Source organism: Enterobacter cloacae complex sp. SHL012 (assembly GCF_049237505.1).
In the GTDB taxonomy this organism is placed as follows: domain Bacteria; phylum Pseudomonadota; class Gammaproteobacteria; order Enterobacterales; family Enterobacteriaceae; genus Enterobacter; species Enterobacter kobei.
Map to the genome: position 1 here is coordinate 57,672 of NZ_JBMKIZ010000008.1, position 56,859 is coordinate 114,530.

The following is a 56,859-nucleotide window of genomic DNA, read 5'->3' on the forward strand; positions in this document are numbered from 1 at the left end:
CGCCGAAGCGACCAACGCGCCGCGTTTTCATCACCAGTGGCTGCCGGATGAACTGCGCGTTGAGAAGGGCTTTAGCCCGGACACCATCAAACTGCTGGAGCAACGTGGACAGAAGGTGGCGGTAAAAGAGGCGATGGGCAGCACCCAGAGCATTATGGTCGGGCCGGACGGCGCGCTGTTTGGGGCGTCGGACCCGCGCTCGGTGGATGATTTAACAGCGGGGTACTGATTTTGTTGCCCGGTGGCGCTGCGCTTACCGGGCCTACAACGGCACGAATGTAGGCCGGGTAAGGCGAAGCCTCCACCCGGCAACAAACTACTTCATTCTCGCCATATAATACGCATCCACATACTCACCGTTGCGCAGGGCGTAGCGCTTGCCAGTACCTTCAATCTCGAATCCGTGTTTTTTGTACACGGCTATTGCCGGCTCGTTATCCACAAACACCGTTAATTCGATGCGGTCGACGCGCAGCCAGTTGTCGCACATGTCGATCATGGTGCGGATCAGCGCGCTGGCGACGCCGCGGTTGTGCCACTGTGCGCCTACGCAGATACCAAAATCGGCCACGTGGCTGCGGCGCGGGCGCTGGGCAACATCAATGGTGAGGTGCCCAACCACGATATCGTCAATACAGGCAACCAGTTGCTTAATACCGGGCTGGTCGCCTAGCCGCATCTGCCACATTTCCAGCGAAGGGTGAGGAACCTGTAGCGTGTTGTGGTACACCTCCGGCTGGGCGTGGATCTGACGAATGGCGTCATAATCTTTCGGTTCCGCGTGGCGTATCACAATCTCACTCATCCCTTGTTCCTCAGTCAGTTAAATGTCCCTCTCAACATCAATGACTTTAAAATTTGAGTCAACCGCTATTTTTTGCAAAAAGTATTGGACAAGTGCGAATGAGAATGATTATTATTGCTCTGCATTCAGGAAGACCCCTACGGGAACCTGAAAGCACGACATTGCTCACATTGCTTCCAGTATTACTTTAGCCAGCTTTTAGCTGGCTTTTTTTTTGTTATGGTTAGACTCAATAACCTTCCAAAAGGACTGAGCCATGACACTACATTGCGCATTTATTGGATTTGGTAAAAGTACGACCCGCTATCACCTGCCGTATGTTCTCAACCGTAAAGACAGCTGGCACGTCGCGCACATCTTCCGCCGCCGCGCGAAGCCGGAAGAGCAATTCCCGCAGTATTCCCATATTCATTTCACCAGCGATCTCGATGAGGTGCTTAACGACCCGCAGGTTAAGCTGGTGGTTGTCTGCACCCACGCCGACAGCCATTTTGACTATGCGAAACGCGCGCTGGAAGCGGGCAAAAACGTGCTGGTGGAAAAACCGTTCACCCCAACCCTTGCCGAAGCGAAAGCGCTGTTCGCGCTGGCAAAAAGCAAAGGGCTAACCGTGACGCCGTACCAGAATCGTCGCTTTGACAGCTGTTTCCTGACGGCGAAAAAAGCGATTGAAAGCGGTAAGCTCGGTGACATTGTGGAAATCGAAAGTCACTTTGATTACTATCGTCCGGTAGCGGAAACCCAACCCGGGCTGCCTCAGGATGGCTCTTTCTACGGGCTTGGCGTGCACACCATGGACCAGGTCATCTCCCTGTTTGGCCGGCCGGACCACGCTGCGTATGACATTCGCAGTCTGCGCAATAAAGCCAACCCGGACGATACCTTTGAAGCGCAGCTGTTCTACGGTGACCTGAAAGCCATCGTCAAAACCAGCCATTTGGTGAAAATCGACTATCCGAAATTTATCGTTCACGGCACCCGTGGCTCGTTCATCAAGTACGGTATCGACCAGCAGGAGACGAGTCTGAAGGCCAACATTATGCCGGGTGAACCGGGCTTTGCGGCGGATGATTCCGTGGGCGTACTGGAATATGTCAACGACGAAGGCGTAACGGTCAAAGAAGCGCTGAAGCCGGAAACCGGCGACTATGGTCGCGTCTACGATGCGCTGTTTGAAACGCTGACCCGCGGGGCACCCAATTACGTCAAGGAATCTGACGTTCTTACCAACCTCGAACTGCTCGAACGGGCGTTCGAACAGGCTTCTCCTGCCACGATCACCCTCGCGAAATAAGCAAAAACGGCTCCTCTGCGCTTGTTCACAATTTTTGAACAGAGGAGTCAATTTTCACCCTCTATGATCCCAGGCCGTTTGCGTCCACACTTACTCCATCGAAACGAACTGAGGGTGAAAACAATGATCTATTTACGCAAAGCAAACGAACGTGGTCACGCGAATCATGGCTGGCTGGACTCATGGCATTCATTCTCGTTTGCCGACTACTACGACCCGAACTTCATGGGCTTCTCTGCACTGCGCGTCATTAACGACGACGTGATTGATGCAGGTCAGGGCTTCGGTACCCACCCGCACAAAGACATGGAAATCCTGACCTATGTGCTGGAAGGGGCGGTTGAGCACCAGGACAGCATGGGCAACAAAGAGCAGGTTCCGGCGGGCGAGTTCCAGATCATGAGCGCGGGTACCGGGGTGCGTCATTCCGAGTACAACCCGAGTAAAACGGAAAAACTGCACCTGTATCAAATCTGGATCATTCCAGAAGAGACCGGCATCACGCCGCGCTATGAGCAGCGCCGCTTCGACGCCAAACAGGGCAAACAGCTGGTGCTGTCCCCGGATGCGCGTGAAGGTTCCCTGAAAGTGCATCAGGACATGGAGCTGTACCGCTGGGCGCTGGCGAAAGATGAACAGTCTGTGCATCAGATTGCCGCTAACCGCCGCGTCTGGATCCAGGTAGTGAAAGGTGAGGTGTCCATCAACGGCACCAAAGCCACCACTGCCGATGGTCTGGCGATCTGGGATGAGCAGGCACTCTCCGTGCACGCCGACAGCGAAAGTGAAATCCTGCTGTTTGACCTGCCGCCGGTCTAAATAATTTCTCAACCTTCCCTTTAAACGGGGAAGGTTGAGCTTTGTCCGTGATAAACTGAGCAAATCTCTCACTTCAAGATTTCTCAGGACGATGAAAAAGAAACGCCCCGTACTTCAGGATGTCGCCGATCGCGTCGGTGTGACCAAAATGACGGTCAGCCGCTTTTTACGTAACCCGGAACAGGTTTCCGTGGCGTTGCGTGGCAAGATTGCCGCAGCCCTTGATGAACTGGGTTATATCCCCAACCGCGCACCCGATATTCTCTCCAATGCGACCAGCCGTGCGGTGGGTGTCCTCCTGCCTTCCTTAACCAACCAGGTTTTCGCCGAGGTGCTTCGCGGCATTGAAAGCGTCACCGATGCGTTTGGTTACCAGACCATGCTCGCCCACTACGGGTACAAGCCGGAGCTGGAAGAAGAACGTCTTGAATCCATGCTTTCCTGGAACATCGACGGCCTGATTTTAACCGAACGTACGCACACTGCCCGCACGCTCAAAATGATTGAAGTGGCGGGTATTCCGGTGGTGGAGCTGATGGACAGCCAGTCGCCGTGCCTCGACATCGCCGTGGGTTTTGATAACTTCGAAGCGGCACGTCAAATGACGGCGGCCATCATCGCCCGGGGACATCGTCATATCGCTTATCTGGGCGCGCGTCTTGATGAACGTACTATCATCAAACAGAAGGGATACGAGCAGGCGATGCTCGACGCGAACTTAACCCCGTACAGCGTAATGGTTGAGCAGTCCTCTTCCTATACGTCGGGTATTGAGCTGATGCGTCAGGCGCGACGCGAGTATCCGCAACTGGACGGTATTTTCTGTACCAACGATGACCTTGCGGTCGGTGCAGCGTTCGAATGCCAGCGTCTAGGGCTGAAGATCCCGGAAGATATGGCGATTGCGGGTTTCCACGGCCATGACATCGGCCAGGTTATGGAGCCGCGTCTGGCGAGCGTGCTGACACCGCGTGAACGTATGGGCCGCATTGGCGCAGAACGCCTGCTGGCGCGCATTCGTGGCGAGACGGTTACGCCTAAGATGTTAGATTTAGGTTTCACCTTGTCACCGGGTGGATCTATTTGAGCTGACAAATTTGAACTAGCTCACACTTATTCACTTCGCGCACGTTTGGATATTGCTTCTCTTTTGCCCCGGCAGGACAATGTTACCGATAACTGTTACCCGTAACAATTGACTGAGGGACACCCTTTGAGCACGACTAATCATGATCACCACGTTTACGTCCTGATGGGCGTGTCCGGTAGCGGTAAATCTGCCGTGGCGAGCGAAGTGGCGCATCAACTCCAGGCTGCGTTTCTTGATGGTGACTTCCTCCATCCGCGCAGCAACATCATGAAAATGGCCTCCGGCGAGCCGCTGAACGACGACGATCGCAAACCGTGGCTGCAGGCGCTGAACGACGCCGCATTCGCCATGCAGCGTACCAACAAAGTTTCGCTGATCGTCTGCTCCGCGCTGAAAAAAACCTACCGCGATCTGCTGCGCGACGGCAACCCGAACCTCTCTTTCATCTACCTGAAAGGCGATTTCGAGGTGATTGAAAGCCGACTGAAGGCGCGTAAAGGTCACTTCTTCAAAACCCAGATGCTGGTGACGCAGTTCGACGCGCTCCAGGAGCCGGGTGAAGATGAGAAAGACGTCTTAGTGGTTGATATCGATCAGTCACTGGAGGGTGTTGTAGCCAGCACCATCGAGGTCATTAATAAAAGGCAGTAAGTTTTGAGTACATTAACGCTAGTTTTGACAGCAGTGGGTTCGGTATTGCTGCTGCTGTTTTTAGTGATGAAGGCGCGTATGCACGCCTTCGTTGCTTTGATGGTGGTTTCTATTGGTGCAGGTCTCTTTTCCGGTATGCCGCTCGACAAGATCGCTGCGACGATGGAAAAAGGGATGGGAGGCACGCTCGGCTTCCTGGCGATAGTGGTCGCGCTGGGCGCGATGTTTGGCAAGATTTTACATGAGACGGGCGCGGTCGATCAGATTGCCGTCAAGATGCTGAAATCCTTCGGCCACAGCCGCGCGCACTATGCGATTGGTCTGGCGGGTCTGATTTGCGCGCTGCCGCTGTTCTTCGAGGTGGCGGTTGTGCTGCTGATTAGCGTGGCATTCTCTATGGCGCGTCATACCGGTACCAACCTCGTGAAGCTGGTCATTCCGCTGTTTGCGGGCGTGGCGGCAGCGGCAGCGTTTCTGTTGCCTGGGCCCGCGCCGATGCTGCTGGCCTCCCAGATGCACGCTGACTTTGGCTGGATGATCCTGATTGGCCTGTGCGCCGCGATCCCGGGAATGATCATTGCCGGCCCGCTGTGGGGCAACTTCATTAGCCGTTACGTTGAGCTGCACATTCCGGATGACATCACCGAGCCGCATTTGGGCGAAGGCAAAATGCCGTCCTTTGGCTTCAGTCTGTCACTGATCCTGCTCCCGCTGGTCCTCGTGGGTCTGAAAACCATCGCAGCGCGTTTTGTGCCGGTGGGCTCTACCGCCTACGAATGGTTTGAGTTCATTGGTCACCCGTTTACGGCGATCCTGGTGGCGTGTCTGGTGGCTATTTACGGCCTGGCGATGCGTCAGGGAATGCCGAAAGACCGCGTGATGGAGATCTGCGGTGCCGCGCTGCAGCCTGCGGGTATTATCCTGCTGGTGATTGGTGCCGGTGGCGTGTTCAAGCAGGTGCTGGTGGATTCTGGCGTGGGCCCGGCTCTGGGTGAAGCGCTGACCGGAATGGGCCTGCCGATTGCGGTAACCTGCTTCGTGCTGGCGGCGGCCGTGCGTATTATCCAGGGTTCCGCCACCGTGGCGTGTTTAACTGCGGTGGGTCTGGTAATGCCGGTGATTGAACAGCTGAACTACTCCGGTGCGCAGATGGCAGCGCTGTCTATCTGTATCGCAGGCGGTTCAATTGTGGTCTCTCACGTTAACGACGCTGGCTTCTGGCTGTTCGGTAAATTTACCGGCGCCACCGAAGCGCAAACCCTGAAAACCTGGACGCTGATGGAAACCATCCTCGGTACGACGGGTGCGATTGTCGGGATGATTGCCTTTACGTTGCTGAGCTGAATGCGGTGATTTAACCCGGCTCAAAAATAAGGCCCGGTAGCGTTAACGCTGACCGGGCCTTAATCTTTTCATCTTATGCAGAACATCAGGCCGGGAAAGGTGAAACCACCACCCGGCTTTTTTACATCACTCGCCCTGCGTCGCGCTCTCAATCGTCAAGCGCACATCTGACGTAATCAGCTCTGCCAGCATCTGGTAAACCTTCAGCGTCTCTTCTGGCTCGGCATCGCCCGTATCACTGATGAAGCCTTCATCACGCAGCGTCAGCACGAGGGAACTGAAGACCGCTTTGTCGAAGAATTCTGGTGCGTTAATGCCGTGTAGCACAGACAGGCGCTGTGCCAGCGTCCGGCTCTCTTTCTCCAGCGTACCGCGGTTGATCGACGGGTTCGCACTTAGCAGCCAGAACGTAATGGCGTAGCGCTGCAACGTTTCGCGCGCGCCGGCCGCCAGCAGCTGCAGGGTTCGGGAGCGTGACGGATTGATATGCAGCTCATCGCTGGCAACGGTGATCAGCCCCTGACGACGAAGTTCTTCCGTCAGTTTATCCAGCTCAACGGCCAGCTCATCTTTGCTCCAGCGCAGGAACAGCTCCGCTTTCAGCATCGGGTAGAGCGTATCAACGTGACGCAATAGCTCCTGACGTGAAATGTGGCGATGCTGGGTAATGATGGCCGCCATCAGCGACGGCAGCATCAGCATATGCGCGATGTTGTTGCGATAGTACGTCATCAACACGGCCTGTTCGCGCGGCAGAATGATGATGTCGCCGATCGTGTCCTTCTCGACTTCAAACTTGTTCATCTGCAACGCGTGATCGATGAGCTCGCTGGCGGTAGCCGCAGGAACCGTTGAATCAACCGAGTAAGGCACGTTGCGCATCATGTCCAGGTAGCAGTCCAGCTGCTCCGTGAGCTGTTCACGGGTCAGGGAGCGCTGACGAGAAGCCAGTAGCGCGGTACAGCACAGGTTCATGGCGTTAGCCGCCCCCGCGTTGTTAATACGCACCATCAGCTCGGATGCAATGCCGTTAACCGTTGGTGTCAGCCAGGCAGGACGAACCGCTTCGATAGGATCGATGGATTCGCGCCACTCCGGAACGTGATGGTTCAGGTACGTCATCAGCGGCATTGGCTCGCCAAAGTTCACGTAGCCCTGACCCAGGTTGCGTAACTTGCTCAGGCCGCGCAACATCTGCGGCAGGCTCTCTTTCTCTTTGGTTGCGCCACGCAGTTCTTTGGCATACGTACCCACTTCCATGACGTGCTCATAACCAATGTAGATAGGCACCAGCGTGATCGGACGGGTTCCGCCGCGCAGCATCGCCTGAATGGTCATCGACAGCGTGCCGGTCTTCGGATCAAGCAGACGTCCGGTACGGGAGCGACCACCCTCCACGAAGTACTCCACGGAATAGCCGCGGCTGAACAGTTCGCCCAGATACTCGCGGAACACGGTGGAGTAGAGCTTATTGCCCTTGAAGGTACGACGGATAAAGAAGGCGCCCAGGCGGCGGAAGATCGGGCCCGCTGGCCAGAAATTCAGGTTAATACCGGCCGCGATGTGCGGTGGTACCAGCCCCTGGTGATAGAGCACGTAGGAGAGAAGCAGGTAGTCCATGTGGCTGCGGTGGCAGGGGACATAGACAATTTCATGGCCATCATGCGCCAGCTGGCGTACACGCTCGGCGTTATGAACGTTGATGCCCTGATACAGGCGGTTCCAGGTAAAGCCGAGAATACGATCGGAAAGGCGAATCATCTCGTAAGAGAAGTTCGCGGCAATCTCTTCCATCAGCGCAATGGCGTTCTGCTGGGCTTTCTCATGCGAAATCTTCTTGCTACGCGCTTCGTCTTCAACGGCGCGGGCGATCGCTTTGGAGGCCAACAGTTTGTTGAACAGGTCCTGACGCGCCGGGAGTCGTGGCCCGACGGCAGCGAGGCGCTGACGGGCGAAGTGCATACGTGCTACGCGCGCCAGCTTCTGCGCGATGATCTTGTCGGTACCGTGCTCATCTGCCATTCGGCGCAGTGAAACGGAAGGGGAGAAGCGCACAAAGCTGTCGCGTCCCAGCCAGGAGACCGCGAAGAACTTCTGGATGCCGTTAAGCATACGCAGCGGCGGATTCTCTTCGCCTTTTTCACGGCCCGGACGGCGGCCAAACATCACCGATACCGGCACCATCTGCACATCCAAATCGGGATTGCTGCGGTGCAGGTCGAGATAGTCGTGGAACAGCTTAATGGACTCTTCTTTTGGCGTGTAATAGGTAAATACACGCGGCCCGCCATGAATGAACACGTAGCGCGGCAGCAACGTGCCGTCGACTTCCAGCGGTTCAAGCGGGTCAGGTAAGTCATGCGCCAGACATTGGGCGCGAAGGGTCAGTAAGTCTGCCTTCGAGTTATAAGGCAAAACGTACATAATAGGACGCGACGTATCGAGCCCCAATTCCAGCGCGGGTTCTGCTGGGATAGACTTGCTTTTTACCAGGATGCTTAATGGTAAATTAAGTAATTTGTAGTAAATTCGTGGCCAGCCGGACATAAACGATGTAAAGCCTCTGGTTAATAATGCAATTGCGGCGCAAGGATAACAGAAAGCGCGCAAAATTTCTGTTGTTACCCGTCATACTTCAGGCTGTAGCGAAACGCGCTACAGTTCCTGTTACTGACGCTTTTTTTCATAAAAGGTTCTTTTAATGGCCAATAATACCACTGGGTTAACGCGTATCATCAAAGCCGCCGGCTATTCATGGAAAGGTTTCCGTGCCGCGTGGATCAACGAAGCCGCCTTTCGTCAGGAAGGTGTCGCCGCTATCATCGCGGTCATCATCGCCTGTTTCCTTGATGTCGATGCTATTACCCGCGTACTTCTCATCGGTTCCGTGCTTCTGGTGATGATAGTGGAAATTCTCAATAGCGCTATTGAGGCCGTTGTTGACCGTATTGGCTCAGAGTTCCACGAGCTCTCCGGTCGCGCGAAAGACATGGGTTCTGCCGCTGTGCTGCTGGCGATTATCACTGCGGTTATTACCTGGGTCACGCTGCTTTGGTCACATTTCCGATGAGCCTCGAGGAATAATTAAGTCCCTGGTTTTTTGTGCAGTTTTTGGTTCCAAAATCACCTTTGACTGTATATACTCACAGCATAACTGTATATACACCCAGGGGGCGGAATGAAAGCATTAACGACCAGGCAGCAAGAGGTGTTTGATCTCATTCGGGATCATATCGGCCAGACGGGTATGCCACCCACGCGTGCGGAAATCGCTCAGCGTCTGGGCTTCCGTTCTCCAAATGCTGCCGAAGAACACCTGAAAGCGCTGGCACGTAAGGGCGTGATTGAAATTGTTTCAGGCGCGTCACGCGGTATCCGCCTGCTGGTGGAAGAAGAGACGGGCATTCCGCTGATAGGCCGTGTTGCTGCAGGTGAGCCGCTGCTGGCACAGCAGCATATCGAAGGCCACTACCAGGTTGATCCTGGTATGTTCAAGCCGAGCGCAGATTTTCTGCTGCGCGTAAGCGGCATGTCGATGAAAGATATCGGCATTCTCGACGGCGATCTGCTGGCGGTACACAAAACGCAGGATGTGCGGAACGGCCAGGTGGTGGTCGCGCGCATTGATGACGAAGTGACCGTTAAGCGTCTGAAAAAGCAGGGTAACACCGTTCAGTTGCTGCCCGAAAACAGCGAGTTCTCTCCCATTGTGGTCGATCTCCGCGAACAGAGCTTCTCTATCGAAGGTCTGGCGGTCGGTGTGATTCGCAACGGTGAATGGCTGTAATCTCTTCCTGACAGGCTACGGTTCCGCTGTAGCCTGCCTTATTGACCACTCCCGGTGTTTCTCATGTCACTGCTGACGGCATCCGATAAGGCATTGTGGCGTCTTGCACTGCCGATGATTTTCTCCAATATCACCGTGCCCTTGCTGGGTCTGGTCGACACGGCCGTTATTGGGCATCTCGATTCCCCTGTCTATCTTGGCGGTGTGGCGATTGGCGCGACGGCAACCAGCTTCCTCTTTATGCTGCTGCTCTTTTTGCGCATGAGCACCACCGGACTTACGGCACAGGCGTATGGTGCAAAAGATCCGTTACGTCTGGCGCGGGCGCTGGTGCAGCCGCTGATTCTTGCGTTAGGTGCGGGCGCGTTAATCGTTTTACTCCGCGATCCCCTGATTGACCTTGCGCTCCATATCGTTGGCGGCAGTGAGGCGGTACTGGAGCAGGCGCGACGTTTTCTCGAAATCCGCTGGCTCAGTGCGCCCGCTTCGCTGGCAAATCTGGTTCTGCTGGGTTGGTTACTGGGCGTTCAGTATGCTCGTGCGCCAGTGATTCTGCTGGTCGTGGGAAACCTGCTCAACATCGTGCTGGATCTCTGGCTCGTGATGGGCCTCCATATGAACGTGCGGGGCGCGGCACTGGCGACGGCGATTGCTGAATACGGGACCTTTGTGATGGGGCTGTGGATGGTCTGGCGCGTGCTGGCGATGCGCGGGATCTCCCTCGCGCTGCTGAAAACCGCATGGCGCGGCAATATCCGTAAGCTGCTGGCGCTTAACCGTGACATCATGCTGCGCTCGCTGCTTCTGCAACTCTGCTTCGGCGCGCTGACGGTCTTCGGTGCACGGCTGGGGCCTGAAATCGTCGCGGTCAACGCGGTATTGATGACGCTGCTGACGTTTACCGCCTATGCGCTGGACGGCTTTGCCTACGCGGTTGAAGCACATTCAGGGCAGGCGTATGGCGCACGTGAAAGCGGGCAGCTTCATGATGTCTGGCGGGCAGCCTGCCGTCAGTCAGGACTGGTATCGCTGGTGTTTGCCGTGGTCTATGCCTGCTTCGGCGAACAGATTGTTGCTTTACTGACCTCTCTCCCTGCGCTGCGCGAACTGGCGAGCCACTATCTCATCTGGCAAGTCATCTTACCGGTGGTGGGTGTCTGGTGTTATCTGCTGGACGGCATGTTTATTGGTGCGACGCGCGGGGCGGAAATGCGTAACAGTATGGCCGTTGCGGCGGCGGGATTTGGCCTGACGCTGCTGACGCTTCCCTGGCTGGGTAATCACGGTTTGTGGTTGGCGCTTGCGGTCTTTCTCTCTCTGCGTGGCCTGTCGCTGGCTTTTATATGGCGCCGCCACTGGCAAAACAATACCTGGTTTCCTTCGCGTCACGATATATCGTGATGGTTAAAGATTCCGAATATGAAATCAACTGCCGAATCCTTAACTACAATAATTATCACGTCCAGCAGAAAAGAACGTAACGGACGTTACGACCCGACGCTTAACTAAGAGGACACGATGATGAATAAAGACGAAATCGGCGGCAACTGGAAGCAGTTCAAAGGTAAAGCGAAAGAACAGTGGGGTAAGCTGACAGATGACGATATGACCGTCATTGAAGGTAAGCGCGATCAGCTTGTCGGTAAAATTCAGGAACGTTACGGCTACGCGAAAGATCAGGCGGAAAACGAAGTCAAAGACTGGGAAACCCGCAATGATTACCGCTGGTAACGCTGAATAACCTACTGGGGCGGCTTCAGGCCGCCTTTTCTTTTGGCTGCTAACGCGGCTTTTTTTTCACCAGAATAGAGTGGTCATGCTGACACTCATCCTGATGTCGACACGCTTCCACCTCGACACACGCTGAACACAGCCCGTGTGCTTCAATCACATTATGACGCAGGGCAAACCCCATTCTTGCCGCCAGCGTATGCATAATGTCTTCCACGCCTTCCGCAGCTTCTTCTTTCACTACGCCACAACGGTCGCAGATAAACATGGCCGACGTGTGGGTGGGCTGATCGAAAAGATGGCACAGTACATAGCTGTTTGTGGATTCCACTTTATGAACAAATCCTTGTTCCAGCAGGAAATCCAGCGCGCGATACACTGTTGGCGGTTTAGCCTGCGGCTCGCTTTCGCGGAGCAGGTCGAGCAGGTCATAGGCGCTGATGGCACCCTGTTGCAGGCTCATCAGACGTAAGACTTCAAGGCGCTGCGGAGTCAGGCGCACATTGCGTTGCGCGCACAGCTTTTCGGCCTGCGCTAACAGCTCTTTTGTGGACTTATCCATTGAGCACCTCGGATGTTCTGGGACGTAAAACCCTCACTTTATCATGTTCTGGTAAAAACACCGATATCCGTCAGGCTGTGCTATACCTGACGCATCGCAAATCGGGAATATCATCATGAAAAAACCAGACTGTATTAAGCACTGGCGCGACATAGAAGGGCCGGATGACGCCACCTACCCCGACAGTAATGAGCTCTTTTCTATCGGTGCACCGCTGGCCCGCAGCCTTGGCCTCCGACGTATCGGCATTCATCATGAGCGTTTATTGCCCGGGCGTCGGACATCCTATCCCCATGCAGAGAGTGACGAAGAAGAGTTTATCTACGTGCTTGAGGGCTATCCTGAAGCCTGGATTAATGGCTATTTGTGGAAACTTGAACCCGGCGACAGCGTGGGCTTTCCTGCCGGAACCGGCGTCTGCCATACCTTTATCAACAACACGGATGAAGAGGTTCGATTACTGGTGGTGGGCGAGGCCAACAAGAAGCACAACCGCATCTACTATCCGCTCAATCCGGTCTATGCCGCCACGCGGGAGGATCGCTGGGTTGACCATCCTCCGCAGTTTTTTGGCCCGCATGATGGAAAACCTGTGAAAAAATAATTTCCTCTTCTATAAATATTGAAGGCCGTCACAAATTACAACAGGCCGTAAGGGAATTTCACTTAGGGAAAGAAATAGCGGGTCTTTTGCTTCTTATTCACAGCAATAGTTCGTTCCTGTTTGGGTGATAACAGACAGGGGTTATCTAATAACAAACTATTACGGGCATACTGTGAAAAAACATTTTAAATTTTCGGTGGTTAGCATTGCTGTTTCCCTGTTTATGGCAAATCAGGCGGGAGCAGCCAATACCTGGACAGAATCACGTAGCGACGCCATGGGCGGGACGGGCGTAGCCGCTGGCAGTTATGGCAGCGGAGCGTTAATCAACCCCGCGCTGCTGGCAAAGGCAAAACCGGACGATGATGTGACGGTCATTTTGCCATCCGTTGGGGTGCAGGTGACGGATGAAGACAATCTTCAGGATGAGATTGATACCATCAACGACAAAATCAATCACTATAAGGATGTGGTTGATAACCTTACGCCTATTGAAGTCATCACCAATCCGTTAGGTTCGATCAACCAGTTCCAGGGCGCGGCCAAAGATCTTGCCGATGAACTGGACTATCTCAAGGGTAAAACTGCACGTGCAACGGCAGGGGCAGGACTTGCCGTGAGTATCCCTAACGATGTGCTTTCCGTGGCCTTTATGGCCAAAGGTTATGCTCATGGTCGGGTTAGCTCATCTATCGACCAGCAAGATATTGATTATCTGCGCAGTATTCAACGAAGCGATGTGGTTGCTGCCGGTGTTGCCCTGGATGCAGCGCTGAATGGCACGGATCAGATTACCAAAAACCTCAACTCAACGGCGTCTGGCCGGGCGGCGATTGTGTCCGACTACGGTATTGCGGTTGCCCGTCAGTTCGATCTCGGGGGCATCCCGGTTTCCGTTGGCGTCACGCCAAAACTGCAAAAAACCTGGATCTATAACTACACCACTTCCATCTACGATTACGACAGTAATAAGTGGAACGATAGCCGCTACCGTACAGACGATACGGGCTTTAACGTTGATGCTGGTATTGCCGCTGATTTTGGCGAAAACTGGACGGTCGGCCTGAGCGGGCAAAACCTGATGTCACGCGATATCGACAGCAAGGATATCCGCATCCGCAACGGGCGTACGGGAGAAGTGGTGAGCTATAAAGACACCTACCAGATCCGTCCGCTGGTCACCGCGGGCGCCGCCTGGCACAACGATCTTGTTACGCTGACCGCTGATGGCGATCTGACCGAAACCAAAGGTTTCAAGAGCGAAGATACGTCGCAGTATGTTGGGGTAGGTGCTGAAGTAACCCCGCTGAGCTGGCTGGCGGTACGCGCAGGTTATCGCGCTGACGTGAAGGGTAACGACAGCAACGTCTTTACCGGTGGTGTCGGCTTCGCGCCGTTCAACACCGTGCATGTTGACCTGATGGGCCTCTACGGTGAAGACGAAACCTGGGGCGCAGGGGCACAGCTAAGCATGACGTTCTAAAGTGCACCGGAGGCGCTGCGCCTCCGGCTTTTCTTTGTGCTATAGTAGCGCCCCTTTTCCACCAGATGCTTAAAACTTCGCCATGTTGTCAGAATACCAGACCGCTTTCCCAGCACACCGTTTCTCCATTGCGCCAATGCTCGACTGGACGGACAGACACTGCCGCTTCTTCCTGCGTCAGCTCTCCCGCCATACGCTGCTGTACACCGAAATGGTGACCACTGGTGCAATCATTCACGGCAAGGGCGACTATCTGGCATACAGTGAAGAAGAGCATCCGGTTGCCTTGCAGCTGGGTGGCAGCGATCCGGCCGCGCTGGCGCAGTGTGCGAAGCTGGCGGAAGCGCGCGGCTATGACGAGATTAACCTCAACGTTGGCTGTCCTTCAGACCGTGTGCAAAACGGTATGTTCGGTGCGTGTCTGATGGGGAACGCGCAGCTGGTTGCCGACTGTATCAAGGCGATGCGTGATGTGGTCTCCATTCCCGTGACGGTCAAAACCCGTATCGGCATTGACGACCAGGACAGCTACGAATTCCTGTGCGATTTCATCAACACGGTGTCCGGCAAAGGCGAATGCGAGATGTTTATCATCCACGCCCGTAAAGCCTGGCTCTCCGGCCTGAGCCCGAAAGAGAACCGTGAGATCCCACCGCTGGACTATCCGCGCGTATATCAGCTTAAACGTGATTTCCCGCATCTGACGATGTCGATCAACGGCGGTATTAAGTCGCTTGAAGAAACCAAAGCGCACCTCGAACATATGGACGGCGTGATGGTCGGACGCGAGGCCTATCAGAACCCGGGCATTCTGGCGACGGTCGACCGTGAAATCTTTGGCGTTGACGGCGCCGATACCGATCCGGTTGCCGTCGTGCGCGCCATGTATCCTTACATTGAGCGCGAGCTGAGCAACGGCACCTATCTCGGCCACATTACCCGCCATATGTTGGGCCTGTTCCAGGGCATACCGGGGGCGCGGCAGTGGCGTCGTTACCTCAGTGAGAACGCACATAAAGCCGGTGCGGATATCGAGGTGCTGGAACATGCGCTGCGACTGGTCGCAGATAAGCGATAATTTTCGCTAAAAGATCGTCAAATTCACCACGCCCTGCATATCATTGCGGGGCGTTTTTCTTTAAGAACAATGATTTACTTTTGGCATGATTCTTGTAATACAAACTGTATTACTCGGGAACTCGTGGGAGAGCACCATGCTGGAACTACTTTTTGTCATTGGCTTTTTTGTCATGCTGTTAGCCACGGGCGTTTCGCTGCTCGGCATTCTCGCTGCGCTCGTCGTGGCGACGGTGGTGATGTTTATCGGCGGACTGTTTGCCCTGACCATCAAACTGCTGCCGTGGTTATTACTGGCCATTGCGGTGGTGTGGGCGATACGGGCGATTAAATCACCAAAACTGCCGACTTATCAGCGCAATAACCGCTTCCGTTACTAAGGTATTGAGGGGTTCGTCACATACTTGTAACTTTCCCGGCAGCATTACTTAGAACAGAATAGGATTTACTTATCGAATCTGTCACTATGGCTGCCGCTACAGAATTCATCGAGCTGTACCCTACATACAGCCGAACTAAAAAAAGAAAGGGCTTCCCACGGGAAGCCCAATTTCTTTTTGGGGCTCAGGGAATGAGTAAACTTGAACCCTGTGTCGCCCGGCTTTCCAGCACCTCATGCGCACGCTGCGCATCGGTCAGCGGATATTTCTGCGCATCCGCCACGTCCACCTTAATCACGCCGCTGGCGATCAGCGAGAACAGCTCGTTGCTGGCTTCCTCCAGTTCTTCCCGGTTGGTGATATAGCCCTGCAGGGAAGGGCGGGTCACGTAGAGCGAGCCTTTCTGATTCAGGATGCCAAGATTGACGCCAGTGACAGCGCCTGACGCATTCCCAAAGCTCACCATCAGCCCGCGACGTTGCAGGCAGTCCAGCGACGCCTCCCAGGTGTCTTTGCCCACCGAGTCATACACCACGCGCACTTTTTTACCGCCAGTAATCTCTTTCAGGCGCTCGACGATGCTCTCTTCGCGATAGTTGATCACCTGCCACGCCCCCGCGTCCAGCGCACGCTGCGCTTTTTGGGCATTGCCTACGGTACCGATGAGTTTCGCGCCTAAGGCTTTCGCCCACTGGCAGGCAATCAGCCCCACGCCACCCGCTGCGGCATGAAAAAGAAACTGCTCGTCGGGTTTAATTTCATAGGTTTTGCGCAGCAGATAGTAAACCGTTAACCCCTTCAGGAACGAAGCGGCCGCCTGCTCGAAGGAGATAGCGCCAGGCAGCAGAGCGGCTTTATCCGCCGGAACGTTGTGGACGGAGCTGTAAGCGCCCAGCGCAGATTGCGCATACACCACGCGGTCGCCCTCTTTAATATGCTTAACCGCGCTGCCCACTTTAATGACGACACCGGCCGCCTCGGTGCCCAGACCACTTGGCATTGACGGAGGCGGATAGAGACCGCCGCGAATATAGGTATCGATGTAGTTAATGCCGATAGCTTTGTTTTCAACCTGAATTTCGTTCTCGCCAGGCGCTGCGGGGGTAAACTCCACCGCTTTCAGTACTTCCGGACCGCCGTGTTTCTGGAACTCAATGCGCGTTGCCATGCTCCCTCCGTAAGAAAAATATGGTAATCTTTCGACCCACTCTTTATCTCGGTAACTCCATTCACTATGGCAGGAAACAAACCCTTCAACAAACAGACTGAACCCCGCGAGCGTGATTTCCAGGTTGCAGGGTTAAAAGTCCCGCCGCACTCGATTGAAGCGGAACAGTCGGTGTTGGGCGGTTTAATGCTGGATAACGAACGCTGGGACGACGTCGCTGAGCGCGTGGTGTCTGAGGATTTCTACACCCGTCCGCACCGTCATATCTTTACCGAAATGGCGCGCCTGCAGGAGTCGGGCAGCCCGATTGACCTGATTACGCTCGCGGAATCGCTTGAGCGTCAGGGGCAGCTGGACAGCGTCGGCGGGTTTGCCTACCTGGCAGAACTGTCAAAAAACACGCCAAGTGCGGCGAACATCAGCGCTTATGCCGATATCGTGCGGGAACGTGCCGTCGTCCGTGAGATGATATCGGTGGCGAACGAGATCGCCGAAGCCGGTTTTGATCCGCAGGGGCGCACCAGCGAAGACCTGCTCGATCTGGCGGAGTCCCGCGTCTTTAAAATCGCCGAAAGCCGTGCGAACAAAGACGAAGGGCCTAAAAACATTGCCGATGTGCTCGACGCGACCGTGGCGCGTATCGAGCAGTTGTTCCAGCAACCGCATGATGGTGTCACCGGGGTCAACACCGGTTATGACGACCTCAACAAAAAGACCGCTGGCCTGCAGCCGTCGGATCTGATTATCGTTGCGGCGCGTCCGTCGATGGGTAAAACGACATTTGCGATGAACCTCGTCGAAAATGCCGCAATGTTGCAGGATAAACCTGTTCTCATCTTCAGTCTTGAGATGCCCTCCGAGCAGATTATGATGCGTTCTCTGGCATCGCTGTCGCGCGTGGACCAGACCCGTATCCGTACCGGCCAGCTCGATGATGAAGACTGGGCGCGTATCTCCGGCACGATGGGCATTCTGCTGGAAAAACGTAACATCTATATTGATGACTCCTCCGGCCTGACGCCAACGGAAGTGCGCTCCCGCGCGCGCCGTATCGCCCGCGAACACGGCGGCATCGGCCTCATCATGATCGACTACCTCCAGCTGATGCGCGTGCCGTCGCTCTCCGACAACCGTACGCTGGAAATTGCAGAGATTTCCCGCTCGCTCAAGGCGTTAGCCAAAGAGCTGCACGTGCCGGTGGTGGCGCTGTCGCAGCTGAACCGCTCCCTGGAACAACGTGCCGATAAACGCCCGGTCAACTCCGACCTGCGTGAATCCGGCTCCATCGAGCAGGATGCCGACTTAATCATGTTCATCTACCGTGATGAGGTTTATCACGAGAACAGCGACCTGAAAGGGATCGCCGAAATTATTATTGGTAAACAACGTAACGGCCCGATCGGGACGGTGCGTCTGACCTTTAACGGACAGTGGTCGCGTTTCGACAACTACGCCGGTCCTCAATATGATGATGAGTAATTTCTAAGGAATTCAAATGCAAGCGGCAACTGTAGTCATTAACCGCCGCGCTCTGCGACACAACCTGCAACGTTTGCGTGAACTGGCGCCCGCCAGCAAGCTCGTTGCAGTCGTGAAAGCGAACGCTTACGGACACGGTCTTCTTGAGACCGCGCGAACGCTCCCCGATGCCGACGCCTTTGGCGTCGCCCGTCTTGAAGAAGCTCTCCGCCTGCGTGCGGGGGGGATCACGCAACCCATTTTGCTGCTGGAAGGCTTTTTCGAAGCCACAGACTTGCCTACGATTGCTGACCAGCATCTGCACACGGCGGTACATAACGAAGAACAGCTGTCCGCGCTGGAAAACGCCGAGCTGAGTGAACCCGTTACCGTCTGGATGAAGCTCGACACGGGCATGCACCGTCTGGGCGTTCGCCCGGAAAATGCGGAGGCGTTTTATCAGCGTTTGTGCCGGTGCAAAAACGTGCGACAGCCCGTGAACATCGTCAGCCATTTTGCGCGTGCCGATGAGCCTGAATGTGGGGCAACCGAGCAGCAGCTCGATATCTTTAACACCTTCTGCGAAGGCAAGCCGGGAATGCGCTCGATTGCGGCTTCCGGCGGGATCCTGCTGTGGCCGCAGTCGCACTTTGACTGGGCGCGCCCGGGCATTATTCTTTATGGCGTGTCGCCTCTGGAGAGCAAACCCTGGGGGCCGGACTTTGGCTTTAAGCCAGTGATGTCTCTGGTCTCGAATCTGATTGCCGTGCGTGAGCACAAAGCGGGCGAGCCGGTGGGCTATGGCGGCACCTGGATTAGCGAGCGCGACACGCGCCTTGGCGTGGTGGCGATGGGCTACGGAGATGGCTATCCGCGTGCTGCACCGACAGGTACACCGGTGCTGGTTAACGGTCGCGAGGTCAACATTGTCGGTCGCGTTGCGATGGACATGATTTGTGTGGACCTTGGACCCGACGCCCAGGATAAAGCAGGTGATGATGTTGTGATGTGGGGTGAGGGCCTGCCCGTTGAGCGCATTGCTGAAATCACGAAAGTGAGTGCTTACGAACTTATCACGCGCCTGACCTCCCGGGTGGCGATGAAATACCTTGACTGAACCGTCTGTGAAGTGAGGTTATTAACCTCACTTCAACTTTATTAACATCCTCTCGACCTTCTCCCACTTCCGGTTTATTGTTGAAACTCCTGCCTCATCGAATTCCGGAGAACCATCGCGTGTTTCAGAACGTTGACGCCTATGCCGGCGACCCTATTCTCTCCTTAATGGAGCGTTTCAAAGAAGATCCTCGCAGCGATAAAGTGAACCTCAGCATCGGTTTGTATTACAACGAAGAGGGTATTATTCCTCAGTTACAAGCCGTTGCCGAAGCCGAAGCGCGTCTGAATGCGGTCCCGCATGGAGCGTCGCTCTATCTGCCGATGGAAGGGCTCAATGCGTACCGCAATACCATCGCACCGCTGCTGTTTGGGGCCGATCATCCGGTACTTGCGCAAAAACGTGTGGCGACCATCCAGACGCTGGGTGGATCGGGCGCGCTGAAAGTCGGTGCTGATTTCCTGAAAAAATACTTCCCGGATTCCGGCGTGTGGGTCAGTGACCCGACGTGGGAAAACCACGTCGCAATTTTTGAGGGCGCAGGCTTTAATGTCGAGACTTATCCATGGTTTGACAGCGAAACCAACGGCGTGCGCGTTGAAGCCCTGCTGGAAAAACTGAAAACGTTGCCGGCGCGCAGCATTGTGCTGCTGCATCCGTGCTGCCACAACCCAACGGGTGCGGACCTCACCAATGACCAGTGGGATGCCGTCATTGAGGTGCTCAAGGCTCGCAACCTGATTCCATTCCTCGACATCGCCTATCAGGGCTTTGGCGCCGGGATGGAAGACGATGCCTATGCTATCCGCGCCGTTGCGAGTGCCGGCCTGCCTGTGCTGGTGAGCAACTCTTTCTCGAAAATCTTCTCCCTGTATGGCGAACGCGTCGGCGGGCTGTCCGTGGTCTGCGAAGATGCCGAAGCTGCCAGCCGCGTGCTGGGCCAGCTTAAAGCTACGGTGCGCCGTATCTACTCCAGCCCCCCGAACTTTGGTGCGCAGGTTGTGGCGACGGTACTCGGCGACGAACAGCTGAAAGCTAGCTGGCTTGCCGAAGTGGAATCCATGCGTAAGCGCATTCTGTCGATGCGTCAGGAGCTGGTCAACGTGCTGAAAGAGGCGGTACCGGGGCATAACTTTGATTATCTGATCAGGCAGCGCGGGATGTTCAGCTACACCGGTTTGAGCGCCGCGCAGGTCGACCGTCTGCGCGACGAGTTCGGCGTCTACCTGATTGCCAGCGGCCGCATGTGCGTCGCGGGTCTCAATGCCAGCAACGTTCATCGCGTGGCACAGGCATTTGCTGCGGTAATGTAAGTACTCACTACTGTATTCTCCCTCTCCCTGTGGGAGAGGACATCAGGCCGCCGTGCAGTCTTATCGCCCGGTGGCGCTCCGCTTACCGGGCCTACGGGCAGGGTGTTCTCCCTCTCCCTGTGGGAGAGGGCCGGGGTGAGGGTATCAGGCTACTCAGGTCGATGTCTCGCTTTGTGATCGTCTTCTTTTTCTTCAGATTGATAATCAAAAACTCCTTTTCTTCACCTGCCGCTGGGGTTATGGTCGGATAGTTTTTTGACCATTCACTCAAAATAAAACGATAACGAACTGAATATTCAGGGGAAAATATGCGCAAGATCACACTGGCGCTCAGCGCCGCCTGCTTATTGTTCTCACTTAATAGTGCCGTCGTCGCGCGCGCTTCTGCGCCAACGCCGATTTACACCGGCACTACCGCTGCCATTCTTGCCGAACAGGCTCCTATTCACTGGGTATCCGTGGCCCAAATCGAAAACAGTCTGATGGGCCGCCCGCCCATGGCCGTTGGCTTTGATATTGACGACACCGTTCTGTTCTCCAGCCCGGGATTCTGGCGCGGCAAAAAAATGTATTCGCCGGACAGCGAAGCGTATCTGAAGAACCCGGCGTTCTGGGAAAAGATGAATAACGGCTGGGACGATTACAGTATCCCGAAAGAGGTCGCCCGGGCGGTCATTGCCATGCATGTGAAGCGCGGCGACAGCATTTACTTCGTCACCGGTCGTAGTCAGACCAAAACAGAAACCGTCTCCAGAACCCTGCAGGATGATTTCCAGATCCCGGCTGCCAACATGAACCCGGTCATTTTTGCGGGTGACAAAGAAGGGCAAAACACCAAAACCCAGTGGCTGGAGAAGAAAAACATCAAAGTGTTCTATGGTGATTCGGATAACGACATTACCGCGGCGCAGGATACAGGAGCCAGAGCGATCAGGGTGTTACGCGCCTCTAACTCGACCTATCGACCGCTGCCGATGGCCGGAAAATTTGGCGAAGAGGTGATTGTTAACTCGGAGTATTAAGCGTCTGGCCGCGAGTTTGATTATTTTTTAATCAAATCTCGCTGCGGCGGGTTTTACCTTTCGACTTCTTGCTGCACACTTAGAAAGGTTCATCTTTCTAAACGGAGCAGCACATGTGGTATCAACAGACCCTGACCTTAAGCGCTAAACCCCGCGGATTTCACCTGGTGACGGAGGAAGTCATCGGGCAAATCCGCGATTTGTCGCGCGTCAGAACGGGTTTACTGCATCTGCTGCTTCAACACACGTCAGCCTCCCTCACGCTTAATGAAAATTGCGATCCCACTGTCCGGTCTGATATGGAAAACCATTTTCTGAAGAGTGTCCCGGACAACGCCCCCTATGAGCACGATTATGAGGGCGCAGATGACATGCCTTCGCATATCAAATCTTCTCTGCTCGGGGTATCGCTGATGCTGCCGGTACACAACGGGCGGCTACTGCTGGGAACGTGGCAAGGGATCTGGCTGGGAGAACATCGCATTCACGGTGGTTCGCGTAAAATTATCGCAACGCTACAAGGGGAATAATGATGACAATTTCGGAGCTACTTCAGTACTGCATGAGTAAACCTGGCGCGGAGCAGAGCGTGCATAGCGACTGGAAAGCCACGCAGATAAAAGTGGGAGATGTGCTGTTTGCGATGGTGAAAGAGGTCGAAGGCCGCCCGGCCGCGTCGCTGAAAACCAGCCCGGAGCTGGCGGATTTGCTACGCCAGCAGCATGATGATGTGAGGCCGAGCAAACACCTGAATAAGGCGCACTGGAGCACGGTTTATCTGGATGGATCCCTGCCCGGCTCGCAAATTTACTATCTGGTGGATGCGTCTTATAAACAGGCAGTAGAGCTGCTGCCGGAAGCGACCCGACAACAACTCTCCGTCTGACATTACAGCAACGGTTTAAGGAAGCGCGCGGTGTGCGAGGCTTCGCACTCTGCAACGGTCTCTGGCGTACCGGAGACGAGGATTTCACCGCCGCCGCTGCCGCCTTCCGGGCCGAGATCGACAATCCAGTCCGCGGTTTTAATCACGTCCAGATTATGTTCGATGACCACAATCGTGTTGCCCTGATCGCGCAACTGATGCAGCACGTCGAGCAACTGCTGGATATCCGCAAAGTGCAGACCGGTAGTCGGCTCATCCAGAATATACAGCGTCTGACCGGTGCCGCGTTTGGAGAGCTCACGCGCCAGCTTCACGCGCTGGGCTTCACCGCCCGACAGCGTAGTGGCGGACTGCCCCAGACGAATGTAGGTCAGACCGACGTCCATCAGGGTCTGCAGCTTACGTGCCAGCGCAGGGACGGCGTCAAAGAACTCGCGCGCCTCTTCGATGGTCATGTCCAGCACTTCGTGGATGGTCTTGCCTTTGTACTTAATTTCCAGCGTTTCGCGGTTATAGCGTTTACCTTTGCACTGGTCGCACGGGACGTAGATATCCGGCAGGAAGTGCATCTCAACTTTGATGACGCCATCGCCCTGGCACGCTTCACAGCGGCCGCCGCGCACGTTAAAGCTGAACCGTCCCGGCGTGTACCCGCGTGAACGCGCTTCCGGCACGCCGGCGAACAGTTCACGTACGGGCGTGAAGACGCCGGTATAGGTCGCCGGGTTCGAGCGAGGGGTTCGGCCAATCGGGCTCTGGTCAATGTCGATAACCTTATCGAAATGTTCCAGCCCCTGAATGTCTCGGTACGGCGCGGGCTCGGCCAGCGTCGCACCGTTCAGCGCCGTCTGCGCAATCGGGAACAGGGTATCGTTAATCAGCGTCGATTTACCGGAACCGGACACGCCAGTGATGCAGGTAAACAGGCCAACCGGTAGCGTCAGCGTCACATCTTTCAGGTTGTTGCCGCGCGCGCCGGTCAGCTTCAGCACTTTTTCCGGATCTGCCGCTACGCGCTGTTTTGGCACCTCAATCTTACGCTTGCCGCTCATGTACTGGCCGGTCAGCGACTCGGGTACCGCCATAATGTCTTTCAGCGTCCCTTCCGCGACCACCTGACCGCCGTGTACGCCCGCGCCAGGACCAATGTCGATCACGTGATCCGCAGCGCGAATCGCGTCTTCGTCGTGCTCCACCACAATCACCGTGTTACCGAGGTTGCGCAGGTGGACCAACGTGCCGAGCAGACGTTCGTTGTCGCGCTGGTGCAGGCCGATTGACGGCTCATCCAGCACGTACATCACGCCGACTAAGCCCGCGCCAATCTGGCTGGCCAGGCGGATACGCTGGGCCTCACCGCCGGACAGCGTTTCTGCCGAGCGGGAAAGCGTCAGGTAGTTCAGACCCACGTTCACCAGGAACTTGAGACGATCGCCAATCTCCTTCAGCACTTTTTCAGCGATTTTCGCGCGCTGACCGGAGAGCTTCAGGTTGTTGAAGAAGTCCATCGCGTGGCCGATGCTCATGTCTGAGATGGTCGGCAGCGCTGTGTTTTCGACAAAGACATGACGCGCTTCGCGACGCAGACGCGTGCCTTCACAGGTGGCACAGGAGCGGTTGCTGATGAACTTCGCCAGCTCCTCGCGTACCGCGCTGGATTCGGTCTCTTTGTAGCGGCGCTCCATATTGTGCAGCACCCCTTCGAACGGGTGGCGACGCACGGAGGTATCACCACGATCGTTCATGTATTTGAACTCGATGTTCTCTTTACCGGAACCGAACAGGATCACTTTGTGCACGTTCGGGCTCAGGCTGGCCCACGGCGCTTCAACGTCGAACTTATAGTGCTCCGCCAGCGATTTCAGCATCTGGAAGTAGTAAAAGTTACGCTTATCCCAGCCGCGAATGGCGCCGCCTGCCAGCGACAGCTCAGGGTTCTGGATCACGCGGTCCGGGTCGAAATACTGCTGTACGCCCAGGCCGTCGCAGGTTGGGCATGCGCCTGCCGGGTTGTTGAACGAGAACAGACGCGGTTCCAGCTCGCGCATGCTGTAGCCGCAAATCGGGCAGGCAAAGTTGGCGGAGAAGAGCAGCTCTTCCGCTTTCGGGTCGTCCATATCGGAAACAACGGCGGTACCACCGGAGAGTTCCAGCGCCGTTTCGAACGATTCCGCAAGACGCGTCGCGAGGTCTTCACGCACCTTAAAGCGATCGATCACCACCTCAATGGTGTGCTTTTTCTGCAGCTCCAGTTTTGGCGGATCCGACAGGTCGCACACTTCGCCGTCAATACGGGCGCGGATATAGCCCTGGCTTGCCAGGTTCTCCAGCGTTTTGGTGTGTTCGCCTTTACGCTCTTTAATAATTGGCGCCAGCAGCATCAGGCGTTTGCCTTCCGGCTGCGACAGCACGTTATCCACCATCTGGCTCACGGTCTGCGCCGCCAGCGGGACGTCGTGGTCCGGGCAGCGCGGCTCACCCACGCGCGCATACAGAAGACGCAGGTAGTCGTGAATTTCAGTAATGGTACCGACCGTTGAACGCGGGTTATGCGAAGTCGACTTCTGCTCGATGGAGATCGCAGGCGATAACCCTTCAATATGATCGACATCCGGTTTTTCCATCAGCGACAGGAACTGACGCGCGTACGCGGAGAGAGATTCAACGTAACGACGCTGTCCTTCGGCATACAAGGTGTCGAAAGCCAGTGAGGATTTGCCAGACCCCGAAAGCCCGGTCACGACGATGAGTTTGTCGCGAGGGATTATGAGGTTGATATTTTTGAGATTGTGGGTGCGGGCGCCCCGAACTTCGATCTTATCCATTCACCTTTCCCGGTTGAAACACGGATTGCCTGGTTTGTTTGAAGGACAAACGGCTGTCAGAAACGGCTAATTATGACACAATTTAACCTGTTTGAATATACAGTATTGGAATGCATTTTATGATTCGCTGTGTAACAATGTTCAGTTCGCGCGCGAACTCTGGAAGATACTACGCAACTATCAAAGTGGCGTCTGGAAATGGTACACTCGCGCGTTTACACTATTAAGAAACGTATTCAGGAGACACGAACATGGCCAGCAGAGGCGTAAACAAGGTGATTCTCGTCGGTAATCTGGGCCAGGACCCGGAAGTACGCTACATGCCGAGTGGTGGCGCAGTTGCCAACATTACGCTGGCTACTTCCGAATCCTGGCGTGATAAAGCGACCGGTGAGATGAAAGAGCAGACTGAATGGCACCGCGTGGTGCTGTTTGGCAAACTGGCAGAAGTTGCCGGTGAGTATCTGCGTAAAGGTTCTCAGGTCTATATCGAAGGCCAGCTGCGCACCCGTAAATGGACCGATCAGTCCGGCGCTGAGAAGTACACCACCGAAGTTGTGGTAAACGTTGGCGGTACCATGCAGATGCTGGGCGGCCGTCAGGGCGGTGGCGCGCCAGCAGGTGGCGGTCAGCAGCAGCAGGGCGGTTGGGGTCAGCCTCAGCAGCCACAGGGCGGCAACCAGTTCAGCGGCGGCGCACAGTCTCGTCCGCAGCAGCAGTCTGCTCCGGCACCGTCTAACGAGCCACCAATGGACTTCGACGACGACATCCCGTTCTGATCAACGGATGCTCAAACAAAAAACCCAGACATCGTCTGGGTTTTTTGTTTATACAGGAATCAGGTAATCACCATTGGCCAGTCTGGTGGCTGGTGGCTCATTGCCTCTACCATCACGACTTTAATATTTTCCCAGACAGCGGCAATATCCAGCAGGGTGATGCCCAACAGGCCCGTTGCGAACCAGCAAGCCGCGCCAAGTCCCAGCAGAGTGCTGATGACCGCAAGACCCGCGTAGTCAGATTTACGAAACTGAATGTTCAGCGTGCTGGCTAAAAACATCAGTACCGCGCTCAACAAAGGCCAGCGCAGGAGAACCATGCTGGTAGTAATGGTTGCCATAGAACCCATCCTCTACAAAACAGACGAACTGAATGAAACGGTGTTTCTCGTTACAGAATATGTGTGAACTATATCACATTTGTTGATTTATTCGCCAGCGTCTGAGCGTTCAAAATGGGGATTTTATTACGCAAAAAAGGCGATGGTGCCGGGTACCTGGGTCCCGATACCTGGCTGAGCGGACACACGATGGGCCAGCCACGAGGTTTTTATAAGTGGCACGTTATTTTTTGCTCATCCTGAAAATAATGTGGTAATAGCCGGGCATTTATAAAACATCGATTCTCTGTTGTGTTATCTTCAAACCCCACATGTGCGCTGGATAATTATTTCCCTTAATTGAAACGGAACGAATACTTACAGTTTAGCTTACGGGAAAATATTATCGTCATAACGAAATTTAAGATTTTTAATACTAAAAGTCAGTTGCTAACTTCGCATGATTCATGCAACGTAATCACCTGTTTAACAAAGCATCCGGCCTTCATTACTACAGGCGTACAACATGCAGGGATATAGGGCGGGAAATGAATCGTAGCGCGCGGCGCAAAATGCTCAGGGTAGTAGGGATCATCATGGTAGTTATGCTGCCGGTGATGCTTGCCCTATGGTTTGCCCAGCTAAGAGCCGTGTCGGAAACAAGCGCTCAGCTCCGTACATTTGCTGAACTGGCTTTAGACAAAACAGAACTGGTTATTCAACAAGTTGATCTGGCCCGGGACGAGGCCGAAAAATATCAGGGTAAACTTTGTACACCGGAACATCGCCAATATATGTTGAACGTTGTGCGTGGCCGCCTGTTTGTCGCTGATTTAATTTATGCAGAAGGTCAGAATTTTCTTTGTTCAACCGTTTTTACACCGGACCAACCTTACGCGATCCCGATTGCCAATTACACCCGTAAACCTGACATCGCTATCTATTATTTTCGCGACACGCCATTTTATACTGGCTATAAAATGACATATATGCAGCGTGGAAATTATGTCGTGGTGGTCAATCCGCTTTCTTACAGCGAAGTGATGTCTACCGATCATTCTCTCTCCTGGGGAGTGTACGACACGGTAACCAATGCATTCTTTTCCGTTAGCCAGAAAGCAAATCCTTCTTTATTAAATTCGATGATTCAGGATAAGGAATCGGTATTTCAAAAAGATAACCGTTTCTATACCGTCGTGAAATCACCAAAACGGCCGATTGCCGCTATCGTGTCGACGTCAAATAAGCGTTTTTACGAAACGCTCTACCATCAGGCGACGTTGACGCTGCCGCTGGGGATGATCTGCAGCATTATTATTTTGCTGGTATGGTCGCGGACGCACCGCGAGCTTAATTCGCCAGGGCGGTTGCTGCATCGGGCGTTGCACAAACGACAGCTTTGCCTGCACTACCAGCCGATTATTGATATCAAGAACAACCAGTGCGTGGGGGCAGAGGCGTTGTTGCGCTGGCCGGGTTTCAACGGACAGGTGATGAGTCCGGCTGAGTTTATTCCGCTGGCTGAAAAAGAGGGAATGAGCGAGCGGATTACGGATTATGTCGTTGAGGAGGTATTCAGCGATCTGGGTCATTTCCTGGCTGAGCATCCGCATCTCTATATTTCAATTAACCTGTCGGCCACGGATTTCCACTCCTCACGGCTGATCGCCATGATTTCTGACAAGGCGCGCCACTATGCCGTCCGTGCTCAGCAAATCAAAATCGAAGTGACGGAACGTGGGTTCATTGATGTGCCAAAAACCACACCGGTGATTCAGGCTTTCCGGCAGGCGGGTTATGAAGTGGCGATCGATGATTTCGGGACCGGTTACTCGAACCTGCACAATCTCTATTCGCTGAACGTCGACATTCTGAAAATCGATAAATCGTTTATCGATACTCTAACGACCAACAGCACCAGCCATCTGATCGCCGAGCATATTATCGAGATGGCGCAAAGCCTGCGGCTTAAAACCATTGCGGAAGGGGTCGAAACGGCAGAGCAGGTGAGTTGGTTGCTGAAGCGCGGCGTCCAGTTCTGTCAGGGATGGCACTTCGCGAAAGCGATGCCGCCCCAGGAATTTATGACCTGGCAGCAGCAACCTTTGCACTAAGGGTGATTAATTCAACTGGTGGCGATAGTCGCTCGGCGTACGGTCAAACTCGCGGCGAAACACGCGGGAAAAGGTTTGTTGCGACACATAGCCAAGATCCATCGCGATATCAAAAATCGGTCGCTGCGTTGAGCGTAACGCCTGCGCCGCCAGCAGTAATCTGCGTTGACGAATGTACTCACCCAGGGTTTGATGCATAACCGTGCGGAACATTCTCTGTAAATACCATTTCGAATAGCCCGACTTTTTAGCGACCACATCGATGTTCAACGGTTGATCGATATGATCATCAATCCATTCAATAAGTGTCTGAATAATCTGCTGATGCGACATAAGGTTGCCCCTCTGTAGATACAACTTTCTTGGTTGATTCGTCGTTTTCTCTGCGGGGGAGTATAATTCCTCAAGTTAACTTGAGGTAAAGAGGTTTTATGGAAAAGAGATTGCCGCGTATTAAAGCGCTTTTAACCCCCGGCGAAGTGGCAAAGCGAAGCGGTGTTGCGGTATCGGCGCTCCACTTCTATGAAAGCAAAGGGTTAATTAAAAGCATCCGTAACGGCGGAAACCAGCGCCGCTATACCCGTGACGTTCTCCGTTATGTGGCGATTATCAAAATTGCGCAACGAATCGGCATTCCCCTGGCGACGATAGGTGAGGCGTTTGGGGTGTTGCCGGAGGGCCACACGCTGAGCCCGAAAGAGTGGAAAGAGCTCTCCTCCCAGTGGCGTGAAGAGCTGGACAGACGTATTCATACGCTGGTTGCGCTGCGCGATGAACTGGACGGTTGTATCGGCTGCGGCTGTCTGTCCCGCAGCGACTGCCCGTTGCGGAACCCTGGCGACAGGCTGGGCGAGCAGGGGACAGGGGCGCGGCTGCTGGAGGAGGAGTAAGTCTCTGCGGCCTGCGCGTCGGGTGGCGGCTGCGCCTTACCCGACCTACAAAAACCACATTCTCGAACGTAGGCCGGGTAAGGCGCAGCCGCCACCCGGCATACACACGCACCCTATAAAGAACTAAAGCGCCACTAAGGGCGCTTTAGTTTTTCCCGGTCTTTGTCTTTCTCTCTATCCCGCTGGTTCACGGGAGGGTTTCCCCCGACATCAGCACCCCTCGTGTCGAGCTGGTTGGTGAGGTTCCGGATTGTGCTGACACTTTAATTCTATGCAAGCCCCGTTTTTTCGCCAGCGTCGCTGACCGGTTTTTAGCCGAATTTTTTTCGCGGTGTTGTTCAATTTTCTATAGTTAAAAAGTATGAATCACAGGAGAAGACCATGCTCACGGTACATCACCTTAACCAGTCGCGCTCACATCGTGTGATCTGGGCGCTGGAAGAACTCGCCCTGCCTTATGAGATCGTTCACTACCAGCGCGAAAAGAACATGCTGGCGCCGGAGGCTCTCAAAAAGGTGCATCCGTTGGGCAAATCACCCATCATCGAAGATAACGGACTGATCCTCGCGGAATCGGGTGCCATTCTGGAGTACCTCCAGGAAACCTATGATGCCGAATCGCGCCTTAAGCCGTTAGATCCGGCGCATAAGGTGCAATACCGCTTCTGGCTGCATTACGCGGAAGGATCGCTGATGCCACTGCTGTTAATGAAGTTGGTTTTCAACAGCCTCGGCAAGCCGCCCGTGCCGCCAGGCATCCGACTCCTGGGCAAGGCGCTGGGTAAGGGGGTGCAGAAAGCGTATCTCAATCCCCAGCTGGAAACGCATGCGCGCTTTATTGACTCGCATCTCGCTCAAAACAGCTGGTTTGCCGGGGACGCGCTCAGCATGGCCGACATTCAGATGAGTTTCCCGATCTTTGCCCTGCTGGCGCGTGGAGGTATCGACAATCTGCCGCATATTGAGGCCTGGAAGCAAAAGGTCGATAACAGCCCCGGCTGGAAGCGAACCCTGGAACAGGGTGGGCCATTATCCATCCCGGGTGAGGATTGAAATGTAAACAAATTGCGCATAGACGATAACGTTTGCGCATCCTCTGTTTATTTCTTCAGCGTCATAAGCGAATTTTAGCGAAAAACGATAAAGTTCAGTTGAAAAGGGCGGTGTTTAGGCTGGATAATCGTTTGCCTTAATTTGACCACCCGTTTTTAAGCGCGGAGCTAAACGTTTGCTTTTTTTGTGACGCCCTTTCGTCGCAAACGCAAAACAAGGATTTGACGTATTAGCTGGCAGTGGCGTCTCCACCACGCTTATGAACGCTCTATAAAAACTCTCAGGGGATGTTTTCTATGTCTACGCCATCTGCGCGTACCGGCGGTTCACTTGACGCCATGTTTAAAATTTCGGCTCGCGGCAGCACCGTGCGTCAGGAAGTTGTTGCCGGTCTGACAACGTTTCTGGCGATGGTTTACTCCGTCATCGTTGTGCCGGGCATGCTGGGTAAAGCGGGCTTCCCGCCAGCAGCTGTTTTTGTCGCGACCTGCCTGGTAGCCGGTGTGGGCTCCATTGTGATGGGGCTGTGGGCGAACCTGCCGCTGGCGATTGGTTGCGCCATCTCTTTGACCGCGTTCACCGCGTTCAGCCTGGTGCTGGGTCAGCAGATCAGCGTACCGGTCGCACTCGGCGCCGTGTTCCTGATGGGTGTGCTGTTCACCGTTATCTCTGCTACCGGCATTCGTAGCTGGATTTTGCGCAACCTGCCGCAGGGCGTGGCGCACGGCACCGGTATCGGCATCGGTCTGTTCCTGCTGCTGATTGCCGCTAACGGCGTGGGCCTGGTGATCAAGAATCCGCTGGACGGCCTGCCGGTGGCGCTGGGGCATTTCGCGAGCTTCCCGGTGATCATGTCGCTGATCGGTCTGGCGGTGATTATCGGTCTGGAAAAACTGAAAGTGCCGGGCGGCATTCTGCTGACCATTATCGGTGTATCCATTGTCGGCCTGATTTTCGATCCGAACGTCCACTTCTCCGGTATTTTCGCTATGCCATCGCTGAGCGATGACAAGGGCAATTCTCTGATTGGCAGCCTGGATATCGTCGGTGCGCTTAACCCGGTAATCCTGCCAAGCGTGCTGGCACTGGTGATGACCGCCGTGTTTGACGCAACCGGTACGATTCGCGCGGTGGCCGGTCAGGCTAACCTGCTGGATAAAGACGGTCAGATTATTGATGGCGGCAAAGCCCTGACGACTGACTCCCTGAGCAGCGTCTTCTCAGGACTGGTGGGCGCAGCGCCTGCGGCAGTGTATATCGAGTCCGCAGCGGGCACGGCTGCAGGCGGTAAAACCGGCCTGACGGCCATCACCGTCGGCGTGCTGTTCCTGCTGATCCTGTTCCTCTCTCCGCTCTCTTATCTGGTACCGGCTTACGCGACCGCGCCAGCGCTGATGTATGTCGGCCTGCTGATGCTGAGCAACGTGGCGAAGATCGACTTTGCGGATTTCGTGGATGCCATGTCTGGCCTGATTACCGCCGTGTTTATCGTGCTGACCTGTAACATCGTGACCGGCATCATGATCGGTTTCGCGTCGCTGGTCATTGGTCGTCTGGTCTCTGGTGAATGGCGCAAGCTGAACATCGGCACCGTGGTGATCGCCGTTGCGCTGGTGGCATTCTACGCAGGCGGCTGGGCCATCTAAGTTGTCCATTGATGCGAAAACGGGTGGCTCAGGCCGCCCGTTTTTATTTTCAGAGCTCATCCCGTTGCCTTTTGCGTTACTCTGAAGAAGATAGAATAAAAGGCACGACGCCTTCCGTAGTACATAAGTAACACAGCAAACAGGGAACGCATGGAAATCTTCTTCACAATACTCATCATGACCCTTGTGGTCTCATTATCCGGGGTGGTCACACGCGTACTGCCCTTTCAGGTCCCCCTGCCATTAATGCAAATTGCCATCGGCGCGCTGCTGGCGTGGCCGACGTTTGGCCTGCACGTGGAATTTGACCCCGAACTGTTCCTCGTGCTGTTTATTCCGCCACTGCTGTTTGCTGATGGCTGGAAAACGCCCACGCGCGAATTCCTTGAGCACGGGCGAGAGATCTTCGGCCTGGCGCTGGCGCTGGTCGTCGTCACCGTCGTCGGGATTGGCTTCCTGATTTACTGGGCCGTACCGGGTATCCCGTTAATCCCCGCCTTTGCGCTGGCCGCCGTGCTCTCGCCAACCGATGCCGTGGCGCTTTCCGGCATAGTGGGTGAAGGTCGTATTCCGAAGAAAATCATGGGGATTTTGCAGGGCGAGGCGCTGATGAATGACGCCTCTGGTCTGGTCGCCCTGAAGTTTGCCGTGGCGGTTGCCATGGGGACGATGGTCTTTACCATTGGCGGCGCGACGCTGGAATTCTTCAAAGTGGCGATTGGCGGTATCCTCGCGGGCTTTGTGGTGAGCTGGCTGTATGGTCGCTCCCTGCGCTTCCTCAGCCGCTGGGGCGGTGATGAACCCGCCACGCAAATCGTACTGCTGTTCCTGCTGCCGTTTGCCTCCTACCTGATTGCCGAACATATTGGCGTATCGGGCATTCTGGCGGCGGTAGCGGCAGGGATGACCATCACCCGCTCCGGCGTGATGCGCCGCGCGCCGCTGGCAATGCGTCTGCGTGCCAACAGCACCTGGGCGATGCTGGAATTTGTGTTTAACGGCATGGTATTCCTGCTGTTGGGCCTGCAACTGCCGGGCATTATGGAGTCCTCGCTGATTGCGGCAGAGGCCGATCCGAACGTTGAAGTCTGGATGCTGTTTACCGACATCGTGCTGATCTACATGGCACTGATGCTGGTGCGTTTTGGCTGGCTCTGGACGATGAAGAAATTCAGCGTGCGCTTCCTGACGAAAAAGCCGATGGAGTTTGGCTCCTGGACCACACGCGAGCTGCTGATTGCCTCTTTCGCTGGCGTGCGTGGGGCGATCACCCTTGCCGGTGTGCTCTCTATTCCGCTGCTGCTGCCGACGGGCGATGTCTTCCCGGCGCGCTACGAGCTGGTGTTCCTGGCGGCAGGCGTGATCCTCTTCTCGCTGTTCGTGGGCGTGGTGATGCTGCCGATTTTACTGCAGCACATTGACGCCGGGGATTCGACCCAACAGCATAAAGAGGAGCGTATTGCGCGTGCGGCTACCGCCGAAGTAGCGATAGTCGCTATTCAGAAAATGGAAGAGCGTCTGGCGGCGGATACAGACGAGAACATCGATAACCAGCTGCTGACGGAAGTGAGTTCCCGCGTAATTGGTAACCTGCGCCGTCGGGCTGACGGACGTAATGACGTGGAAAGCTCGCTGCAGGAGGAAAACCTGGAACGCCGGTTCCGCCTGGCGGCGCTGCGTTCAGAGCGTGCCGAGCTGTACCATCTGCGTGCCACGCGGCAGATCAGCAACGAGACGCTGCAAAAGCTGCTGCACGATCTGGATTTGCTGGAAGCGTTGTTGATAGAGAATCAGTAGCGCGCTTTTGCCCGGTGGCGCTGCGCTTACCGGCCTACATTCGAATCGTAGGCCGGGTAAGGCGAAGCCGCCACCCGGCACTATTCAGACTGCACCCAAAACCCCTTACAGCACTCCAGCCACGCCTGCGCGCTATGCGACAGATACACCCCTTCACGCCAGATCATCCCTAACTGCCAGTGCAGCTCGCTCTCCAGCGGGATCCAGCGCAGGGTGTTTTTATCCAGCCGCTCGCAAATTGGCTGCGGCAGAATGGCAATCCCCACGCCAGCCTGAACCATCGCGGCCAGAAAATCCCACTGACCGCTGCGCACCGCAATGCGTGGCTTCACATTATGTTGGTTAAACAGCGTCATCAGCTGGCGGCTTAAGGCGAAGTCTTCGTTGTAGATCAGCAACGGATGTTCGCCGAGCAGTTCGGGTTTCACCGAGTCAATTTTCAGCCAGTCACCGGAGCGCGGTACGAGCACGCACAGCGGATGGCTGAACAGCGGCAGCGTCGCCAGACCGCTCTCTTCCTCTACGGGGAGGGCCGTCATCGCCACATCCAGCTCGCCGTTCATCACGGCCTGCTGGACGGTCAGGCCGCCAAATTCAGAAATTTTTAGCTCAACGCCGGGGTAGCGCTGACGAAAGAGGCTAATCGGCCCGGCCATCATCATGCCGACCATCGGCGGAATGCCAAGACGTAATAGCCCTTTGGTAAGGTGGTTGATATCCGCAAGCTCAGCCTCAAGCTGGCGGAACTCAGCCAGAATCGCCAGCCCGCGCTCGAAGACCACGCGTCCGGTATCCGTCAGCAGCAGCTTGCGTCCGTCACGAAGCAGCAGGGTACAGTTCAGCTCGTCCTCAAGGTTTTTCAGCATCTTGCTGATGGTCGGCTGGGTAACGAACAACTTCTCCGCTGCGCGGGTAAAACTTTGCTGGCGAACCACCTCGACAAAATAGCGCAGCGTTCTTATGTCCATGATTATTCCTCGAAACTATACCTTCGATGATTTTAATTCATTTCTGTCCCTGACGTGCGCTCACTATACTGGCGCCTCGTCTCAATTTTGAGGAAAACCCCCATGGCCGTGGCGTTAAGTCGTGTTACGCCTGCCGTTGTGCAACGACTCCAGGTACCGGTTCAGGTACTGCTCTATGCCGGACTGTTTGTTTTCGCGGAATATCTTGTCGACTGGCTGCACCTGCCTTTACCCGCCAACCTGGTCGGGATGGTGCTAATGCTAACGCTGATCCTCTGTCGCGTGTTGCCCCTTAGCTGGGTGCGAGCCGGCGCGCGCTGGCTGCTGGCGGAGATGCTGCTGTTCTTCGTGCCTGCGGTGGTCGCGGTGGTGAACTATGCCCAGTTGCTGATGGTCGACGGCTGGCGCATCTTCGCGGTTATCGCCCTGAGTACGCTGATGGTATTGGGCGCCACTGCCTGGGTGGTGGATAAAGTCTATCGCTTTGAAATCAGCAGGCAGAAGCATGACTAACGTTCAGATAAGCGTGCTGTGTCTGATTGCGACCATCGTAATCTACTTTGCCAACAAGCGTTTGTACCGCCGCTTTCGCGCGCTGCCGCTCATGCCGCTGGTGTTCACCCCCATCCTGCTGGTGCTCATGCTGGTCTTCGGCCATATTTCCTGGCAGAACTACATTGGGGAATCCCACTGGCTGCTGTGGCTGCTCGGCCCGGCCACCATCGCCTTTGCCGTTCCCGTGTACGACAACCTGAATATTATTAAACGCCACTGGATGTCGCTTAGCGCAGGCGTTCTGACTGCCACGGTGGTGGCGGTGTGTAGCTCGGTCTGGCTGGCGCGGCTGTTTACGCTGCCCGATGAAATTCAGCGCAGCCTGGCCGTGCGTTCGGTGACGACGCCGTTTGCGCTGGCAGCGGCTAAACCGCTTGGCGGGCAGCCGGATCTGGTGGCGCTGTTTGTGGTCGTGACGGGCGTCTTTGGCATGGCGGTGGGCGATATGCTCTTTTTGCGGCTTTCTATTCGGGAGGGGATGGCGAAAGGGGCAGGGTTTGGCGCGGCGTCTCATGGCGCAGGTACGGCGCGTTCGTATGAGCTGGGTCAGCAGGAAGGCGTGGTGGCAAGTCTGGTGATGATGCTCTCTGGCGTAACGATGGTGCTTATCGCACCGCTGGTGGCATGGGTGATGTTTTAAACTCCCCGGCCTGAGAGACCGGGGAGAAAGGCTTAGTGTGCGCGGCCCTGTTCAACGCCCAGGCCGGTTTGGGAGCGAATAAACTGGGCGCGGAATTTCTCACGCTCCAGGTTACCTTCCGGCGAGTTGTCGGTGGCCGAGAAGACCCAGATACCAATAAACGCCACGGCAATCGAGAACAGCGCCGGATACTCATACGGGAAAATGGCGCTTTCGTGACCGAGGATCTGTACCCAGATGGTCGGGCCCAGAATCATCAGGATCACCGCCGTCAGCAGCCCCAGCCAGCCGCCAATCATCGCCCCACGGGTGGTCAGTTTTGACCAGTACATGGAGAGCAGGATGATCGGGAAGTTACAGCTCGCCGCAATCGAGAAGGCCAGCCCCACCATAAAGGCGATGTTCTGCTTCTCGAACAGAATACCGAGCAAAATGGCGACCACACCCAGCACCAGCACGGTGATCTTAGAGACTTTCAGCTCGTCACGTTCGCTTGCCCCTTTACGGAACACGTTGGCGTAGAGGTCGTGCGAGACCGCAGAGGCACCGGCCAGCGTCAGTCCCGCTACTACGGCAAGGATGGTGGCGAAGGCCACGGCAGAGATAAAGCCGAGGAACAGGTTACCGCCCACCGCGTCGGCCAGATGCACCGCCGCCATGTTGTTGCCGCCAATCAGCGCACCCGCCGCGTCTTTAAACGCCGGGTTTGCCCCTACCAGCATGATCGCGCCAAAGCCGATGATAAAGGTCAGGATGTAGAAATAACCCATAAAGCCGGTGGCGTAGAAGACGCTCTTACGCGCTTCACGCGCATCGCTCACGGTGAAGAAACGCATCAGAATGTGCGGCAGGCCCGCGGTACCGAACATCAGGCCGAGACCGAGGGAGAGTGCGGATATCGGATCTTTCACCAGCCCGCCCGGGCTCATGATTGCCTCTCCTTTTGGATGAACCGCCATCGCTTCGGTAAACAGGTTATTGAAGCTGAACCCGACGTGCTTCATCACCATAAAGGCCATAAAACTGGCGCCGAACAGCAGCAGGACCGCTTTGATAATCTGTACCCAGGTGGTCGCTAGCATGCCGCCGAACAGGACGTACATCACCATCAGGACGCCAACCAGTACCACGGCGATGTGGTAGTTCAGACCGAACAGCAGTTCGATCAATTTACCTGCCCCGACCATCTGCGCAATGAGGTATAGCGCGACCACCACCAGCGAACCGCAGGCGGAGAGGGTGCGAATGGGCCCCTGTTTCAGGCGATAGGAGGCCACGTCAGCGAAGGTATAGCGCCCGAGGTTGCGCAAGCGTTCGGCAATGAGGAACAGGATGATCGGCCAGCCGACGAGGAAGCCCAGGGAGTAGATCAGGCCGTCGTAGCCGGAGGTATAAACCAGCGCGGAGATCCCGAGGAACGAGGCGGCAGACATAAAGTCGCCCGCTATCGCCAGCCCGTTCTGAAAACCGGTAATGTTGCCGCCCGCGGTGTAATAATCATTACGGGAGCGCACGCGCTTCGACGCCCAGTAAGTGATGTACAGCGTCAGCAGGACGAAAATCAGGAACATCACAATCGCCTGCCAGTTAGTCGGCTGACGCTGAACGTCGCCGGTGATGGCATCCGCCGCGTGGGCGGCAAAAGGAAGTGTGGCGGCAAGCGCCGTCAGGATCCGCTTCATGATGCTTTTACCTCTTGCAGTACCGCTCTGTTGAGACGATCGAATTCACCGTTCGCGCGCCAGACGTACACGCCGGTCAGCAAGAAGGAGATCACAATCACGCCAATGCCAATAGGAATGCCGCGCGTGACGCTGGTGCCCGCGTGCAGCGGGGTGCCCAGCCAGTGCGGAGCAAAGGCGATCAGCATAATAAAGCCGACGTAGATAATCAGCATGATGATAGAAAGGATGAAGGCAAACCGTTGCCGTTTTTCGACGAGCTCCCTGTAGTGCGCACTATTCTCTATCTGCTGACAAATATGGTCATTCATCACAGAGTCTCCAGAGGTTTGTAGGGTAGGTGTTTGTAGTTATTCCCTCTCCCTGTGGGAGAGGGTTAGGGTGAGGGGAGAAGGTGCGATCAGATGCCCTCACCCCGGCCCTCTCCCACAGGGAGAGGGAGAAAACATTTACGAAGGCATTGCGATGGACTGCTTCTCTTCGAGCAGTTTTTCCACCACGCCAGGATCCGCGAGCGTTGAGGTATCACCGAGGTTGCTGGTATCCCCCGCCGCGATTTTGCGCAGGATACGGCGCATAATCTTGCCGGAGCGGGTTTTCGGCAGCGAGTCGGTCCAGTGCAGCACGTCCGGCGTAGCAAGCGGGCCGATCTCCTTACGTACCCAGTTGCGCACCTCGGCGTACAGCTCGGGTGACGGCTCCTCGCCGTGGTTCAGCGTGACGTAAGCGTAAATCGCCTGGCCTTTGATGTTGTGCGGGATCCCGACAACGGCGGCTTCAGCAATTTTCGGATGCGACACCAGCGCCGATTCAATTTCAGCCGTCCCCAGACGGTGGCCAGAAACGTTGAGCACGTCATCCACGCGACCGGTGATCCAGTAATAACCGTCTTCATCACGGCGCGCGCCGTCGCCGCTGAAGTACATGTTTTTAAAGGTCGAGAAATAGGTCTGCTCAAAGCGTTCGTGGTCGCCGAACAGGGTACGCGCCTGGCCTGGCCACGAGTCGACGATCACCAGGTTGCCTTCGGTGGCCCCGTCCAGCGGGTTGCCCTCGTTATCCACCAGCGCAGGCTGTACGCCGAAGAATGGGCGCGTGGCAGAACCGGCCTTCAGCTGTGTGGCGCCAGGCATAGGGGTGATCATGAAGCCGCCGGTTTCGGTCTGCCACCAGGTGTCCATCACCGGGCATTTTTCATTGCCGATTTTCTTCCAGTACCACTCCCAGGCTTCGGGGTTAATGGGTTCACCCACGGAACCGAGGATGCGCAACGAAGAGCGGTCAGTGCCTTCGATGGCCTTATCGCCTTCCGCCATTAACGCGCGGATCGCCGTTGGCGCGGTGTAGAGAATGTTGACCTGGTGCTTGTCGACTACCTGACACATACGCGCCGGGGTCGGCCAGTTTGGCACGCCCTCAAACATCAGCGTGGTGGCACCGCAGGCCAGCGGGCCGTAGAGCAGGTAGCTATGCCCGGTCACCCAGCCCACGTCGGCGGTACACCAGTAGATGTCGCCCGGGTGGTAATCGAAGACATATTTAAAGGTCGTGGCCGCATAAACCAGATAACCGCCGGTGGTGTGCAACACGCCTTTCGGTTTACCGGTTGAACCGGAGGTGTAAAGAATGAACAGCGGGTCTTCAGCATTCATCTCTTCCGGCTGATGCTGGTCACTCGCTTTCTCGATCAGGTCACTCCACCACAGGTCACGTCCCTCGTTCCAGTCGATCTTGCCGCCGGTACGCTTCAGCACGATAACGTTACTGACCGTTTTGACATTCGGGTTTTTCAGCGCTTCATCGACGTTTTTCTTCAGCGGTATACCGCGTCCGGCGCGCACGCCTTCATCCGCGGTGATCACCAGTTTTGAACTGGAATCGACAATACGGCCGGCAACGGCTTCCGGTGAGAACCCGCCGAAGATAACCGAGTGAATTGCGCCGATACGCGCGCAGGCCAGCATAGCAACCGCGGCTTCCGGCACCATTGGCATATAGATAGCCACCACATCGCCCTTTTTAATGCCTTTTTCCAGCAGGACGTTGGCGAAACGGCAGACGTCGCGATGCAGTTCTTTATAGGTAATGTGTTTGCTCTGTGAGGCATCGTCGCCTTCCCAGATGATGGCGGTTTCATTCCCGCGTTCGGCAAGATGGCGATCCAGGCAGTTCGCCGCCAGGTTCAGCGTGCCATCTTCATACCATTTAATGGAGACGTTGCCGGGCGCAAAGGAGGTGTTTTTCACCTTCTGATAAGGTTTGATCCAGTCAAGGATGTGTCCCTGCTCGCCCCAGAAGGCGTCAGGGTGGGAAACTGATTTCTGATATTTCTCGTGGTACTGCTCCGGGTTGATCAGGCAACGGTCCGCAATGTTTGCGGGAATGTCGTGTTTATGTATTTGGCTCATGGCTTTTTTTCTCCTTGTAAGATGTTAATAATATGTCGCAAAAACGTTAATAGCAGGGGCTTTACAAGCTTTGTTTATTATTTGGGCTACAGATCACGCATTGTTTGAAGAGGTTGAAAAACGAGCGAATGAAACTTTGAAGGGAAATAATTCAGCCTGACGATTATTCGCATTTAGATTTAAAAAAGCGTTTTTATAACAAATGGTTATTTATCAGGATAATGACAAACTCGCGTTATACCGTCATTTTCCAGTGAAATGCGTCGTTCTTTAAGGCTTGCGCAACAGGTCGCGCAAATGATACTCATACGCCGCGTTAAAAAATCCCATAAACCAACGCAACACAATTCATACCCTTTCAGTATGTCTCCATATTCATGCAGTTTTGCTGGTGCGGAGATTTCATTGAGGAAGTCAGTTTCTATGAAAAACGTTAAAGTCAGCCTGGCCTGGCAGATCTTGCTAGCCCTTGTGCTGGGCATCTTGCTGGGCAGTTATCTCCACTATCATAGCGACAGCCGCGAATGGCTGATTGCTAACCTGCTCTCCCCGGCGGGCGATATCTTTATTCATTTGATCAAGATGATCGTGGTGCCGATTGTTATCTCGACGCTGGTGGTCGGCATTGCCGGGGTCGGTGACGCGAAACAGTTAGGCCGTATCGGTGCGAAAACCATTCTCTATTTCGAAGTGATCACTACGGTTGCGATTATTCTGGGGATTACCCTGGCAAACGTGTTCCAGCCAGGTTCCGGGATCGATATGTCGCAGCTGGCCACGGTGGATATTTCGAAATACCAAAGCACAACGGCGGAAGTGCAGAGCCATGCGCACGGCCTGATGGGCACGATCCTTTCACTGGTGCCGACCAATATCGTGGCGTCGATGGCGAAAGGCGAGATGTTGCCGATCATCTTCTTCTCGGTGCTGTTTGGCCTGGGGCTCTCCTCGCTGCCTGCCACGCACCGTGAACCGCTGGTCACCGTCTTCCGCTCCATCTCCGAAACCATGTTCAAAGTGACCCACATGGTGATGCGCTACGCGCCGGTTGGGGTGTTCGCATTGATTGCGGTGACCGTGGCAAACTTCGGCTTTGCCTCCCTGTGGCCGCTGGCGAAGCTGGTGATCCTGGTGCACTTCGCCATCCTGTTCTTTGCGCTGGTGGTGCTGGGCATTGTGGCGCGCCTGTGCGGGCTGAGCATCTGGATCCTGATCCGTATCCTGAAAGATGAGTTGATTCTGGCGTACTCCACGGCAAGCTCTGAGAGCGTGCTGCCGCGCATTATTGAGAAGATGGAGGCTTACGGTGCGCCTGCCTCTATCACCAGCTTCGTGGTGCCGACCGGCTACTCTTTCAACCTGGACGGTTCAACGCTGTACCAGAGTATCGCCGCTATCTTTATTGCGCAGCTGTATGGCATTGACCTGTCGCTGTGGCAGGAGATCGTGCTGGTGCTGACCCTGATGGTGACATCTAAAGGTATTGCAGGCGTACCGGGCGTTTCGTTCGTGGTGCTGCTGGCGACGCTGGGCAGCGTGGGTATTCCGCTGGAAGGTCTGGCGTTTATCGCCGGTGTCGACCGTATCCTCGATATGGCGCGTACGGCGCTGAACGTGGTGGGGAATGCCCTGGCGGTGCTGGTTATCGCCAAGTGGGAACACAAATTCGACCGTAAAAAAGCGCTGGCGTATGAACGCGAGGTGCTGGGGCGTTTTGATAAGACGGCCGATCGGTAACATCTTATGCCCGGTGGCGCTGCGCTTACCGGGCCTACGGGTTTTGTAGGCCGGGTAAGGCGAAGCCGCCACCCGGCGCTTTACTCCCCGCTCAACGCATCAAACTCTTCACATCCCGTATCAAACCCTTCCGTACAGCTCAGGTTCAACCAGTAAAGCGCTTTCTGTTTATTGGGTGTGATAAAGCCTTTCTCGCCCTGCTGGAACAGCATCCCGGCCCAGTATTCCGCATATCCCGTACGTGACAGCGACGAACTGCGCTTAAACCACGCAGCTGCCTGAGCGTCATCCTGAGCCACCTCAACGCCGTTGGCATAGATCAGCCCCAGCAGCAGCTGCGCGTCGACAGCCGAATCGTTGTCGATATCTTCGGTCGCCGTTTTCAGGAGCTTAATGGCCTGGGGATAGTCGGTTTGACCGGCCTGAGTGTTGACCAGCACGCGCGCCAGCATGATCGCGCCGCGTTTGCTGCCTGCTATGTTTGCCTGCTGCGCCAGAGCTTTGGCCTGTGCGTAATCTCCCTGCGTAAAGTGGATTTGCGACAACAGTGCCATGGCATCGACATCGCCACCTTTTGCGGCTTTTTCAGCCCATCGCGCTGCCTGCTTGCTGTCACCGGAACTGAAGTAGGTATCGGCAAGATAATACTGGGCGCGGGCATCGCCCGCCTCCGCCTGCTTCTGATACTGGCTGCCTATCTCATCCGCGCAGGCGAACGAGGTTATAAAAAACAACAACAGAAAAATGGCTTTCATGGATTCTTATCTTCTGGGTACACGCCGCGCAGTATAATCGCGGTGGCGGAAATAAAAAAAGGGAGTGAATATATCACTCCCTTTGTTCATTAATTAATTACCCGCTTCAACCCATTGCGCTTTCACGCAGTCGGGCTTTCAGCTTGTTATATTCGTCGATCACATACTGTTCGGCAGCGTGTTGATCCGCAATGGGCTCCACGTTGACGGCACAATATTTATACTCCGGCGTTTTGGTTATCGGGCTTAAGTTCTCCGTCACCAGTTCGTTACAGGCACCAATCCACCACTGGTAGGTCATGTAGACCGCCCCTTTGTTGGGACGATCGCTCACCTGCGCACGGGTGATAATTCGCCCTTTGCGCGAGTTCACCCATACCAGCGCTTCATCCTCAATACCCAGGCGTTCCGCGTCAGCAGTGTTGATCTGCGCGTAGCCGGGTTCATCTGCCAGCGCGGCCAGCGCGGCGCAGTTCCCGGTCATCGAGCGACAGGAGTAGTGGCCCACTTCGCGCACGGTGGAGAGCACCATCGGATACTCGTCGGTGAGTTTATCTATAGGTGCGACCCAGTCGCAGGTGAAGAACTGCGCCAGCCCGTTCGGGGTGTCGAACGTCTCTTTAAAGAGGTATGACGTCCCCTGGTCGGCTTCCGATTCATCGCGGCATGGCCACTGGATATACCCCAGCTCACCCATTTTTTCATAGGTGGCACCGTAGAAGTCCGGGCACAGATGCCGCAACTCGTCCCAGATCTCCTGAGTGTTGTTGTAGTGCATCGGGTAGCCCATACGGGTGGCGATTTCGCTGATGATCTGCCAGTCGGTTTTCAGATCCCACTTCGGTTCGACCGCTTTGAAGAAGCGCTGGAAACCGCGGTCAGCCGCCGTGTAGACGCCTTCATGCTCACCCCATGACGTCGACGGTAAAATCACATCCGCCGCCGCCGCGGTTTTGGTCATGAAGATGTCCTGGACAATCACCAGCTCCAGATCCTCAAACCCTTTACGTACCGCAGAGAGCTCGGCATCGGTCTGGAGAGGATCTTCACCCATGATGTAGGCCGCACGCACTTCACCGTGCGCCGCGCGGTGCGGCAGCTCGCTGATGCGATAGCCGGTGTGCTCCGGCAGGCTTTCGACCCCCCAGGCTTTTGCGAATTTCTCGCGGTTTTCCGGGAATTTGACGTACTGATAGCCCGGATAGGTATCCGGCAGCGCGCCCATATCGCAGGCCCCCTGGACGTTATTCTGGCCACGTACCGGGTTGACGCCGACGTGGGCCTTGCCCAGGTTACCCGTCAGCATGGCGAGGCTGGTCAACGAACGCACGGTTTCCACGCCCTGGTAGAACTGGGTCACGCCCATACCCCACAGAATGGCGGCGGTTTTCGCCCCGGCGTACATGCGTGCGGCCTGGCGGATCTCCTGTGCGCTGACGCCGGTTATCGCTTCAACGGACTCTGGCGTATAGCCTTCGACAATTTTACGATACTCTTCAAAGCCTTCCGTGCGGCTGGCCACAAACGCCTGGTCGTACAGATTCTCCTCAATAATGACGTGCCCCATCGCATTCAACAGCGCGATGTTCGAGCCGTTTTTCAATGCGATGTGCATATCCGCAATGCGCGCGGTTTCAATTTTGCGCGGATCGCAGACGATGATTTTCGCCCCGTTCTGTTTGGCGCGAATAACATGGTTCGCGACGATAGGGTGAGAATCCGCTGGGTTATAGCCGAAAATAAACACCAGATCGGTGTTGTCTATCTCGTTGATGGCATTACTCATTGCGCCGTTACCGACCGACTGGTGCAGACCTGCAACCGATGGGCCGTGTCAGACGCGAGCGCAGCAGTCGACGTTATTGGTTCCAATAACGGCGCGTGCGAATTTTTGCATCACATAGTTGGTTTCATTCCCTGTCCCGCGTGAGGAACCGGTCGTCTGAATCGCATCCGGGCCGTACTTGGCCTTGATGGCGTTGAGGCGCGTGGCGACGTAATCGAGCGCCTCGTTCCAGCTGACGGCTTCCAGCTTGCCACCGCGCTCGCGGCGGATCATAGGGGTTTTCAGGCGCGGGGTGAGGATTTGGGTATCATTGATAAAATCCCAGCCGTAATACCCTTTCAGACACAGCGTGCCCTGGTTGGTTTTCCCCTGTGCGGCCTCCGCCCGGACGATTTTGCCGTTATCGACCACCAGGTGGATCTTGCAACCTGAGGCACAATAAGGGCAAACCGTGACGACTTTTTTCATCAGTCTGCTCCAGTTAATCGAATCTTTCGCACCGACTAATGCAGCTTCTATGCCATGTTTTTAGTAGGGGTAATTGCGCGCTTTACGGCGTATTCCTGCCGACAACCCTGACGAAAAGCAGACCATCGTCAAAATTGACGTGTCGAATGGGCAGGGTATGTGACATGGGTTGAATTTCCGTCATGGAAAACGCCCTTTCACTGGAGCCGACGGCAGAATGGTTCAGACTTAACATAATCCCCTGACGGAAGCATATGATGAAACCGGCGATTCTGGTGGTTGATGACGATTTGGCAGTGTGCGAACTGCTGCAGGATGTGCTGAGTGAACACGTCTTTGACGTGCTTGTCTGCCATAACGGCCAGGATGTGCCGGGCCGGGTACAACAGACGCCGGAGATCGCCCTTGTCCTGCTAGATATGATGCTGCCAGATATCAATGGGTTACAGGTTTTGCTGCAGTTGCAAAAGCAGCGTCCGGCGCTACCGGTGATCATGTTAACCGGGTTGGGCAGTGAATCCGACGTGGTAGTGGGGCTGGAGATGGGAGCCGACGACTATATTGGCAAACCGTTTAATCCGCGCGTGGTGGTTGCCCGGGTTAAAGCGGTCCTGCGTCGGACCGGCGTGCTGGCCGCAGAAACGCCGATGCCACGCGTAGCGGGGATAACCTTCGATAACTGGACGCTGGATACCTCCCGATGTGAACTGATTGATCCGCAACGTAACGTCGTGCCGTTGACCCAGGGGGAATATGGCCTGCTGCTGGCGCTTACGCAAAATGCCCGCCGGGTACTCAGCCGCGATCAACTGCTGGAACTCACCCACAGCGAAAGCACGGAGGTGTTTGACCGGACTATCGACGTGCTGATCATGCGTCTGCGCCGGAAAATCGAGATCAACCCGCATCAGCCTGCACTCATTAAAACCATTCGTGGACTGGGGTATGTATTTGCCACCGATGTTAGCCGCCCCGAACAGGCGGCATAAGGTCTATGTTATCGCCGGAATAAGAAGGGCGGCAAAAATGGCGCTGATGCACAGGTACTTGAGGGCATAATAGGCTTTACGATTTCGTTTTTTAAGACGCTGTCCGCGTTCGCGCCCCGCATGAACATATTTAAAAATGCGATTAATGCCGCCAGTGCGGTCATTCTCATCATTGGGTGAGCTGGCTGCAGACATCAGCGTCGTCCCTACCCAATGGTTAACTGCCTGTGCCCAGCCCCACTTCATCGGACGCTCGATATCACAGAAAAGAATAATGCGCGTTTGATCGGTTTTATTTTCTGCCCAGTGAACGTAAGTCTCATCAAAAATGACGGCCTCGCCATCGCGCCAGCTATGGCGCTGCTGGTCCACTTCAATAAAGCAGCGATCGTCATTCGGGGTAGATAAGCCCAGATGATAGCGAACCGAGCCCGCGTAGGGATCGCGATGCTTGCCCAGCTTTGCCCCCGCAGGCAGTTCGGCAAACATCGCCGCCTTTACGCAAGGAATTTGACTCACCAGTTGCGTGGTCACCGGGCAAAGCACTTGCGCAGAAGGGTGAGCGTCGGCGTACCATTTCAGATAAAAACGTTTCCAGCCGCGTTTAAAAAAGGTGTTAAAGCCAGCGTCGTTATTATTTTGCGCCGCCTTTATATGATCCTGTAAACGCACAGCCTCTTCACGAATAACCTGCCAGTTTTCCGTCAGCGTTTTTAATTCAGGGAAACGCTCTGTCTCAAAGAAAGCCTGCCTGGCGGGCAGGGAAGAGAACGCCGTCATAAACATATTGATGGGGGCCATGAACGTCGAATGGTCGAACAACTGACGAGACAGCGTCTGTTTTTCTTTCCCGCGTGAATGCGCGTAAATAACGCTAATAATGAAAATACCGATGATGATGGCTGCGAACATTTTTCCCTTGTCCTCTTTCTATCTCATTTCGGAAAAGCGTGCGGACAGAGTGCTGCCCACGCCGAATATGCCAGATGGAGAGAGTGTAGTTCGGGAATGTAAAATTCATAGAACTGTAATGAAAAATCGCAATTATTGTTAAATTAATTGCCCTCGCGAATAAAAGCCTGCAGCCCGGCCAGCGTTTTTTGCCACCCACTCTCCCCAAAGGGGAGAGGGTTTAGGCTGAGGGTTACTTAACCGTCCATCCTTTATAGGTGCCGACGTTCTTTTTATCGATCATCGTCACCGGGATCAGCACCGGTTCTTTCGGTGCCGGTTTACCCTGGAGAATGTCGTAGCCGATCTCGACCGCTTTTGCCGCCATCACCTGCGGATCTTGTGCCGGGGTTGCCACAAACAGGGAGTTTTCCCGCTTCAGCGCTTCTTCACCATCCGGGCTGCCATCCACGCCCACAATGAAGAATTCATTGCGCTGCGCCTGTTTTGCCGCCAGATCGGCGCCGATCGCGGTAGGATCGTTAATCGCGAATACGCCGTCGATCTTCGGATTGGCCGCCAGAAGAGAGGTCATGACTTCCAGACCGCCTTCACGGCTGCCTTTGGCGTTCTGGTTATCCGAGAGCACCTTGATATCCGGATGTTTTTTGAATTCCATCTGGCAACCTTCCACACGGTTTTGCACCGCTGAGACCGGTGGTCCGTTGATGATCACCACATTGCCTTTGCCTTTCAGGCGGTCGGTAATGTACTTACAGGCCATTTCGCCCGCCTGGGTGTTATTGGAGGTGATGGTCGCATCGGCACCTTCCGCCGCCACGTCAACCGCCACGACCACGATCCCGGCATCCTTCGCGCGTTTCACCGCCGGGCCGATCCCTTTGGAATCCGCGGCGTTGAGGATGATCATGTCCACTTTCGCGGCGATAAAGTTATCGATCTGCGCCACCTGCTGACCGAGATCGTAACCGCTGGAGACCAGCGTCACTTTGACGTTATCGCCCGCCAGCTTGCGCGCTTCCAGCTCGGCACCTTTGGTGATCTGCACAAAGAACGGGTTGGCCAGGTCACCCACCGTCACGCCGATGGACTTCAGATCTTTCGCCTGCGCAAACGGCGTTGCGGCAAGCAGCGCGCCAGCACAGAGCGCGGTCACTAACGGTTTTAAACGCATATTGTATTCCTCGAAGCTGTAGGGTTTTGTTGTTATGCACTTTGATGGTGTCGGGTACGGTATTTGTCGATCAGCACCGCAATGATGATCACCGCCCCTTTGATCACCAGTTGCCAGAAATAGGAGACGCCCATCAGCGTCATGCCGTTGTTGAGGGTGGCGATAATCAATGCCCCCACCAGCGTGCCGGTGATCGTGCCGATCCCGCCGACGAAGCTGGTACCGCCGAGGATCACCGCCGCAATCGCATCCAGCTCATAGCCGGTACCGAGGTTGCCGTTGGCGCTGTAAAGGCGCGAGGCGCTCATCACGCCACCGAGACCGGAGAGCAGCCCGCTCATGCCGTAGACAAACAGCAGTACCATCCAGACCTTAATACCCGTCAGGCGCGCCGCCTGCATGTTGCCGCCCACGGCGTAGATGTGAACGCCCAGCGTAGTGCGGCGCAGGATAAACCAGCAGATAGCAATGACCGCCAAAGCAATGACCACCAGCCATGGCACGGGACCGAGGTAGTTATTGCCGATCCACTCGAAGTTGATGTTCGAGTTGATCACCGTGGTGCCGTCTGCCAGCAGGTAGGCCGCGCCGCGCAGCGCCGTATAGGTACCGAGCGTGACGATAAACGGCGGTAGCCCGGCAAAGGCCACCAGCGCGCCGTTGAACAGCCCCAACACCATGCCGAGCATCAGCGCCGCCGGAATAGAAAGTCCGGCGAATTCCGGGATCAGCGACACCACCATTGCCGCAACGGCGGTAGTACCGAGAATCGACCCCACGGAGAGGTCAATCCCACCGGTTAAGATGATGAAAGTCATCCCCGCAGCCAGCACGATGTTGATTGACGCCTGACGGGTGATGTTGAGCAGGTTGCTCTCGGTGAAGAAGTTAGGGGCGATAAAGCCAAATACCGCCACGATCAGAATTAAAATAGGTAAAATGCCGATCGTTTGCATCAGATCGCTCATCAGCATTTTTTTGGCGGAGGCGGATTTCGCCACCTGCTGCGGATGGGTTGGAGTTGTCATAATTACACCGCCTGATGATGTGTGTCGTCCACGCCGGTTGCCAGCGTCATGATGTTTTCCTGAGAGATATCGCGCCCGTGGAGTTCACCCGCAATGCTGCCTTCGCGCATCACGTACACCCGGTCACTCATGCCCACCACTTCCGGCAGTTCGCTGGAGATCATCAAAATCGCCACGCCCTTACGCGCCATCTGGTTCATGATGCGGTAGATCTCGCTTTTCGCGCCAACGTCCACGCCGCGGGTGGGTTCGTCCAGAATCAGAATGCGCGGGCCTATCGCCACCCAGCGCGAGATCAGCAGTTTTTGCTGATTACCGCCGGACAGTCCGCCCGCGCGTACCTGTGAATGGGGCACACGAATGTTGAGCAGGGCGATAGCGTCATCGGAAATGGACTGGGCTTTTTTGCGGTTCAGCATGCCGAAGGTGGCATCGCGTTCCAGCGTCGCCATCGTGATGTTCTCCTGCGCCGCCAGCTCCAGAAACAGCCCCTGCTCCTTACGGTTCTCGGTGAGAAAACCGATCCCGTTTTCAATGGCCGCGCGCGGGGAGTGGATCACCACCGGCTCGCCGTCCACCTCAATCATGCCGCCCGTGGCTTTGCGCACGCCGAAAATCAGCTGCGCCAGCTCGGAGCGTCCGGCACCGACCAGCCCGGCCAGCCCGACGATTTCGCCGGAACGGACCTGTAAACTGCACGGCCGCACTTTTTTACCGTCGGTAAGGTGGTGGACGTTCAGGCGCGGGCTGCCGAGAGGGATATCGCGCTCTTTGTTGAACAGATCGCTTAAGGGGCGGCCCACCATCATTTTCACCAGCTCGGAGGCGTTGAGCTTGTCGCGCGTCAGGCTGCCGACGTACTGCCCGTCACGCAGAACGCTGACGCGGTCAGAGAGTTCATACACTTCCGCCATACGGTGGCTGATATAGATAATCGCCATGCCTTCATCGCGCAGGCGCAGAATCAGTTCAAACAGGCGGTGGGTTTCGCGTGAAGAGAGGGCGGCGGTGGGTTCGTCCATCACCAGAATGCGGCTGTTGCGGTGCAGCGCGCGGGCAATTTCCACCTGCTGCTGTTCGGCGATGGTCAGCTTCATCACCCGATCGGTGGCGCTGAACTGGGCGCCGAGGCGATCGATCACCGCCTGCGCCTGGGCGGCCATCTCTTTACGCTGAACCAGCCCGCCGCGCGACAGTTCGCTGCCGAGGAAAATGTTTTCCGCCACGGTCAGATTGGGGGCGAGCTGCATCTCCTGGTAAATCAAGGTAATGCCTGCGGCCAGGGCATCTTTCGGCCCTTTGATGTGAAACGGCTGTCCGTCGATCAGGATCTCACCGCGGGTGGCAGTGTAGGCACCTGCGAGGATTTTCATCAGCGTGCTTTTGCCCGCGCCATTTTCGCCCATCAGCGCGTGGATCTCACCGGGGAAAACCGTCAAATCCACGCCCTTGAGCGCGTGGAAATTGCCAAAGGTTTTGGCTATGCCGCGCATCTCTAAAACCGGGGTTCTGCTCATGGCGGATCTCCTGTGAATGTCGATATCTGCACTTCATCACAGGTGCGTAAATGCAAAATGTCAGAAGCTGTTCATATTTGTCATAGTTATGAATAGCTAATCGCCGTCACATTTCTCTTTTCCCTCTCCCCGTGGGTGAGGGCCAGGGTGAGGGCATCAGACCGCTAAGGAGCCTAAAGAGATGTCATCACGCCCCCCGTTTTTTACCAGTGCCCGTGGCCGCCTGCTGATGTTCAATCTGCTGGTTGTTGCGGTCACGCTGATGGTCAGCGGCGTGGCGGTGCTTGGCTTCCGTCATGCCAGCCAGATCCAGGAGCAGGTGCAGCAGCAAACGCTGGATGACATGACCGGCAGCATGAACCTCGCTCGCGATACGGCTAACGTGGCGACGGCGGCGGTGCGGCTGTCGCAGGTAGTCGGATCGCTGGAGTACAAAGGCGAGGCGGAACGGTTAAAGCAGATGCAAACGGCATTGCGCCGCTCGCTGGAGCAGCTGGCCGATGCGCCGCTGGCGCAGCAGGAGCCGGCGCTGGTGGCGCGGATTATTCAGAGAAGCAATGAATTACAGCAAGGCGTGACGGGGATGCTGGAGCGCGGGCAGCGACGCCATCTGGAGCGTAACGCGCTGCTCAGTTCGCTCTACCAGAGCCAGAGTTACCTGCGTCATCTGCAGGACATCAACCGCCGTACTGGCAGCGATGTTCCGGATGCGCAGCTGCTGATGGAAATGGACAGGCTGATCGCCGCCGCCATCGAAACCCCTTCACCACGCGCCACGATACAGCAGCTGGATACGGTGACGGCGATGTTGCCCCAGCGCGCGACGCAGCCTGCGGTCAACGTTGTGCTGCCCGACTTTAACGCCGAGCTGCGTAAGCTTGCCCCGCTGTCGACGCAGCTGGCAGAGAGCGATCTGGCAATAAGCTGGTATATGTTCCACATCAAGGCGCTGGTAGCGATACTGAATAGCGATATCAATCAGTACGTTGAACAGGTCGCGCAAGCCTCCCGGCTTCGCACGGCCCAGAGCCATCACGAGCTGCAATCCATTAGCGTTTTTATCAGCATTTTCGCCGTGCTGGCGCTGATCATCACCGGGTGCGCCTGCTGGTATATTTACCGTAACCTGGCCTCCAACCTGACGGCTATCTCCCGGGCCATGTCGCGCCTTGCCCGTGGCGAACAGGATGTCTCGGTGCCCGCATTGCAGCGGCGGGACGAGCTGGGCGAGCTGGCGCGCGCGTTTAACGTTTTTGCCCGCAACACTGCTTCACTTGAGCACACGACGCGTCTGCTGAAAGAGAAAACGACGCAGATGGAGATCGACCGCATTGAGCGTCAGGGACTGGAAGAAGCGTTGCTCCACAGCCAGAAGATGAAGGCTGTCGGACAGCTGACCGGCGGGCTGGCGCATGATTTTAATAATCTTCTGGCGGTGATCATCGGCAGTCTTGAGCTGACCGACCCCGAATCAAAAGACGCGCCGCGTATCACCCGGGCGCAGAAGGCGGCCGAACGCGGCGCCATGCTGACCCAGCGCCTGCTGGCATTTTCCCGCAAGCAATCCCTCACGCCGCATACCGTTGAGATGAAACCGCTGCTGGAGAACCTGCGGGAACTGATGCGCCACTCCTTGCCTGTCACCCTGACTCTGGAGGTTGAAGCGCAAACCCCGGCATGGTCCGCATGGATAGACGTCGGCCAGCTGGAAAACGCGATTATCAACCTGGTGATGAACGCCCGCGATGCGATGGAAGGGCAAAGCGGCGTCATTAAAATTCGTACATGGAACCAGCGCGTGACCCGCAGCGACGGCCGCAGGCAGGATATGGTGGCGCTGGAGGTCATTGACCATGGTAGCGGTATGGCGCAGGAGGTGAAATCCCGGGTCTTTGAACCGTTCTTTACCACCAAACAGACCGGAAGTGGCAGCGGATTAGGGTTGTCGATGGTGTACGGTTTTGTGCGTCAGTCCGGGGGACGCGTAGAGATTGAAAGCGCGCCGGGGCAGGGCACCACCGTTAGGCTCCATCTGCCGCGCTCGACGTTTTCCACCGTGTCTGAAAGTGAGGCGCTCCCGGCTACCACCTCCCCGGATAGCGAGCGGCTGGTGCTGGTACTGGAAGATGAGGCGGATGTCCGCCAGACCCTGTGTGAGCAGCTGCATCAGCTGGGCTACCTGACGCTCGAAGCGGAGAATGGCGAGCAGGCCCTGAGCATGCTGGAGGCATCGCCGGATATTGGCATGTTTATCAGCGACCTGATGCTGCCCGGAAGCCTCAGCGGAGCGGAGGTCATTAACCATGTGCGCAGTCATTATCCGCAGCTTCAGGTGCTGCTGATCAGCGGCCAGGATTTGCGGCCTACGCATAACCCTCAGCTGCCGGACGTTCAGCTACTGCGTAAGCCGTTTACCCGCGTACAGCTGGCACAGGCGCTGCGTAAGGTGATGGTAATTTGAGATTCCTCCGCTACTCCGGCACAGTCCCGTTGATTACCTTAACGCCAGTCCACCTGTGAGTCTGGCCTTATGAAACGTTACTTTTCCGCTCTGATATTGGGTCTGCTGTCACTCACCAGCCAGCTGGCCCACGCCGACGTGATTGATGATGCCATTGGCAACATTCAGCAGGCGATCAACGATGCTTATAACCCCGACAGCAGCCGTAATGACGACGACGATCGCTACGATCGCAGCCGTCAAAGCGACAGCCGTCAGTACGACGATCGCCGTCGGCAGCTCGAAGACAGACGCCGCCGTTTAGACGAGCGTCAACGTCAGTTAGATGACGACAGGCGTCGACTGGAAGAGGATGAACGGCGTTTAGAAGACGATTATGATCGCGGCTAAAGCCTGGTGGCGCTTCGCTTACGCAGGCCTACAAAACCCTGGCCTGTAGGCCGGGTAAGGCGCAGCCGCCACCCGGCAAAACTCAGTCGAGTACCAGCACCATGCCGTCATACCCCGCTTCGATACCGTTCGGCAGCGGGTTGTTCATCATCCACACGTCAAACTGATGGCTGATGTGCGTCAGGATCACCTGCGGACAGCCAATCACCTCGTTTAACGCAACCACGGTGTTCAAATCACAATGGTTACGCGGCGGCTCGTCACGCGGTTCATGACTGCAGTCGATGATTATCGCCTGCGGCTGATTGTTGAGCAGAAACTTCACCGTTTTTTCCGGTAATCCCGCCGTGTCTGAAAGCCACGCCACGCGGCTGTGGGCGGATTCCAGCAGATAGCCAAACGTCAGCTTCGAATGGTTGAGGGGCAGCGGCGTCACCCGCAGTCCCTGTAGCTCAAACACCACAAACGGTTCGACCGTATGACTGAAATCCAGGATCCCCGGATGTTTGAACAGGTCGTCACACCCCGCGTCGTCCGGTGGGCCGTAGACCGGAATCGTTGCACCCACGCCCCAGCGCAGGGGAAACAGCCCCTGAACGTGATCCATATGATAGTGAGTGAGTAAAAACTGCTGAAAACTGCCCGCGGGCCAGTCCTCCATCAGGTGTGGAATACCGGCGTCCAGCAACGTGACCGCATCGTTGTATTTGACCACCGCACTGCAGGGACGACGGCGATAATTTTCCTGCAAACGCGCGCGTCTACACGCCGCGCAGTCGCAGCCAAAGACGGGCACCAGCTGGGCACCGCCGGTACCGGTTAACGTTATGGTCAGACTCATCACTCACCTCTACAGCGGTTTGGTGAAGCGGAAATGGCTCTGCGTATACCCTTCACGAAGGTAGAAACGGTGGGCGTCCACGCGCTTCATGCTGGTGGAAAGTTCTGTCAACTCCGCGCCAGCCTGTCGTGCAACGTCCTCTGCCCAGGCGAGCAACTGGCTACCAACCTTTAACCCGCGCGCTTGCGGCATGACCACCAGCTCCTGGATCTCGCCGATCCAGCGGGCGTGATGGAGGTGAAACTGCATGTGCAGACCGATCATGCCGATGACTTCCCCGTTCAGCTCGGCAAGCTGGTAGCGCATATTGTGATCCTGCAGATTAGCCAGATAGCCGGCATGAAACGCCTGGTGATCGAACTCTGCTTGCTTAAGTTCGCAGATGAGGGCGTACACGCTCTGCGCATCATCAGCAGTGGCGGGGCGAAGCTGGCAGTCAGGCATGCTGTTTCTCCTTCTGACGGATAAGGGATAAAAAGATCTCGACTGACTGTAGCAAACTTCCGTCGTTATTGAGGACATGGCAGCCTGAAGGGGTGTAGCGCGCCGCGCGCGCCAGCCGCTGGTCAATCTCACGCGCGTTTTCGCGCCCCCGGTTTTGCAGCCTGCTGCGCAGAACGTCCGGGGAAACCTGCAGGCAGATCGGCAGCAGGGCCGCCTCATATCGGGCTTTTGCCTGCGGCAGATGGGCGCGTGAGCCGTTGACCAGCACATCAAAACCCGCGTGCAGCCAGAGGTCGATCTCAATGCCGACGCCATAGTAGAAACCGTTAGCGTGCCAGCTCAGTGCCAGCAGGTTTTGCCCGGCGCGGGTGAAAAACTCCTGCTCGCTCAGGGCGATATGGTTTTCACTTCCGGCGTTCGCCGCGCGGGTAATATAGCGGTGCGCCACCAGCAGCTGTGAATGTTCCCGCTGCCGCAGGGCAGACAGCAGGCTGTCCTTACCGGAGCCGGACGGCCCCATCAACCAGATAAGTCTTCCCATCAGAACACCCTTTTTCCCTGACGCCAGACGTGGTCGATATGAATATGCTCGCCTTTGCGGTGGGCAAGCACCAGATCTGCCCGTTTTCCTTCGGCAATCTCACCGCGATCCTGAAGATTGAGTGCGGCGGCCGGGTTTTTGGTCACCAGGCGAATGGCCTGCGGCAGCGTAAAACGGTTCTCCTCATCGTCCGCGACCCGGAATGCCGCATCCAGCAGGCTGGCGGGGTAGTAGTCAGACGAGAGGATATCCAGCAGGCCGAGCGAGGCGAGCTTGCTTGCCGCCACGTTGCCGGAGTGCGAGCCGCCGCGCACGATATTCGGTGCGCCCATCAGTACGTTCATCCCGTGCTGACGCGACGCCTCTGCGGCTTCGAACGTAGTGGGAAATTCGGCGATCACGCTACCAAGCTGGTGGGATTCACGCACATGATCGTGCGTGGCATCGTCATGGCTTGCCAGCGCAATATTGCGGTCACGGCACATTGCGGCAATCCTGAGACGGTTCGGCTGCGACCACTGTGCCGCAAGCGCCAGCTGTTCTTCTTCGTAGCGCGCCATCTCGGCATCGTTGAGCGAGTATTTGCCCTGATAGTATTCACGATACTTCTCAATGTTGGCGAACTGACGCTGCCCCGGCGAGTGGTCCATCAGGGAGACCAGCGAGACAGGCTCGCGGCCCACCAGTTTTTCAAACAGCGGCAGGGTGGTGTGGTGCGGCAGCTCGCAGCGCAGGTGCAAACGGTGCTCGGCGCGGTTAAGGCCACGCTTTTGCGTCTCTTCCACGGCGTTAATCATCTTCTCCAGGTTTTCAAGCCTGTCGCCGCCGTCGCGCACGTCGCCAATCGCCACCGCGTCGAGCACGGTGGTAATACCGCTGGCGACCATCAGCGCGTCGTGGCTGCTCATCGCCGAATGGGCGGGCCAGTCCACCTTTGGGCGTGGGGTGAAGAATTTGTCCAGATTGTCGGTGTGCAGCTCAATGAGCCCCGGCAGCAGCCAGCCACCTTCGCCGTCCATCGCGTCAGGCGCGCGGCTCCGGGTTTCGGCAAACGCGCGGATGACGCCGTCCTGGATTTCAACCGAGCCATCCACGACCTCGTTTTCCAGCACCAGCCTGACGTTATTGATAATCATACGTTTGTCCCCATCGGGTGCAGTCTGTCCGCTACGCGCTCGCGCACGGCTTCATCGTGGAAGATCCCGACGATCGCCGCGCCGCGCGCTTTGGCCTGTTCGATCAGTTCCATCACCGCTGCGCTGTTTTTGCTGTCGAGCGAAGCGGTGGGCTCATCCAGGAGTAAAATCGGGTAGTCGACAATAAAGCCGCGTGCGATGTTGACCCGCTGCTGCTCGCCACCGGAAAAGGTCGATGGGGCAAGGTGCCACAGACGCTCCGGCACGTTGAGGCGTGTCAGCAGGCTGGCGGCTTTGGCGGCACAGGTGTCACGCGGGACGCCGAGATCCAGCAGTGGCTGCATCACCACGTCCAGAGCGGAGATCCGCGGGATCACCCGCAGAAACTGGCTGACCCAGCCGATCGTCGAAC

General features: G+C 56.0%; 54 protein-coding genes (2 of these 54 running past the window's edge). 32 read left to right on the top strand and 22 right to left on the bottom strand.

Going from position 1 to position 56,859, the window contains the following annotated elements; all coding sequences use genetic code 11:
* Positions 1-229 carry the 3' portion of a gamma-glutamyltransferase gene (ggt, locus tag ACOTY9_RS20000; RefSeq protein ID WP_023331796.1) on the top strand. Its footprint begins 1,517 nt before the window's first position, so only the last 229 of its 1,746 coding nucleotides appear in the window; its start codon lies beyond the left edge, outside the window; its stop codon occupies positions 227-229.
* An 87-nt stretch (positions 230-316) separates the two neighbouring features.
* Here the strand turns inward: ggt and yhhY are convergent, their stop codons facing one another.
* A complete protein-coding gene (yhhY, locus tag ACOTY9_RS20005) occupies positions 317-805 on the bottom strand; it encodes an N-acetyltransferase (RefSeq protein WP_014882131.1) in 489 nt (162 codons plus the stop codon).
* A 256-nt stretch (positions 806-1,061) separates the two neighbouring features.
* Here yhhY and ACOTY9_RS20010 point away from each other — a divergent pair, with 256 nt between their 5' ends.
* The 5 genes from ACOTY9_RS20010 (at position 1,062) to gntU (ending at position 6,003) form a co-directional block, all read left to right on the top strand.
* Positions 1,062-2,099: an oxidoreductase gene (locus ACOTY9_RS20010; RefSeq protein ID WP_045135389.1), complete on the top strand. Its 1,038-nt coding sequence runs from the start codon at positions 1,062-1,064 to the stop codon at positions 2,097-2,099.
* Positions 2,100-2,222: 123 nt separating this feature from the next.
* Complete coding sequence (locus ACOTY9_RS20015) at positions 2,223-2,918, top strand: pirin family protein (protein WP_000639796.1); 696 nt, start codon at positions 2,223-2,225, stop codon at positions 2,916-2,918.
* A 91-nt stretch (positions 2,919-3,009) separates the two neighbouring features.
* Positions 3,010-4,005: a gluconate operon transcriptional repressor GntR gene (gene gntR, locus ACOTY9_RS20020; protein WP_014882133.1), complete on the top strand. Its 996-nt coding sequence runs from the start codon at positions 3,010-3,012 to the stop codon at positions 4,003-4,005.
* 126 nt (positions 4,006-4,131) lie between these two features.
* Positions 4,132-4,659, top strand: a complete 528-nt coding sequence (gntK, locus tag ACOTY9_RS20025; protein ID WP_014882134.1) for a gluconokinase — start codon at positions 4,132-4,134, stop codon at positions 4,657-4,659.
* A gap of 3 nt (positions 4,660-4,662) precedes the next feature.
* Positions 4,663-6,003, top strand: coding sequence for a gluconate transporter (gene gntU / locus ACOTY9_RS20030; RefSeq protein ID WP_014833577.1), 1,341 nt, complete (start codon positions 4,663-4,665; stop codon positions 6,001-6,003).
* A gap of 126 nt (positions 6,004-6,129) precedes the next feature.
* On the opposite strand, the gene plsB is transcribed toward gntU, so the two are convergent.
* Positions 6,130-8,550: a glycerol-3-phosphate 1-O-acyltransferase PlsB gene (gene plsB / locus ACOTY9_RS20035; protein ID WP_045135390.1), complete on the bottom strand. Its 2,421-nt coding sequence runs from the start codon at positions 8,548-8,550 to the stop codon at positions 6,130-6,132.
* Positions 8,551-8,704: 154 nt separating this feature from the next.
* Between plsB and ACOTY9_RS20040 the strand changes: the two genes are divergently transcribed.
* The 4 genes from ACOTY9_RS20040 (at position 8,705) to ACOTY9_RS20055 (ending at position 11,521) form a co-directional block, all read left to right on the top strand.
* A complete protein-coding gene (locus tag ACOTY9_RS20040; protein ID WP_014882136.1) occupies positions 8,705-9,073 on the top strand; it encodes a diacylglycerol kinase in 369 nt (122 codons plus the stop codon).
* A gap of 108 nt (positions 9,074-9,181) precedes the next feature.
* On the top strand, positions 9,182-9,790 hold the full coding sequence (lexA, locus tag ACOTY9_RS20045; RefSeq protein ID WP_014882137.1) for a transcriptional repressor LexA: 609 nt from the start codon (positions 9,182-9,184) through the stop codon (positions 9,788-9,790).
* Positions 9,791-9,853: 63 nt separating this feature from the next.
* Positions 9,854-11,191, top strand: a complete 1,338-nt coding sequence (gene dinF / locus ACOTY9_RS20050; RefSeq protein WP_045268816.1) for an MATE family efflux transporter DinF — start codon at positions 9,854-9,856, stop codon at positions 11,189-11,191.
* Between the two features lie 120 nt (positions 11,192-11,311).
* Positions 11,312-11,521, top strand: coding sequence for a CsbD family protein (locus ACOTY9_RS20055; protein ID WP_014882139.1), 210 nt, complete (start codon positions 11,312-11,314; stop codon positions 11,519-11,521).
* Positions 11,522-11,570: 49 nt separating this feature from the next.
* Here the strand turns inward: ACOTY9_RS20055 and zur are convergent, their stop codons facing one another.
* The gene (gene zur / locus ACOTY9_RS20060) at positions 11,571-12,083 is read right to left on the bottom strand and encodes a zinc uptake transcriptional repressor Zur (RefSeq protein ID WP_014882140.1); all 513 of its coding nucleotides are present in this window, start codon (positions 12,081-12,083) and stop codon (positions 11,571-11,573) included.
* 115 nt (positions 12,084-12,198) lie between these two features.
* Here zur and ACOTY9_RS20065 point away from each other — a divergent pair, with 115 nt between their 5' ends.
* From ACOTY9_RS20065 to pspG, 4 genes are all read left to right on the top strand, one after another.
* Entirely contained in the window at positions 12,199-12,687 is a 489-nt protein-coding gene (locus tag ACOTY9_RS20065; protein ID WP_014882141.1) for a cupin domain-containing protein, read from the top strand.
* 223 nt (positions 12,688-12,910) lie between these two features.
* Positions 12,911-14,170, top strand: a complete 1,260-nt coding sequence (gene traF, locus ACOTY9_RS20070) for a conjugal transfer protein TraF (protein ID WP_176602214.1) — start codon at positions 12,911-12,913, stop codon at positions 14,168-14,170.
* Positions 14,171-14,252: 82 nt separating this feature from the next.
* Positions 14,253-15,248 (top strand): tRNA dihydrouridine(20/20a) synthase DusA, encoded by a 996-nt coding sequence (gene dusA, locus ACOTY9_RS20075; protein ID WP_063614487.1) that lies wholly within the window; start codon positions 14,253-14,255, stop codon positions 15,246-15,248.
* 136 nt (positions 15,249-15,384) lie between these two features.
* Positions 15,385-15,627 carry an envelope stress response protein PspG gene (gene pspG / locus ACOTY9_RS20080; RefSeq protein ID WP_014882144.1) on the top strand — a complete coding sequence of 81 codons (243 nt, stop codon included), beginning with the start codon at positions 15,385-15,387 and terminating at the stop codon, positions 15,625-15,627.
* Positions 15,628-15,811: 184 nt separating this feature from the next.
* Here pspG and ACOTY9_RS20085 read toward each other — a convergent pair whose 3' ends face one another.
* Positions 15,812-16,795: a quinone oxidoreductase gene (locus ACOTY9_RS20085; RefSeq protein ID WP_047027911.1), complete on the bottom strand. Its 984-nt coding sequence runs from the start codon at positions 16,793-16,795 to the stop codon at positions 15,812-15,814.
* Between the two features lie 66 nt (positions 16,796-16,861).
* Here ACOTY9_RS20085 and dnaB point away from each other — a divergent pair, with 66 nt between their 5' ends.
* The 6 genes from dnaB (at position 16,862) to ACOTY9_RS20115 (ending at position 22,591) form a co-directional block, all read left to right on the top strand.
* A complete protein-coding gene (dnaB, locus tag ACOTY9_RS20090) occupies positions 16,862-18,274 on the top strand; it encodes a replicative DNA helicase (protein ID WP_008503375.1) in 1,413 nt (470 codons plus the stop codon).
* Between the two features lie 16 nt (positions 18,275-18,290).
* Positions 18,291-19,370, top strand: coding sequence for an alanine racemase (gene alr / locus ACOTY9_RS20095; protein WP_014882146.1), 1,080 nt, complete (start codon positions 18,291-18,293; stop codon positions 19,368-19,370).
* A 119-nt stretch (positions 19,371-19,489) separates the two neighbouring features.
* Entirely contained in the window at positions 19,490-20,683 is a 1,194-nt protein-coding gene (gene tyrB, locus ACOTY9_RS20100) for an aromatic amino acid transaminase (protein ID WP_014882147.1), read from the top strand.
* Positions 20,684-20,991: 308 nt separating this feature from the next.
* The gene (aphA, locus tag ACOTY9_RS20105) at positions 20,992-21,705 is read left to right on the top strand and encodes an acid phosphatase AphA (protein WP_348566074.1); all 714 of its coding nucleotides are present in this window, start codon (positions 20,992-20,994) and stop codon (positions 21,703-21,705) included.
* 113 nt (positions 21,706-21,818) lie between these two features.
* Entirely contained in the window at positions 21,819-22,235 is a 417-nt protein-coding gene (locus ACOTY9_RS20110; protein ID WP_014882149.1) for a secondary thiamine-phosphate synthase enzyme YjbQ, read from the top strand.
* Between the two features lie 2 nt (positions 22,236-22,237).
* A complete protein-coding gene (locus tag ACOTY9_RS20115) occupies positions 22,238-22,591 on the top strand; it encodes an MmcQ/YjbR family DNA-binding protein (protein WP_014882150.1) in 354 nt (117 codons plus the stop codon).
* A gap of 2 nt (positions 22,592-22,593) precedes the next feature.
* Here ACOTY9_RS20115 and uvrA read toward each other — a convergent pair whose 3' ends face one another.
* Positions 22,594-25,416, bottom strand: coding sequence for an excinuclease ABC subunit UvrA (gene uvrA, locus ACOTY9_RS20120; protein WP_023331804.1), 2,823 nt, complete (start codon positions 25,414-25,416; stop codon positions 22,594-22,596).
* A 251-nt stretch (positions 25,417-25,667) separates the two neighbouring features.
* Here uvrA and ssb1 point away from each other — a divergent pair, with 251 nt between their 5' ends.
* A complete protein-coding gene (gene ssb1 / locus ACOTY9_RS20125; RefSeq protein ID WP_014882152.1) occupies positions 25,668-26,195 on the top strand; it encodes a single-stranded DNA-binding protein SSB1 in 528 nt (175 codons plus the stop codon).
* 59 nt (positions 26,196-26,254) lie between these two features.
* On the opposite strand, the gene ACOTY9_RS20130 is transcribed toward ssb1, so the two are convergent.
* A complete protein-coding gene (locus ACOTY9_RS20130; RefSeq protein ID WP_014882153.1) occupies positions 26,255-26,536 on the bottom strand; it encodes a YjcB family protein in 282 nt (93 codons plus the stop codon).
* A 527-nt stretch (positions 26,537-27,063) separates the two neighbouring features.
* Between ACOTY9_RS20130 and ACOTY9_RS20135 the strand changes: the two genes are divergently transcribed.
* Positions 27,064-28,629, top strand: a complete 1,566-nt coding sequence (locus ACOTY9_RS20135) for an EAL domain-containing protein (RefSeq protein ID WP_023336605.1) — start codon at positions 27,064-27,066, stop codon at positions 28,627-28,629.
* A 6-nt stretch (positions 28,630-28,635) separates the two neighbouring features.
* Here the strand turns inward: ACOTY9_RS20135 and soxS are convergent, their stop codons facing one another.
* Complete coding sequence (gene soxS, locus ACOTY9_RS20140) at positions 28,636-28,962, bottom strand: superoxide response transcriptional regulator SoxS (RefSeq protein WP_008503387.1); 327 nt, start codon at positions 28,960-28,962, stop codon at positions 28,636-28,638.
* A gap of 98 nt (positions 28,963-29,060) precedes the next feature.
* Here soxS and soxR point away from each other — a divergent pair, with 98 nt between their 5' ends.
* From soxR to ACOTY9_RS20160, 4 genes are all read left to right on the top strand, one after another.
* A complete protein-coding gene (gene soxR, locus ACOTY9_RS20145; RefSeq protein WP_014882155.1) occupies positions 29,061-29,519 on the top strand; it encodes a redox-sensitive transcriptional activator SoxR in 459 nt (152 codons plus the stop codon).
* A gap of 381 nt (positions 29,520-29,900) precedes the next feature.
* A complete protein-coding gene (locus ACOTY9_RS20150) occupies positions 29,901-30,572 on the top strand; it encodes a glutathione S-transferase family protein (protein WP_023331807.1) in 672 nt (223 codons plus the stop codon).
* A gap of 296 nt (positions 30,573-30,868) precedes the next feature.
* Positions 30,869-32,218, top strand: coding sequence for a guanine/hypoxanthine transporter GhxP (ghxP, locus tag ACOTY9_RS20155; RefSeq protein ID WP_014882157.1), 1,350 nt, complete (start codon positions 30,869-30,871; stop codon positions 32,216-32,218).
* Positions 32,219-32,368: 150 nt separating this feature from the next.
* Entirely contained in the window at positions 32,369-34,015 is a 1,647-nt protein-coding gene (locus ACOTY9_RS20160) for a Na+/H+ antiporter (RefSeq protein WP_014882158.1), read from the top strand.
* A gap of 80 nt (positions 34,016-34,095) precedes the next feature.
* On the opposite strand, the gene ACOTY9_RS20165 is transcribed toward ACOTY9_RS20160, so the two are convergent.
* Positions 34,096-34,983, bottom strand: a complete 888-nt coding sequence (locus ACOTY9_RS20165) for a LysR family transcriptional regulator (RefSeq protein WP_014882159.1) — start codon at positions 34,981-34,983, stop codon at positions 34,096-34,098.
* Positions 34,984-35,085: 102 nt separating this feature from the next.
* Between ACOTY9_RS20165 and ACOTY9_RS20170 the strand changes: the two genes are divergently transcribed.
* Positions 35,086-35,496: a CidA/LrgA family protein gene (locus ACOTY9_RS20170; protein WP_248083128.1), complete on the top strand. Its 411-nt coding sequence runs from the start codon at positions 35,086-35,088 to the stop codon at positions 35,494-35,496.
* The gene (locus ACOTY9_RS20175) at positions 35,489-36,178 is read left to right on the top strand and encodes an LrgB family protein (RefSeq protein ID WP_014882161.1); all 690 of its coding nucleotides are present in this window, start codon (positions 35,489-35,491) and stop codon (positions 36,176-36,178) included. The genes ACOTY9_RS20170 and ACOTY9_RS20175 overlap by 8 nt, the downstream gene beginning before the upstream one ends.
* A gap of 32 nt (positions 36,179-36,210) precedes the next feature.
* Here the strand turns inward: ACOTY9_RS20175 and actP are convergent, their stop codons facing one another.
* The 3 genes from actP to acs form a co-directional block, all read right to left on the bottom strand.
* Positions 36,211-37,860, bottom strand: a complete 1,650-nt coding sequence (gene actP / locus ACOTY9_RS20180; RefSeq protein WP_014882162.1) for a cation/acetate symporter ActP — start codon at positions 37,858-37,860, stop codon at positions 36,211-36,213.
* Positions 37,857-38,171 (bottom strand): DUF485 domain-containing protein, encoded by a 315-nt coding sequence (locus ACOTY9_RS20185; RefSeq protein WP_014882163.1) that lies wholly within the window; start codon positions 38,169-38,171, stop codon positions 37,857-37,859. The genes actP and ACOTY9_RS20185 overlap by 4 nt, the downstream gene beginning before the upstream one ends.
* A gap of 138 nt (positions 38,172-38,309) precedes the next feature.
* On the bottom strand, positions 38,310-40,268 hold the full coding sequence (acs, locus tag ACOTY9_RS20190) for an acetate--CoA ligase (protein ID WP_032637734.1): 1,959 nt from the start codon (positions 40,266-40,268) through the stop codon (positions 38,310-38,312).
* Between the two features lie 423 nt (positions 40,269-40,691).
* Here acs and gltP point away from each other — a divergent pair, with 423 nt between their 5' ends.
* Entirely contained in the window at positions 40,692-42,005 is a 1,314-nt protein-coding gene (gene gltP / locus ACOTY9_RS20195) for a glutamate/aspartate:proton symporter GltP (RefSeq protein ID WP_014882165.1), read from the top strand.
* Positions 42,006-42,085: 80 nt separating this feature from the next.
* On the opposite strand, the gene ACOTY9_RS20200 is transcribed toward gltP, so the two are convergent.
* Both ACOTY9_RS20200 and fdhF read right to left on the bottom strand, forming a co-directional pair.
* The gene (locus ACOTY9_RS20200) at positions 42,086-42,760 is read right to left on the bottom strand and encodes a tetratricopeptide repeat protein (RefSeq protein WP_348566073.1); all 675 of its coding nucleotides are present in this window, start codon (positions 42,758-42,760) and stop codon (positions 42,086-42,088) included.
* Positions 42,761-42,866: 106 nt separating this feature from the next.
* Positions 42,867-45,014 (bottom strand): formate dehydrogenase subunit alpha, encoded by a 2,148-nt coding sequence (gene fdhF, locus ACOTY9_RS20205; RefSeq protein WP_096217583.1) that lies wholly within the window; start codon positions 45,012-45,014, stop codon positions 42,867-42,869.
* A 257-nt stretch (positions 45,015-45,271) separates the two neighbouring features.
* Between fdhF and ACOTY9_RS20210 the strand changes: the two genes are divergently transcribed.
* Complete coding sequence (locus tag ACOTY9_RS20210; protein ID WP_047625238.1) at positions 45,272-46,003, top strand: response regulator; 732 nt, start codon at positions 45,272-45,274, stop codon at positions 46,001-46,003.
* A 3-nt stretch (positions 46,004-46,006) separates the two neighbouring features.
* Here the strand turns inward: ACOTY9_RS20210 and lpxO are convergent, their stop codons facing one another.
* The 4 genes from lpxO to ACOTY9_RS20230 all read right to left on the bottom strand — a co-directional run bounded on the left by lpxO (position 46,007) and on the right by ACOTY9_RS20230 (position 50,634).
* Positions 46,007-46,915: a lipid A hydroxylase LpxO gene (gene lpxO / locus ACOTY9_RS20215; RefSeq protein ID WP_047625241.1), complete on the bottom strand. Its 909-nt coding sequence runs from the start codon at positions 46,913-46,915 to the stop codon at positions 46,007-46,009.
* A gap of 232 nt (positions 46,916-47,147) precedes the next feature.
* Positions 47,148-48,089, bottom strand: a complete 942-nt coding sequence (locus tag ACOTY9_RS20220) for an ABC transporter substrate-binding protein (RefSeq protein WP_014882170.1) — start codon at positions 48,087-48,089, stop codon at positions 47,148-47,150.
* A gap of 32 nt (positions 48,090-48,121) precedes the next feature.
* Positions 48,122-49,117, bottom strand: coding sequence for an ABC transporter permease subunit (locus ACOTY9_RS20225; protein WP_014882171.1), 996 nt, complete (start codon positions 49,115-49,117; stop codon positions 48,122-48,124).
* Between the two features lie 2 nt (positions 49,118-49,119).
* Complete coding sequence (locus ACOTY9_RS20230; RefSeq protein WP_014882172.1) at positions 49,120-50,634, bottom strand: sugar ABC transporter ATP-binding protein; 1,515 nt, start codon at positions 50,632-50,634, stop codon at positions 49,120-49,122.
* Positions 50,635-50,815: 181 nt separating this feature from the next.
* On the opposite strand from ACOTY9_RS20230, the gene ACOTY9_RS20235 reads away from it, so the two are divergent.
* Positions 50,816-53,095: an ATP-binding protein gene (locus ACOTY9_RS20235; protein WP_348566072.1), complete on the top strand. Its 2,280-nt coding sequence runs from the start codon at positions 50,816-50,818 to the stop codon at positions 53,093-53,095.
* Positions 53,096-53,164: 69 nt separating this feature from the next.
* The gene (gene yjdP / locus ACOTY9_RS20240; protein ID WP_014882174.1) at positions 53,165-53,485 is read left to right on the top strand and encodes a DDRRRQL repeat protein YjdP; all 321 of its coding nucleotides are present in this window, start codon (positions 53,165-53,167) and stop codon (positions 53,483-53,485) included.
* Between the two features lie 82 nt (positions 53,486-53,567).
* On the opposite strand, the gene phnP is transcribed toward yjdP, so the two are convergent.
* The 5 genes in view from phnP to phnL are tightly spaced (at most 9 nt apart) and all read right to left on the bottom strand, a layout consistent with a single transcriptional unit that may run on beyond the window.
* Positions 53,568-54,326: a phosphonate metabolism protein PhnP gene (gene phnP / locus ACOTY9_RS20245; RefSeq protein WP_023331816.1), complete on the bottom strand. Its 759-nt coding sequence runs from the start codon at positions 54,324-54,326 to the stop codon at positions 53,568-53,570.
* Positions 54,327-54,335: 9 nt separating this feature from the next.
* Complete coding sequence (phnO, locus tag ACOTY9_RS20250; RefSeq protein ID WP_348566071.1) at positions 54,336-54,770, bottom strand: aminoalkylphosphonate N-acetyltransferase; 435 nt, start codon at positions 54,768-54,770, stop codon at positions 54,336-54,338.
* Positions 54,763-55,314, bottom strand: coding sequence for a ribose 1,5-bisphosphokinase (gene phnN, locus ACOTY9_RS20255; RefSeq protein ID WP_032637724.1), 552 nt, complete (start codon positions 55,312-55,314; stop codon positions 54,763-54,765). The genes phnO and phnN overlap by 8 nt, the downstream gene beginning before the upstream one ends.
* Positions 55,311-56,447: an alpha-D-ribose 1-methylphosphonate 5-triphosphate diphosphatase gene (gene phnM, locus ACOTY9_RS20260; RefSeq protein WP_014882178.1), complete on the bottom strand. Its 1,137-nt coding sequence runs from the start codon at positions 56,445-56,447 to the stop codon at positions 55,311-55,313. Before phnM ends, phnN begins: the two co-directional genes overlap by 4 nt.
* Positions 56,444-56,859: the 3' portion of a phosphonate C-P lyase system protein PhnL gene (gene phnL / locus ACOTY9_RS20265; protein WP_014882179.1), read on the bottom strand. The gene runs 265 nt beyond the window's last position; the window shows 416 of its 681 coding nt (coding positions 266-681); its start codon lies beyond the right edge, outside the window; the stop codon is at positions 56,444-56,446. Before phnL ends, phnM begins: the two co-directional genes overlap by 4 nt.

What these genes read in the sequence shown, in the direction of transcription:
- dinF (WP_045268816.1), top strand. Translation starts at nt 9,854, where the DNA reads ATGTCACTGCTGACGGCATCCGATAAGGCATTGTGGCGTCTTGCACTG.
- actP (WP_014882162.1), bottom strand. Translation starts at nt 37,860, where the DNA reads ATGAAGCGGATCCTGACGGCGCTTGCCGCCACACTTCCTTTTGCCGCC.
- ACOTY9_RS20010 (WP_045135389.1), top strand. Translation starts at nt 1,062, where the DNA reads ATGACACTACATTGCGCATTTATTGGATTTGGTAAAAGTACGACCCGC.
- soxR (WP_014882155.1), top strand. Translation starts at nt 29,061, where the DNA reads ATGGAAAAGAGATTGCCGCGTATTAAAGCGCTTTTAACCCCCGGCGAA.
- ACOTY9_RS20135 (WP_023336605.1), top strand. Translation starts at nt 27,064, where the DNA reads ATGAATCGTAGCGCGCGGCGCAAAATGCTCAGGGTAGTAGGGATCATC.
- ACOTY9_RS20110 (WP_014882149.1), top strand. Translation starts at nt 21,819, where the DNA reads ATGTGGTATCAACAGACCCTGACCTTAAGCGCTAAACCCCGCGGATTT.
- yhhY (WP_014882131.1), bottom strand. Translation starts at nt 805, where the DNA reads ATGAGTGAGATTGTGATACGCCACGCGGAACCGAAAGATTATGACGCC.
- ACOTY9_RS20225 (WP_014882171.1), bottom strand. Translation starts at nt 49,117, where the DNA reads ATGACAACTCCAACCCATCCGCAGCAGGTGGCGAAATCCGCCTCCGCC.
- ACOTY9_RS20200 (WP_348566073.1), bottom strand. Translation starts at nt 42,760, where the DNA reads ATGAAAGCCATTTTTCTGTTGTTGTTTTTTATAACCTCGTTCGCCTGC.
- ACOTY9_RS20230 (WP_014882172.1), bottom strand. Translation starts at nt 50,634, where the DNA reads ATGAGCAGAACCCCGGTTTTAGAGATGCGCGGCATAGCCAAAACCTTT.
- ACOTY9_RS20130 (WP_014882153.1), bottom strand. Translation starts at nt 26,536, where the DNA reads ATGGCAACCATTACTACCAGCATGGTTCTCCTGCGCTGGCCTTTGTTG.
- ghxP (WP_014882157.1), top strand. Translation starts at nt 30,869, where the DNA reads ATGTCTACGCCATCTGCGCGTACCGGCGGTTCACTTGACGCCATGTTT.
- ACOTY9_RS20165 (WP_014882159.1), bottom strand. Translation starts at nt 34,983, where the DNA reads ATGGACATAAGAACGCTGCGCTATTTTGTCGAGGTGGTTCGCCAGCAA.
- uvrA (WP_023331804.1), bottom strand. Translation starts at nt 25,416, where the DNA reads ATGGATAAGATCGAAGTTCGGGGCGCCCGCACCCACAATCTCAAAAAT.
- alr (WP_014882146.1), top strand. Translation starts at nt 18,291, where the DNA reads ATGCAAGCGGCAACTGTAGTCATTAACCGCCGCGCTCTGCGACACAAC.
- ACOTY9_RS20150 (WP_023331807.1), top strand. Translation starts at nt 29,901, where the DNA reads ATGCTCACGGTACATCACCTTAACCAGTCGCGCTCACATCGTGTGATC.
- ACOTY9_RS20210 (WP_047625238.1), top strand. Translation starts at nt 45,272, where the DNA reads ATGAAACCGGCGATTCTGGTGGTTGATGACGATTTGGCAGTGTGCGAA.
- phnM (WP_014882178.1), bottom strand. Translation starts at nt 56,447, where the DNA reads ATGATTATCAATAACGTCAGGCTGGTGCTGGAAAACGAGGTCGTGGAT.
- ACOTY9_RS20160 (WP_014882158.1), top strand. Translation starts at nt 32,369, where the DNA reads ATGGAAATCTTCTTCACAATACTCATCATGACCCTTGTGGTCTCATTA.
- zur (WP_014882140.1), bottom strand. Translation starts at nt 12,083, where the DNA reads ATGGATAAGTCCACAAAAGAGCTGTTAGCGCAGGCCGAAAAGCTGTGC.
- ACOTY9_RS20175 (WP_014882161.1), top strand. Translation starts at nt 35,489, where the DNA reads ATGACTAACGTTCAGATAAGCGTGCTGTGTCTGATTGCGACCATCGTA.
- lexA (WP_014882137.1), top strand. Translation starts at nt 9,182, where the DNA reads ATGAAAGCATTAACGACCAGGCAGCAAGAGGTGTTTGATCTCATTCGG.
- lpxO (WP_047625241.1), bottom strand. Translation starts at nt 46,915, where the DNA reads ATGTTCGCAGCCATCATCATCGGTATTTTCATTATTAGCGTTATTTAC.
- gntR (WP_014882133.1), top strand. Translation starts at nt 3,010, where the DNA reads ATGAAAAAGAAACGCCCCGTACTTCAGGATGTCGCCGATCGCGTCGGT.
- ACOTY9_RS20085 (WP_047027911.1), bottom strand. Translation starts at nt 16,795, where the DNA reads ATGGCAACGCGCATTGAGTTCCAGAAACACGGCGGTCCGGAAGTACTG.
- traF (WP_176602214.1), top strand. Translation starts at nt 12,911, where the DNA reads ATGGCAAATCAGGCGGGAGCAGCCAATACCTGGACAGAATCACGTAGC.
- ACOTY9_RS20040 (WP_014882136.1), top strand. Translation starts at nt 8,705, where the DNA reads ATGGCCAATAATACCACTGGGTTAACGCGTATCATCAAAGCCGCCGGC.
- phnP (WP_023331816.1), bottom strand. Translation starts at nt 54,326, where the DNA reads ATGAGTCTGACCATAACGTTAACCGGTACCGGCGGTGCCCAGCTGGTG.
- ACOTY9_RS20015 (WP_000639796.1), top strand. Translation starts at nt 2,223, where the DNA reads ATGATCTATTTACGCAAAGCAAACGAACGTGGTCACGCGAATCATGGC.
- ACOTY9_RS20235 (WP_348566072.1), top strand. Translation starts at nt 50,816, where the DNA reads ATGTCATCACGCCCCCCGTTTTTTACCAGTGCCCGTGGCCGCCTGCTG.
- acs (WP_032637734.1), bottom strand. Translation starts at nt 40,268, where the DNA reads ATGAGCCAAATACATAAACACGACATTCCCGCAAACATTGCGGACCGT.
- ACOTY9_RS20055 (WP_014882139.1), top strand. Translation starts at nt 11,312, where the DNA reads ATGAATAAAGACGAAATCGGCGGCAACTGGAAGCAGTTCAAAGGTAAA.
- ACOTY9_RS20220 (WP_014882170.1), bottom strand. Translation starts at nt 48,089, where the DNA reads ATGCGTTTAAAACCGTTAGTGACCGCGCTCTGTGCTGGCGCGCTGCTT.
- phnO (WP_348566071.1), bottom strand. Translation starts at nt 54,770, where the DNA reads ATGCCTGACTGCCAGCTTCGCCCCGCCACTGCTGATGATGCGCAGAGC.
- plsB (WP_045135390.1), bottom strand. Translation starts at nt 8,550, where the DNA reads ATGTCCGGCTGGCCACGAATTTACTACAAATTACTTAATTTACCATTA.
- gltP (WP_014882165.1), top strand. Translation starts at nt 40,692, where the DNA reads ATGAAAAACGTTAAAGTCAGCCTGGCCTGGCAGATCTTGCTAGCCCTT.
- ACOTY9_RS20170 (WP_248083128.1), top strand. Translation starts at nt 35,086, where the DNA reads ATGGCCGTGGCGTTAAGTCGTGTTACGCCTGCCGTTGTGCAACGACTC.
- yjdP (WP_014882174.1), top strand. Translation starts at nt 53,165, where the DNA reads ATGAAACGTTACTTTTCCGCTCTGATATTGGGTCTGCTGTCACTCACC.
- dnaB (WP_008503375.1), top strand. Translation starts at nt 16,862, where the DNA reads ATGGCAGGAAACAAACCCTTCAACAAACAGACTGAACCCCGCGAGCGT.
- pspG (WP_014882144.1), top strand. Translation starts at nt 15,385, where the DNA reads ATGCTGGAACTACTTTTTGTCATTGGCTTTTTTGTCATGCTGTTAGCC.
- ACOTY9_RS20185 (WP_014882163.1), bottom strand. Translation starts at nt 38,171, where the DNA reads ATGAATGACCATATTTGTCAGCAGATAGAGAATAGTGCGCACTACAGG.
- soxS (WP_008503387.1), bottom strand. Translation starts at nt 28,962, where the DNA reads ATGTCGCATCAGCAGATTATTCAGACACTTATTGAATGGATTGATGAT.
- dusA (WP_063614487.1), top strand. Translation starts at nt 14,253, where the DNA reads ATGTTGTCAGAATACCAGACCGCTTTCCCAGCACACCGTTTCTCCATT.
- ACOTY9_RS20065 (WP_014882141.1), top strand. Translation starts at nt 12,199, where the DNA reads ATGAAAAAACCAGACTGTATTAAGCACTGGCGCGACATAGAAGGGCCG.
- ACOTY9_RS20115 (WP_014882150.1), top strand. Translation starts at nt 22,238, where the DNA reads ATGACAATTTCGGAGCTACTTCAGTACTGCATGAGTAAACCTGGCGCG.
- ssb1 (WP_014882152.1), top strand. Translation starts at nt 25,668, where the DNA reads ATGGCCAGCAGAGGCGTAAACAAGGTGATTCTCGTCGGTAATCTGGGC.
- aphA (WP_348566074.1), top strand. Translation starts at nt 20,992, where the DNA reads ATGCGCAAGATCACACTGGCGCTCAGCGCCGCCTGCTTATTGTTCTCA.